Below are 45,488 nucleotides of genomic sequence, written 5' to 3' on the forward strand. Positions count from 1 at the left end.
CGAGCGCTTCAACGTGTTCGCCAGCGATAAAGCCAATGCCGCCGTGCGCCAGCTCGACGGCAGGCCCGGCGAGCTCTGGGGCTGCGAGTCCGGTAACGACCGGATCGTCATGATCCAGACCATCGCCGCCGGTTGACGACAGCGGCATTTGCGTCCATCCCGGCATTGAAACAGGATGTGACGACGATGCCGAAAAAATCCCTCCAGCTCGGCCGTGCGGTCGAGTGGCCGCATACACCGGAAGACGCTCAGCTCGACCGGGTGCCCAATCCGCAAAAGGGCACCGACTATCTGGTGCGCTTTACCGTGCCGGAATTCACCTCGCTCTGCCCGGTCACAGGCCAGCCGGATTTCGCGCATCTGATGATCGACTATGCTCCGGGGGCGTGGCTGCTGGAGTCGAAATCGCTCAAGCTCTACATCGCGAGCTTCCGCAATCACGGCGCCTTCCACGAGGACTGCACCGTGATGATTGGCAAGCGCATCGCCAGCGAGATCAAGCCGAAATGGCTGCGCATCGGCGGCTATTGGTATCCGCGCGGCGGCATTCCGATCGACGTGTTCTGGCAGACCGGCCGCGTGCCGAAGGGCCTATGGGTGCCCGAGCAAGGCGTCGCGTCCTATCGCGGGCGCGGCTGAGTCGCGCATCCTGCGTCTCACCACGCGTACCGCACCACACCCTTGCCGGCATAGGAGCGTGTGACGTTCGAGAATTCGCCCTCGAACGTGCCGGCGGCGGACCAGCCGTTCAGCCACTTCTTTTCAACCGATCCCGTCACCAGCGCGGAATCGGCGGCCATGGCCGCGCCGTTTACGACGAAGCTGGCGCCGGGCAGCGTCTGGAACGTCGCCCCGATGGCGCGATCTGGATTGAAGTCGTGGGCCCAGGCCACCCGGCCGCGCAGCGTGACGATGCCGTCGGCCTGGGCGAAGGCCTTGTCGGTGCGCAGGCCGAGCTCGGTGCGGGTGTCGGTGACGCTCTTGGCGCCGTAGGCCAGCGCGAACTGGTTGCTACCGACGATGGCCTGCTCGGCATAGGCCGGCATATCGAAGGTCGTGAACTGAGCCGCAGCGTAAGGCGTGAGACCGACGCCTTGCGTGACGAAGCGGTAGCCGCCTTCGAGCCGGCCGGAATAGGTGTTGGCATTGAACTCGGCGCGCAGACGGTCGACGCCGGCAACGGTCACGGTGCGATCTGTGGTGATGTCCTGCCAGCCATAGGCCAGCGCGCCGGTGATGTAGGCAGGGCCGACGATGTGCCGGAAGAAAGCGCCGGCCTGGAACAGGTCGGACCGGCCGCCGCCAAGCGCGTTCGCCACGGTGAAGTTGGTGCCGCCGCCGGCAAGCGCAAAGCCGACCAGCGTATCGCGGGAGATGCGATAATCCGCACCGACGGCGGTGCCATAGAGATTGCTCGTGGTGGTGTTGGACCCGACGGCCGTGCTGCCGTCAGTCTGTTGCGCACCGCCGAAGCCGGCTGCCCAGACGCTCCAGCGCTGCTCGAACGACGGTGCGATCGGTGCCTTGGTGTAGATCGCAGCATATGCATCACGCTCGCTCTTGTTGCGACCGGCGTTCTTTGCCGCATAAGCCAAGCTCTCGTCGGCATAAGCGTTCGGCGTGCCGCCCGCACTGGCGGGATCGCCGCGGCCCGCGATGAACGGATCGGTCATCACGCCCATGAACTGGTTCATGGCGTTGAAGGTCGCCTGCTGCGGCGCGCTGCCGACCTCGCCGGAGAGCTGGGTCAGGCCGGCGGGCGCAAGACCGCCGAACGCGATCGGGATGGTGCCGTTGGTGTTGAAATAGTTGATGATCGCGTTGCCGACGTTCTGTTGATTGGCGTTGAGATTGCCGGAGGGAGGCACGAAGTTCAGCGCGAGGTCCAGGTAAGCATGGGTGGCGTCGTAGCTCAGCGACGTATGGAAGCCCGACGGCAGGCCAAGATTGGTGACCGTAGGACTGAACGCGCCGGTGATGCTGGCCGCATTCAGGATCGTGTACTGCTTGGCGACGTAAGAGCCGGCCGCAAAATTTGCACTAACGGTGGCGCCGCCAAGCGATGCATTGCCGGCAACATTGGCAAAGGTAGAGGTTGTGGGATTGACGAAGACATTGAAGTACGCCCCGGGTTGCATCACGAGGCTTGCCAGCGCCATGGAGGTTCCCGGCCCACCTGGCGCACCCGGCGAGAAATAGCCTCCCGCGATCAGGGCGGCTCCGACTGCACCGTCTCCGGTCAGGTATCCATTGGTATTCACGGTGGTGAGGGCCGACGACGCCATCGACCCCGACACAACGAGCGTGCCCCCGTCAACCGTGGTGGTGCCGGTGTAACCGCTGCTATCGCCGGACAGGATCAGGGCGCCGGAACCGGTCTTCACGAAGCTACCGGTGCCAACGATGGATCCGGCGAACAGAGACGTCGAATTGTCGCCCCCGACGGTGAAGACAAACGCGCCCGTATTCAGCTGGGTGCCCGCCACGCCGGCGAGCGAGCCGTAGGTCGCGCCGCCGGAGGTCGAGTAGACATTCGCGCCGGCAGCCGTCATGTCCACCCGCCCCGTGACGCTGCCACCATAGGTGTTCATCGAAGCGAGACTGCCGGACAGTGTCACGTTGCCGTTGATCGTCCCATATAGCTGCGTGTATCCGCCGGCGGCGTTGATCGATCCATTGATCGTCCCGGTGGGGTCGACGACGATATTGGCGCCGATAGCATTGCTGATGGTGTTTGTCGCATTCAGCGTTCCCGTGACTCCAAGATTGCCGTCGTTGGTCACCGTCGTCGCATTGACCGTCCGGCCAGCGTCGATCCAGGTGGCGTGAATCATCGCATTGGACTGGTTGATCAGCGTCGTGACGGTGAGATCGCCACCTGAGACAAAAAGGTCGGATGTTGCACCGGTGGTCAGGGTCCCGTTGACGGTGAGCGCACCGGTCACCGTGAAGGTACCGTTTTGATGATCGACGTTGCCGTTGATCGTGCCGGCTGCGTTCGCCGTGCCGGAATTCGTCAGTCCGCCATTGACCGTTCCGGTCGTCGTGAAGGTACCGCCGGCGGCGTTCGTCGTCCCGGCAGCCGTCGTCACCGTACCGCCGTTGGTGAAGGTGCCGGCGTTGTTGATGATGCTGACCGCGCTCAACGTCCGGCCCGCCGAGACCCGGACCGCGGTGGCGGACGTCGAATTGTTCGTCAGCGTCGTGATGCCGGTGAAGCTGCCGAACTGCACGGCCAGGCTCGAGGTCGCGTTGTTGGTGACCGCACCGTTGGTGGTGAGATCGTCGATCAGCGCGAAGGAGCCGCCGCCCTGGTTGGTGATGCCGTCATTGAGCACGCCCCTCGCGTTGGCCGTGCCCGAATTCGTCAGCCCGCCGTTGACCGTGCCCGTCGTGTTGAAGGCGCCGGAATTGGTCGTGCCGCCGGTCGTCGTGATCGAGCCGTTGTTGAAGATCGTGCCACCGTTGTTGGCAATCGTGGTCACGGAGATGGCGCCGGCGGGAATGTTGGAGAAATTGCCGGTGTTGGTGATATCGCCGGTCAGGGTACCTTGATTGCTCGTGATCGCACTGTTGGTCAACGACGTGTTCAGAGTGCCGCTGTTGACGAAGGTTCCGGCGGTAACACTGGTGGTGGTGAACGAGTTGGTGCCGGACAGCGTCAACCGGCTCGACCCCGCCTGCGAGATCGTAGCGCCCGTCATGTTGTTGCTGATCGAGATGAAAGTGCCGACGCCGACGGCATTGTTGGTGATGCCGGCGACAAAATTCACCGCCTGACCGCTTATCGCGTAGCCCTGGGACGTAGCGTCGAAAATCCAGGACTGGGGTGAGATGGGGCCAAGGGTAATTGTGACGGACGTCGTGCCCGTGGCGGAAAAGGTCGCTGTTTCGCCAGCGGTGTCGGGGACGGTGTTTGTCGTCCAATTGGTCGACTCGTTGTAATTGCCGTTGGCGACGCCGCCATCCTGCCAGACCTGCGCTCGCGCCAGGGACGGCAACAACGCGACCGTCGCAAGAGCTGTGCCGGCCAACAGAGACCTGATTAAGAGTGCCCTACGCGTGGGCCCTACCCCGCCTGCCCCGATCATGGAAAATTCCGCTGGGCCCTACGCTGCCCTCGATTCCCAGGTACTTCAAACGGGAAATATCTAGCTGCTTCGCCACCTGCGAACCATCGACGATCGATTGCGTAGCCGCGCCGATCGGCGATTCCACGGCGGTGTGGCTGGGCGGCAACAAAAGGTTGCACAATCCTCGGGCACCCTCCGAGCCGGGTCAACCATGCTGCCCTCAATGCGTCTAATACGCGCTCAGCAGATCCACCTTTGCATTCGCCAGCACCAGCCGCCGCGCCAGGATCGCGGCGAGATTGCGCATGATCTTCAACGCTGTTTCGGGGTGCAGGTGGCGGTAATCGGCAAAGCTGTCCAGCGGCAGTTCGAGGCAGGTGACGGGCGTGTCGGCAAAGACATCAGCGCTGCGGCTCCGCTCCAGGATCGCCATCTCGCCGAACGCCATGCCGGGACCGAGCGCAGCCAGCCGCACGCCACTCGGCAGCTTCACGCTGACCATGCCGCTCTGGAGGAAGAACAGCGAATTGGCGGGTTCGCCGGCGGCAACGATACGCTGGCCCGCCGCATAGTGCCGCGTGGTCGAGAGCTTGACGATCGCGGCGACCTCCTCCGCGTCGAGTTCGGCGAGCAGCGCCTGCTCGCCGAGATGCGTGCTCTCCTTGACGTCGGTGAAGCCGCCGAAGCGGTAGATCACCTGATCCTCGGCCCACTCGATGGCATCATCGAGCAGCGCGAAGCGCCGCAGCCGACGCGGCTCGGCCGTGCGCGCGGCGATCGCGTTCCACACCGCGGACGCCTCCTCCAAACCCGATAGAATGGCGGTGACGCCGGCATTGCCAAGAGCGGTCAGCGTTTCGCCCAGAAGCTCCGCGCCGGCCGCGGTGATGTCGGGAACGCGTCGGAAATCGATGATGAGCAACGGCGCGCTCGGCGGCTCGTCGCTGAGCTTTCGCGTGACGTAGTCGATGGTGCCGAAATTCATCGCGCCGACCAGCTCGAGCACGCGGATGTCGCTGTGACGCTCGTCGAGAATCTGCTGCTCCTGCGGCTGGCGGCTGCGGCGCGAGGAGATGCCGTAGACGTCGTAATCCGCGATGACGCTGGTGCGGACGTCGGCGTTGCGATTGAGCATGTGCAGGTCGAAGCGTGCCGACAGCGCCTCGCAGACCTTCAGGCCGCGCGCGCTGTTGAAATGATGGTCGAGCCGCGGCGAGAAGGTCCCGAGCCCCAGTTGCGAAGGCAACGCCGCGACGATGCCGCCGCCCACCCCGCTCTTGGCGGGAATGCCGACGCGGTAGGTCCACTCGCCGGCATAGTCGTACATGCCCGAGCTCGTCATCACCGACAGGGTGCGCGCGACGATGTGCGGCGTGATCACTTGCACGCCCGTCACCGGATTGATGCCCCGGTTGGCGAGCGTTGCCGCCATCACCGCGAGATCGCGTGCCGTCACCAAGATGGCGCATTGGCGGAAATAGACGTCGAGCACGGCGTCGACGTCATCCGGCAACACGGCGTAATTCCGCAGCAGCCAGGCAATGGCCCGGTTGCGATTGCCGGTCGCGGTCTCCGAGGCGTGCACGGCCTCGTCGACGCCGAGGTCGCGGCCGGCAAACTCGCTGAGCTTGGCGCGGACGCGTTCGAAGGCGCCCTTCCCGTCCACCTCGTAGATCAGGCCCGAGCAGGCAATCGCGCCGGCATTGACCATCGGGTTGAAGGGGCGGTTGTCGTTGGTGAGCCGGATCGAGTTGAAAGCCTCGCCGCTCGGTTCGACCCCGATGGTGGCCGCAACACGCGCCTCACCGACCATCTCGAGGGCCAACGCGAACACGAAGGCCTTCGAGACCGACTGGATCGTGAACGGCACCGCGCTGTCGCCGACCTCGTAGACATGGCCGTCGATGGTGACGAGGGCGATGCCGAAATGGTCAGGGTTGGCGCGCTTCAACTCAGGGATGTAGTCGGCGAGCTCTCCGGAATGATCCGCCCTGAACTTCTCATAGCAGTCGCTCAGGAAATGCCGGAGCGGTGGCCTGGTAGGATACCCGGTCGATCCAGGCGTGCCTGCCGGGCTGGGCAAACGGTTGAGCTGGGCGTCCACGGTCTCACACCTCGATTTGCCCAAATTCGAAGCAATCCCCATGCCATGTGTACGATTCCGATTGTGTGATGATGAGTGACCTCAGCGCGCGTCGGGCGGCGCGCGCGGCGTGAGCAAGTGGGCACAGACGAGGCCAAGCACGACCATGATCGCGGCGCGTGTGGTCGGAGTCGAAGCGAACGCAGCGACGCGCTATTTGGGGACGGATGATCTTTCCCAGGGACGTTTGCCGTTGGCATCTCTGTCCCATGGACGCGTGGTCGGCGCGTTCTTTTCCTCGGCAGCCGCTTTCGCGCGGTCGGCTTGCACCTGTTCGCGATCCGTCACCGGTGGCTTAGGCTGCGCAAGAGAGGTCTGCGCGGCGACTGGACCCATGGCGAGCAGCGCGGCGATCAGGAACTTTGTCATTCCCGGCTGTAACACGCCGAAGGCAGGGCGTCCGATTTAGTTGCAGGGTTCCTGCGCGACTTTCGTCAGACCCGCGCGTCAGCCGGCGCGCGCTGCTTGAGCAGCCGGGCGCAGACAACGCCCAGCACCACCATGATCACTGCGCTCGCGAACAGGGTCGGCATCTTGCCGGCATGCTGAAGGCCGAAGCCGTAGGCGAGCGGTCCCACGGTCTGCCCCATGAAGAAGAAGAACGAATGCAGCGACAGCGCGGTGGCGCGTGCCTCGACCGAGAGCTCGCTGGCGAAGACCTGCAGACAGCCATGGGCGATGTAGAAGCCCCATCCCATCACGATGAGATTCAGGGCCTGCACTTCCCAGCGCGGGCCGAAAGCCACGGCGACGAGCTGCGAGGCCACCAGCGTCATGCCGGAGATCATCATGCCTTTCACGCCCAGCCAGGGCAGCAGGCGCGACACCGTCAGCGTGTAGAACAGCCCGCCGACCGCAAAGCCCGCGATGACCATGCCGGCGATCGAGAGCGAGGTCTGCCCGAGGTCGAACAGGAACGAGGCGATGTAGGGAAACAAGCCGAGCACGCAGCAGCCCTCGATGAACACGGCGGAGTAGCAGACATAGGCGTTCGGATTGGTGAAGATGGTGCGATAGCCGGCCTTCAGCGCCGACAGGCTGGTCTTTGGCGGATGCTGCACCCTGGCGCCGTGAAAGCCGGCCGCAACCGCGATCGAGGCGACGATCACGAGCGCACCGAGCACCGCCAGCACGCCGCGCCAGCCAAGGAAGTCACCGATCAACCCGGAGGCGGATGCGCCGAGCAGATTGCCGGTCATGGCGCCGGCCAGCGTCCGGCTGATCGCGACCTGGCGCTTCTCCGGCCCGACGAGATCGCTGGTCAGGCTGAGCGCCACCGGAAACACGCCGCCGGAGCCGATGCCGGCGAGGATGCGGGTCGCAAACAGAACCGAGAACGAGGATGAGAGCGCGCCCAGGATATTGGCAAGGCCGAGCAGCGCGAGACAGAAGATCATCAGCCGCGTCTTGCCAAACAGATCGGCGGCAGCGCCGACGATGGGCTGGATGATCGAAAAGGTGAAGGCGAACACCGCGGCAAAGCCGGCGGCGGTCGCGATGCTGACGCCAAAATCCTCGGCGACGTGCGGCAGCACCGGATCCAGCGCGCGCGCCGACAATGCTGCGGCAAAGCTTGCGCCTGAGATGACGTAGAGCGCTGTCGGCAAGCCGTGGTCTTGCGGCCGCGCCTCGCTCTGCTGCATCAGCGCGGATTCTTTGCCAGCGCGTCGAACGCCATCAGCCTGGCGATCAGGCCCTCGAACTCGCGCAGCGGCACCATGTTGGGGCCATCCGAGGGCGCGCGATCAGGATCGGGATGGGTCTCGATGAAAACGCCGGCAACGCCCACGGCAACAGCCGCCCGTGCCAGCACCGGCACGAATTCACGCTCGCCGCCCGAGGAGGTCCCCTTCCCGCCCGGCTGCTGCACCGAATGGGTGGCATCGAAGATGACAGGCGCGCCGGTGGTGCGCGCCAGGATCGGCAGCGCGCGCATGTCGGAGACCAGCGTGTTGTAGCCGAAGGACGCGCCGCGCTCGGTGACGAGCACGTTGGGATTGTCAGCGCCGGTGATCTTCGTGACGACATTCGCCATGTCCCACGGCGCCAGGAATTGTCCCTTCTTGACGTTGACGACCTTACCGGTTGCGGCGGCAGCGAGCAGCAGATCAGTCTGCCGGCATAGAAACGCGGGTATCTGGAGGATGTCCACGGCCTGCGCCACCTCGGCGCACTGCGTGGCCTCGTGCACGTCGGTCAAAACAGGCAGGCCGAGCGAGGAGCGAATCTCCGCGAAGATCGGCAGCGACTGCGAAAGCCCAAGGCCGCGCGCTGCCGACGCGCTGGTGCGATTCGCCTTGTCGAAGGAGGTCTTGTAGACGAGGCCGATGTTCAGCCGCGCAGCGATCTCCTTCAGCGCAGAAGCGACCTCCAGCGCATGCTGGCGGCTTTCGAGCTGGCAGGGTCCTGCAATGATAGCGATCGGCAGATCATTGCCGAATCTGACCTTGCCGATGCTGACGACCGGCGCCGCTGAATGCGAAGAGCTCAAGGCAAATCCCTCGTTTCGGCGCGACCATAGCCGCCATGGGGGTCGGATCAACCCCATTCGGCCCGGGCCGTTCGAATATCAGGGTTGCGCCAGAGTTCCCCGCTGCGGCAAGGATTGCTACTTCACCGCCGAGAAGGCGGTCGGCGTCAGGATCTGACTGACGATGTTGCCAACGATCTGGCCGTCGGCCTCGCTCTCGGCGCGGGCTTTCATCCAGTCCGGATCGGTCATGAACGCGCCCCACTTCTTCTCGCGCTCGGCGAGCGAGTCCCACGCCAGGAAATAGGTCAGCTCCTGGTTGGATTCACCGATCAGCGTCGTGAAGAACCCGGCCTGCTTGATGCCGTGCTTCTCCCAGATCTTCAGCGTGGCGGTCTCGAACCGCTTCAGGAGCGCCGGCAGCCGGCCGGGCACGCAGCGATAGATGCGCATCTCGTAGATCATTGGAGCTCACTTCCTGCATTGTTGTTCTTGCGGCAGCGAGTTGTCGCAACAAATTGCGTGTGCGTCAAAGGCAGAGAAAGCGCTACACCAGCCGCGACTGCACCATCGCCGCCTGAATGAACGAGGCGAACAGCGGGTGCGGCTCGAACGGCCGCGACTTCAGCTCGGGGTGGAACTGGACGCCGATGAACCAGGGGTGATCCTCGTACTCGACGATCTCAGGCAGCACGCCGTCGGGCGACAGGCCTGAGAATTTCAGACCATGCTGCTCGAGGCGGTCCTTGTAGGCGGTGTTGACCTCGTAGCGATGGCGATGGCGCTCGGAGATTTCGGTGGCGCCGCCATAGACCTGCGAGACGCGGCTGCCGCGATTGAGCGCGGCGGGATAGGCGCCTAGCCGCATCGTGCCGCCGAGGTCGCCGGCCTGCGAGCGCTTCTCGAGCTCGTTGCCGCGCAGCCATTCCGTCATCAGGCCGACCAGCGGCTCCTTGGTCGGGCCGAACTCGGTGGAGTTGGCGTCCTCGATGCCGACGAGGTTTCGCGCGGCCTCGATCACCGCCATCTGCATGCCGAAGCAGATGCCGAAATACGGCACGTCGCGCTCGCGTGCGAACTGCGCAGCACGGATCTTGCCCTCCGCGCCGCGCTGGCCGAATCCGCCAGGCACCAGGATGCCGTTGACGTGCTCGAGGAACGGCGCCGGATCTTCCTTCTCGAAGATCTCGCTCTCGATCCAGTCGAGGTTGACCTTCACCTTGTTGGCGATGCCGCCATGCGAGAGCGCCTCGATCAGCGACTTATACGCATCCTTCATGCCGGTATATTTGCCGACGATGGCAATGGTGACATTGCCTTCGGGATTGCGCACGCGCTCGTTGATCTGCTGCCAGCTTCGCAGCTCCGGCGGAATCCGCGAACCGATGCCGAAAGCGGCCAGCACTTCGTCGTCGAGGCCGGCATTGTGATAGGCCTCCGGCACCGCGTAGATATTGTCGACGTCGCGTGCCTCGATCACGGCGCTTTCGCGCACGTTGCAGAACAGGCCGAGCTTGCGCCGTTCCTCCTTCGGGATCTCGCGGTCGGTGCGGCAGAGCAGGATGTCCGGCTGGATGCCGATCGAGCGCAGCTCCTTCACCGAGTGCTGCGTCGGCTTGGTCTTCAGCTCGCCGGCGCTCGGAATGTAGGGCAGCAGCGTCAGATGGATGTAGACGGCGTGATCGCGCGGCAGCTCGTTCTTGAGCTGGCGGATCGCCTCGAAGAACGGCAGGCCCTCGATGTCGCCGACGGTGCCGCCGATCTCGACCAGCACGAAATCGTAGTCGTCATTGCCGTCGAGGACGAATTCCTTGATGGCGTTGGTGACGTGTGGAACCACCTGGATGGTCGCGCCGAGATAATCGCCGCGACGCTCCTTGGAGATGATGTCCTGGTAGATGCGCCCGGTCGTGATGTTGTCGGCCTTGGTCGCAGGCCGGCCGGTGAAGCGCTCGTAGTGACCGAGATCGAGATCGGTCTCCGCGCCGTCATCGGTCACGAACACCTCGCCGTGCTGATACGGCGACATCGTTCCGGGATCGAGGTTGAGATAGGGATCGAGCTTGCGGAGGCGGACCTTGTAGCCCCGGGCTTGCAACAGCGCACCGAGTGCCGCTGAGGCCAGACCCTTGCCGAGCGAAGAAACCACGCCGCCGGTGATGAATATGTACCGCGCCATGGGACTTAACCTCTAATCCCTCGAATTCGATTCGCCAAAGCGATTCGTATTCCGCCCCAAAGATTTTGCGGGCCTGTGGGTGATCCAGAACTAAGAGTGGTGACAGTGCCTTGATGGGGATTTTTGATGCAGGACGGTAGAAGCCGCCCTGCATGGCCCCCCTGCTTTATTGCGAGCGCGGCACCTGCGGGCCGCTTGGGGCCGGGGCCTGCTGCTGCTCGTCGGCCTTTTTCAGCGAATCCAGGATGCCGCCCGAGGTCGGCGGCGCGATCGGGGATCCGCCGGCCGGCTGGGTCTGCGACGCCGGCGTGCCAATGATCGACGACGGCGCACGGCTGTAGCCTGCGTGCCAGGACAGGAACATGCTGGTGAGGAAGAAGCCCGCAGCCAAGATCGCGGTGGTCCGCGTCAAAAGATTGGCGGTGCCGCGGCTCGACATGAAGCCCGCGCCGCCGCCCATGCCGAGGCCGCCGCCTTCCGACTTCTGGAGCAGGACGGCGCCGATCATGACGGCGACGATCATGAGGTGGATGACGATGACAACGGTCTGCATAATGCCCTTCCGTCACAAGCGGGCGGCGCCTGACGGCGGCCGATCGCGCTTCGCGGGTTTCCTGAAGTTGCGCGGTGTTACACGATCGGAGGGGTTATTGCCACCCCCGATCGGGTCCGGACCAACGGTTTGAATGAGTTAGGGGCAGCCTTTCGCGATCGCAAGGAAATCGGCCGCCTTCAGGCTGGCACCACCGACCAGCGCGCCATTGACGTTCTTGACCGCCATCAGCTCAGCGGCGTTCGAGGGCTTGACCGAGCCGCCGTAGAGGATGCGCATTTTGGCCCCGTCAGCCTTGAACCTGGAGGTCAGGAGCTCCCGGATAAACCCATGAATTTGCTCGACATCCTGCGCTGTGGGGGTCAGGCCGGTGCCGATTGCCCAGACCGGCTCATAGGCTACGATGAGATTCGCGGCGGTCGAGCTTTCCGGCAGGGAGCCGGCGAGCTGCCCGCGCAGAATGTCCAAGGTCTGACCGGCGTCGCGCTGGGCTTGCGTCTCGCCGACGCAGACGATCGCGGTGGCCCCGGCGCGCCAGGCAGCTTCAGCCTTCTGGCGGATCAGGGCATCATCCTCGCCGTGATCGGCCCTACGCTCGGAATGGCCGACGATGATCGCGCTCGCCCCCGCGTCCACCAGCATTTCGGCGGCAATATCGCCGGTATGGGCGCCGGAGGCCTTGGGATGGCAGTCCTGGGCCCCCACCGCGACCTTCTTGCCGCGCGCCTTCTCAGCGAAGGCGGCGATCAGGGTCGCGGGCGGGCAGACCAGCAGATCGGCCTTGCCGGCGACGTCTGCCGCACCGTTGAGCATGGCGTCGAACTCGGCAGCCTGGGCCTTCAGGCCGTTCATTTTCCAATTGCCGGCGATCAGGGGGCGGATGGCGTCGGTCATGTCGATTTCCAGCAAAATGAGAGTTGTGCATGCGCTAGCAGAGCTTCCGCGGCAGTTCCAGAGACCAGAGGCCTTCAACCGCACCCTCAAGCGGTCGATTGACGTGAGGTTGCGGGGGGAAAGCCACCACTTTATGATGATTGATCAATTTGGTGAGGCGCTTTTGCTGAATCTGCATTAAGACGCGCTCCCGTTCCCCTCCTGCTCAAACAAGTTGGACCAAATGCTTCGAGGAATGCGCAAGGCCTCATCAAACTGGCTCGGCAAGACCATTATGGCCGTGGTGATGGGCGTGTTGATCGTCAGTTTCGGCATTTGGGGCATCGCCGACATCTTCAAAGGATTCGGGCAGTCCACGGTGGCCAAGGTCGGCAGCACCGAGATATCGCTGAACGAGTTCCGCCAGATCTATACGGATCGGCTGCAACAGATCAGCCGCCAGTTCGGCCGTCCGCTGACGCCCGACCAGGCACGTGCCTTCGGCCTCGACCGCCAGGTGCTGCAGCAGACCATCGCGGAAGCCGCCCTCGACGAGGAGGCGCGGCGGCTCGGGCTCGGCCAGTCCGACGAGCAGATCCGCCAGCTCATCATGAACGACCCCAATTTCAAGGGCGTCGGCGGCAATTTCGATGCGAACCGGTTCCAGGCCGTGATCCGCAATTTCGGCTATACCGAGCAGCGCTACGTCGCCGAGCAACGCAAGGTGTCGCTGCGCCGGCAGATCACCGGCACGATCGGCGCCGGCCTCGAACCGCCGAAGACCATGCTCGACGCGCTGGCGCGCTTCCAGAACGAGCAGCGCGCCCTCGAGTTCGTCAAGCTCGACGCCGCCCAGGCAGGCCAGATCGACGCGCCCTCGCCCGAGACGCTCGCCACTTATTTCGAGGATCACAAGGTCCAGTTCCGCGCGCCCGAATATCGCAAGATCGCCTTCCTCGTGGTCTCGCCGGAGGAGATCGGCAAATGGAGCGAGGTCTCGGACGAGGACGCCAAGAAAATGTTCGAACAGCGCAAGGACCGGCTCGGCACGCCGGAGAAGCGCCAGATCCAGCAGATCGTGTTTCCGAACGTCGCCGACGCGCAGGCCGCACGCGAGCGCCTCGTCGGCGGACTATCGTTCGAGGACCTCGGCAAGGAGCGCGGGCTGAGCGCCTCCGACGTCGATCTCGGGCTCGTGACCAAGTCTTCGCTCGCTGCCGCAGTCGGCGATGCCGCCTTCTCGCTTCCGGCCGGCGAGATCAGCCAGCCGATCCAGGGCGGGCTTGGCGTCGCGATCGTCAAGGTCGACAAGATCGAGCCGGGCAAGGAGGCGGACTACGCCAGCCTTGCTGGTGACATCAAGCGCGAGATCGCCACCGAGCGCGCGCGCGTCAAGGTCGCCGATCTCCGCGACAAGATGGAAGACGAGCGTGGCGGCGGCGCCAGCGTGATCGACGCGGCGCAGAAGCTCGGCCTCACCGCCGTGACCATCGACGCCGTCGACCGCTCCGGCCGCGCTCCGAACGGCCAGCCGGTCGCCAACGTCCCGCAAGGCCTCGACGTGGTGTCGCAGGCCTTCAACACCGATGTCGGCGTCGACAACGACTCGATCTCGTTCAAGGGCGGCTATGTCTGGTACGACGTGCTCGCCATCACGCCGTCGCGCGACCGCAATCTCGACGAGGTCCGTGACCAGGTCGAGGCGCGCTGGCGCCAGGACCAGATCGCGGCCAAGCTGAAGGCCAAGGCGACCGAGATGGTGCAGAAGCTCGAAGCGGGCGGCAAGCTCGCCGATGAAGCTTCCGCGATCGGCGCCAGGGTCGAGACCGCGACCGGCTTCAAGCGCGACGATACGCCGGCCGGCGTGCCGGCAGCCGTGGTGTCGGCCGCCTTCCGCACCGCCAAGGACGGCGTCGGACAGACGGCTGTCAGCGGCGGCAGCGAAGTGGTCGTCTTCCGCGTCACCGACATCGTCGAACCCGCGGTCGACGCCGCCTCCGACGCGGTCAAGAAGCTGAAGGAGAACCTCGACCGCGCCCAGACCGAGGAGCAGGTCGCGTCCTACGTCAACAAGCTTGAAACCGACATCGGGACCACCATTAATCAGGCCGCCTTCGCGCAGGTGACCGGCGCGAACCAGTGAGTTGAAAGCACGCGATGGACGACCTGAAATCGATCATTGGAAAAGTGGCGACCGGCGCCAGCCTGTCGCGTGACGAAGCCGCTTCCGCCTTCGACGCCATGATGAGTGGCGAGGCCACGCCCTCGCAAATGGGTGGCCTGTTGATGGCGCTGCGGGTGCGCGGCGAGACCGTGGACGAGATCACCGGCGCGGTTGCGGCGATGCGCTCGAAGATGCTGACCGTGACGGCGCCGCCTGACGCCGTCGACATCGTCGGCACCGGTGGCGACGGCTCCGGATCGGTCAATGTCTCGACCTGCGCCTCCTTCATCGTCTCCGGCGCCGGCGTGCCGGTGGCCAAGCATGGCAACCGCGCGCTGTCGTCGCGCTCGGGCGCCGCCGACGTGCTGGCCTCGCTCGGCGTCAGGATCGACCTCAGGCCGGAGCAGGTCGGAGACTGCGTGCGCGAATGCGGCATCGGCTTCATGTTCGCCCCCGCCCACCATCCGGCCATGAAGAACGTCGGCCCGACCCGGGTCGAGCTTGCGACGCGCACGATCTTCAATCTGCTCGGCCCCCTGTCGAACCCTGCCGGCGTCAAGCGGCAGATGGTTGGCGTCTTCTCCCGGCAATGGGTGCAGCCGTTGGCACAGGTGCTCAAGAACCTCGGCTCCGAATCCGCCTGGGTGGTGCACGGCTCCGACGGCCTCGACGAGATCACCCTCACCGGCCCGACCTTCGTCTCCGCGCTCCACAACGGCGAGATTCGCAATTTCGAGGTGACGCCTGAGGACGCCGGCCTGCCGCGCTGCGAGGCCGGCGCATTCAAGGGGGGTGATGCCGACGCCAATGCGGTCGCACTGCAAAGTGTGCTCGACGGCAAGCCGAGCCCCTATCGCGACGTCGCCCTGATGAACGCAGCAGCCGCGCTGGTCGTGGCCGGACGTGCCAAGGACCTCAAGGAGGGCGTCGCAATCGGAACGAAGTCGATCGACAGCGGCGCGGCAAACGCACGGCTGAAGCACCTGATCGCGGTCTCGAACGGCTGAGCGCCCCATGTCGGATATCCTGACCAAGATCGAAACCTACAAGCGTGAGGAGATCGCCGCGGCCAAGCGCGCGCAGCCACTGTCTTTCATCGAGGCAAAGGCCAAAGCGCAAGCCGCGCCGCGCGGCTTCGTGGACGCGATCAAGGCCAAGCACGTCAACGGCGATTACGCACTGATCGCGGAGGTGAAGAAAGCCTCGCCGTCGAAGGGGCTGATCCGCGCCGATTTCGATCCGCCGTTGCTGGCCAAGGCCTATGAAGCCGGCGGCGCGGCCTGTCTGTCGGTGCTGACCGACACGCCCTCGTTCCAGGGCCATCTCGACTTCATGGTGGCGGCGCGTGCGGCGACGTCGTTGCCGGTGCTGCGCAAGGATTTCATGTTCGACACCTATCAGGTGGCCGAGGCCCGCGCGCATGGCGCCGATTGCATCCTGATCATCATGGCCGCGCTCGACGATGCCGCCGCCGAGGACCTCGAGAACGCCGCCATCGCCCATGGGATGGATGTGCTGATCGAGATCCACGACCACGCCGAGCTCGACCGGGCGCTCAAGCTCCGTTCGCCGATGATCGGGGTCAACAACCGCAATCTTCGCACCTTCGAGACTACGCTCGCGACCAGCGAAACACTGGCGCCGTTGATCCCGCGGGACCGGCTGATGGTCGGCGAGAGCGGCATCTTCATGCCCGCCGATCTCGCCCGGCTCGAGCGCGTCGGCATGTCGACCTTCCTGGTCGGTGAAAGCCTGATGCGGCAGGCCGACGTCACCGCGGCGACGCGTACGCTGCTCGCGCGCGAGACCACGGCGCGCGCGACGGGCACGCGCTGACATGGCGCGCAGGCCCCCGAAGACGACCAAATCCAAGGCCGGCCCCGCCCTCACCCATATCGGCGCCTCCGGCGAGGCGCGGATGGTCGACGTGTCCGACAAGCCGGCGACCGAGCGGCTTGCGGTCGCGGAAGGCCGCGTCATCATGACCAAGACGACGCTCGACCTGATCGTGTCAGGCAATGCCAAGAAGGGCGACGTGCTCGGCACAGCCCGCATCGCCGGCATCATGGCCGCCAAGCGCACCTCCGAGCTGATCCCGCTTTGCCATCCGCTCGCGCTGTCGAAGGTGACGCTCGACATCGAGCCCGACGTGAAATTGCCGGGCTGCCTCGTTCGCGCCAGCGTGAAGGTGACGGGCCCGACCGGCGTCGAGATGGAGGCCCTCACGGCCGTATCGGTCGCCTGCCTCACCATCTACGACATGATCAAGGCGGTCGAGCGCGGCGTGCGCATCGAAGGCATCCATCTGGTCGAGAAGCTCGGCGGCAAGTCCGGCCACTATCGCGCCTGAGGGCGCTCATTTCGGCTCCTGCGTCGCGCGCATCGATTGCATTTGCGCGCGGCCGTTCACATCGCGTTAACCGCGCTTCCTAACTTCGCCTCCACATCGTTCCCGTAAACCAACGGATGTTTAAGGGGCCAAGAATTGATCCTGACGTGTGCACGGCAATGATCCAGCATGATGACGAGATTCGGCAATCGCCTCTTTGACCAGGCCTTCGTGCGCGGCGGACCGATCCGCTGGCTGGTGGTGGGCGGCACGCTGCTGATCGCAGCGATTGCCATAGGCTCGGTGCTGATGGCGCAGAATTTCCGCGAGCGGGCGCTGCGCAACTCCAGCCGCGAGCTGAACAACACGGTGCTGCTGCTCGCCCATCATTTCGATCAGCAATTGCAGGATTTCGCGGTCATCCAGAAGGATTTCGTCGACCACGTCCGCACCACCGGAATCAACAATGCGCAGACTATCGCAAGCGCCTCTCGGGCCAGGACGTCCACCGGATGTTGCGCTCGAAGATCGAGGCGCTGCCCTATATCGGCGGCGTCAACATCATCGATGCCGACGGTGATCTGATCAATTCCTCGACGGCCTGGCCGGCTCCGAAAGTGAACGTCGCCGATCGCGGTTATTTTCGCACCTTCAAATACGATCCCTATTCTCCCGATGTCCTGATCGAGCCCCTGCACAGTCGGATCTCCGGCGCCTGGACCATTCTGATCGTGCGCAAGATCGTCGGGCCAAACGGCGAGTTCCTGGGTGTCGTCGGACGCGGCATCGAGCCCGCCAAGTTCGAGAAGTTCTTCGCCTCCGTCGCGCTCGGCGAAGACGCGACGATCTCGATGCTGCATCGCGACGGCACGCTGCTCGCCCGGTATCCGCATTCCAGCGAATTGATGGGGCGGAATTTCAAAAATGGTTCGTTTGCGCACCAGAGGGTTTTGGGCCTCGATCACTTCACCGGCCGTTTTGTAAGCCCGGTCGACGGCGACGACCGGCTGATCTCCTCGCGCGCCCTACCCCATTTCCCGATCCTGATGATGGCCACCACGACGCGCGCGGCTGCACTGACGGACTGGCGCGAGCAGATCGGCATCCTGATCTCGGTCGCTGCCTCCTCTGCGCTCGCGATCGCAGGCGTGCTGATCGCGGTCGTACGCAAGCTGCTGGAGCAGCACCGCCTCTCGCGGGGACGCTTGACGCTGGAAAAGCAGCGGCTCGACCGCGCCGTCAACAACATGACGCAGGGCCTTTTGCTGTTCGACGCGGAGCGGCGGATGGTGGTCTGCAACCAGCGCTACATCGACATGTACGGATTGTCGGCCGAGATCGTGAAGCCCGGCTGCAGCTTCCACGACATCATCGCCCACCGCAAGGTGACCGGCTCGTTCACAGGCGACGTCGACGATTATGTCGCGCGCGTGCTGAAGGACATCCATGAGCGCAACTCGATGGTGGTCGATACCTCCGATGGCCGCTCGATCCACGTCCTCAACGAGCCGCTCGCGGACGGCGGCTGGGTGGCGACCCATGAGGACATCACCGAGCGCCGCCGCATCGAGGAGCGCATCACCCACCTCGCCCATTACGACGCGCTGACCGATCTGCCCAATCGCACCATGTTCCACGATCATCTGCGCAAAGAGCTGGCCGCCGTCGGCAACGGCGAAGAGATCGCGGTGCATTACATCGACATCGATGAGTTCAAGGGCGTCAACGACGCGCTCGGCCACCTGGTCGGAGATGAGCTGTTGAAATCGGTTGCCGCAAGCCTGCGCCGCTGTGCGGGCCCGGCGGATTTCGTGGCGCGGCTCGGCGGCGACGAATTCGCCATCGTACAGAGCGCGGTGACGTCGCTGGATCAGGTCAACGAGCTCGTCGCGCGGGTCTTCGAGGCCATCCGCGCGCCGTTCGACTGCCTGGGCCATCATCTCAACACCGATGCCAGCATCGGCATTGCGCTCGCACCTGAACACGGCACTGCGCTCGACCAGATCCTCAAGAACGCGGACATGGCGATGTACGCCGCCAAGTCCGCCGGGCGCCGTACCTATCGCTTCTTCGAACCGGAGATGGACGCCAAGGCCCGCGAACGCCGGCAGCTCGAGATCGATCTGCGCCACGCTATCGCCCAAGGGGGTCTCGAAGGCGGTCTCGAGGTCTATTACCAGCCCTGCCTCGGCCTGAAGGATGATCGCATCACCGGCTGCGAGGCGCTGGTGCGCTGGCGCCATCCCGAGCGCGGCATGGTCTCACCGGCGGAGTTCATCCCGATCGCCGAAGACACCGGCCTGATCAACGAGATCGGCGAATGGGTGCTGGCGACCGCCTGCCGGGACGCGGCAAGCTGGCCCGACGACATCCGCCTCGCCGTCAACGTCTCGCCGGTGCAATTCAAGAGCGGCACGCTGGCGCTGAAGATCATGGCGGCGCTCGCCGCTTCGAACCTGCCGGCGAGCCGGCTGGAGCTCGAGATCACCGAGGCCGTGCTGATCCGCGACGACGATGCTGCGCTGACGATCCTGCACCAACTCCGGGCCATCGGCGTCCGCATCGCGCTCGACGATTTCGGCACCGGCTACTCCTCGCTGAGCTATCTGCACCGCTTCCCGTTCGACAAGATCAAGATCGACCGCTGCTTCGTCGACGACATCGCCGGTCCCGACGGCTCCGCCAGCATCGTCCAGGCCGTCGTCAATCTCGCGGCCGCGCGCCGCATGACCACCACGGCCGAGGGCGTCGAGACCGAGGAGCAGCAGCGCCTGCTGCGCGCGCTCGGCTGTTCCGAGATGCAGGGTTATCTGTTCAGTGCCGCAAAACCGGCCGACAAGGTGCTGGAGCTGTTCGCGCTGCATCGCAGCCGGCTGGCCCAGCGCGAAGGCAGCGAGAGCCGAAGGCGCGAGGCCGGTTAGGCACCAACGCAGCCATGTCGCCCGGATTGGGCGTCGCATCGTCCGGGATACGGATCAGCGAGACCCCCCAAGCGAAATCGCCCGGGAGCGGCCATCCACTCCCGGGCGATTCGTCGATGGAGAGTCGTAAGGTCTAGTTCGGCACCGAAGTCTTCGGTGCCGGCTTTGCCGCTGCGTTCACGGTGACGCCGTGCAGGAAGTCGAAAGCCGCATGCAGGGCCTTGTCGTCCTCCGCCTTGGGCGGAACGTAGGATTGCGACCCGGTCTGCTCGCCGCCCTCGCCGGCCGACAGATGCCCGCGCATCTGCGACTCCGCCATGGTGTCCATCCGGCCCTTCAGCTCGGGCGGCACGTCCTGCAGGATCTCGACGTCGGGGGCGATGCCCTGAGCCTGGATCGAGCGGCCCGACGGCGTGTAATAGCGCGCCGTGGTCAGCGCCAGCGCGCCGTTGCCGGCGCCGAGCGGAATGATGGTCTGCACCGATCCCTTGCCGAACGAGCGAGTGCCGATAATGGTGGCACGCTTGTGGTCATGCAGCGCGCCGGCCACGATCTCGGAGGCCGAGGCCGAGCCGCCATTGACCAGGACCACCAGCGGCTTGCCCTTTGTGAGGTCGCCGCCATGCGCAGTGAAGCGCTGGGTCTCTTCGGGAGAGCGGCCACGGGTCGAAACGACCTCGCCGCGTTGCAGGAACGCGCTCGACACCGACACCGCCTGATCGAGCAGTCCGCCCGGATTGTTGCGCAGGTCCACCACGTAGCCGACGAGCTTGTCCTGCGAGACGTCCTTGGTGATCGAGGCGATCGCCTTCTTCAGGCCGTCGGTGGTCTGCTCGTTGAACGAGGTGATGCGGATATAGCCGATGTCGCCGTTCTCGACGTGGAAGCGCACCGGGCGCACATGAATGATCTCGCGCTTGATCGCGACATCGAGCGGGGCATCGGCGCCCTTGCGCACGATGGTGAGCTTGGTCTGGGTGTCGACCGGCCCCTTCATCTTGTTGACGGCCTGCTCGAGCGTCATGCCCTGCACGGCCTCGCCGTCGATCTTGCTGATGAGATCGCCGGACATCAGGCCGGCCTTCGAGGCGGGCGTATCGTCGATCGGCGAGACGACCTTGACGAGGCCGTCTTCCATCGTGACCTCGATGCCGAGGCCGCCGAACTCGCCAGAGGTGGTCTCCTGCATCTCGGTCCAGGCCTTCGCATTCATGTAGCGCGAATGCGGATCGAGCGAGGTCACCATGCCCGTGATCGCGCCCTCGACCAGCTTGGCATTGTCGGGCTTCTCGACATAGCTCGCTTTCACGCGCTCGAACACTTCGCCGAACAGGTTGAGCTGGGAATAGGCATCATTCGCGCTCACTGCCGCCCGCGCCGCCCAAACGCCGCCGTGCGGGCTGGCTACCAGAAGGGTCAGACACGCTCCGGTGAGCGCGCCCAGAGGGAACAGCAGGGATTTCCGCATGTAGTCTGACCTTTTCGCTTGGGGCTTTGGGGCGCCATGCAATTGGCGATCCAGTCCGCTTCTCACAATACCATTCTGGTTTCTTCAAGGCCGGGATGCCATGCCGACGGGTCCTCGGCGGAATTCACTTCGTTCGGACCTAAACTTTTGGCAACGTTGCAGGACTGGTGCGCCCGCAAGGGCAATCGTGGGCCGGTCACGCCTCGCAGCTATGCGATTTTAGGATAGTTTTGGAGGGCGGAACGGGTTAGGCGATGACATAAGGCTTCAAATTCTCGGGAGGATAACAATGAACGAAGCGCCCCGCATCCGGCCGGAACGGAATGTCGAGCTCGGTGCCAGCAACGAGCCGTTCCAGAACCTGCACGAATTCATCCGGAAAGCGCGGGCCAACCTCAACCAGAACGCCTGGGACTACATCGTCGGCGCCGCCGAGACCGAAACCACGATGCGCCGCAACCGCATGGCGCTGGACGAGATCGCCTTTCGCCCGCGCGTGCTGCGCGATGTCCGCAAGGTGGACGGTGCGGTTCAGCAGTTCGGCCGCAAGATGCGCCTGCCGGTGGTGCTCGCACCCGTCGGCGCGCTCGAGATCTTCGATCCGGGTGGCGCGGCGAGCGTCGCGCGCGGTGCCGGCACCTTCGGCGCGGCGCACATGCTGAGCTCGGTGTCCGAGCCCGGCCTGGAGAAGACCGCCGAGGCGGCCCCCGATGCGCTCCGGCTCTATCAGCTCTATGTCCGCGGCGACGATGCCTTCGTTGCCGATGTCGTCAGCCGTGCCGAGAAGAACGCCTATGCCGCCTTCTGCCTGACCGTCGACACCGCCCATTACAGCCGTCGCGAACGTGACATCGCCAAGCGCTACGTTCGCGAGAGCCGCCTGCGCGCCACAGGCGGCGATTTCCAGAAGGGCCTGGAGTGGCGAACCGTGAAGATGGTCAAGGACAAGTTCAAGATCCCGCTGATCCTGAAGGGCATCGCCACCGCCGAGGACGCCCTGATCGCGGTCGATCACGGCGTCGAATGGATCTACGTCTCCAATCATGGCGGACGCCAGCTCGACCATGGCCGCGGGGCCATGCATGTGCTGCCCGAGATCGTCGAGGCCGTGAAGGGTCGCGCCAAGATCATGGTCGACGGCGGCGTCTGTCGCGGCACCGACATCGTCAAGGCGATCGCGGCGGGCGCAGACCTCGTCGGCATCGGCCGGCTGCAATGCTGGGCACTGGCGGCGGCCGGCGAAGCCGGCATCACGCGGATGCTGGAGCTCCTGGAGGACGAGGTGCTGCGCTGCCTTGGCCTCTTGGGCGCCACCTCGTTTGCCGAGGTCGACAAATCCTGCCTGCATCCGGCGACCGCCACCAACGCGCCGGGCGTGTTCAGCGCGTTCCCCCTGTTCGACCACGAGCCTTATCGATACTGATTGGCAGATCTGAGTGAAAAGGACGCAATGACATCGCTCTCTCCCGGCAGCACAGATGCGCTTCTGTTCGATCTCGGGCGCGTGGTGCTCGACATCGACTTCTCCAAGGCGATCGCCTGCTGGGCGGGGCATGCCGGCTGCCAGCCCGAAACCATCGTCGGGCGCTATGTGCGTGACGAGGCCTACCGGCTGCACGAGGTCGGCCGGATCAGCGACGAGGATTATTTCGCCTCGCTACGGGCTTCGCTCGGAATCGGCATCTCGGACGCGCAATTCCTGGAGGGCTGGAACGCGATCTTCGCCGGCGAAATGCCTGACATCGCCGAACTGTTGCCGCGCGCGGCGAAGCAGATGCCGCTCTACGCCTTCTCCAACACCAACCGGCCGCATGTCGACTATTTCTCTAGGGAATATGCCGATCTGCTCGGCCATTTCCGCGAGCTGTATTTGTCGTCCAGCATCGGCCTGCGCAAACCGGATGCGGAGGCTTTCGACCATGTCGTCGCGGCGATCGGCGTGCCTGCGGAGCGCATCGTGTTCTTCGACGACCTCGAAGAGAACATCGAGGGGGCACGGGCGCGAGGATTGACCGCCGTGCATGTCACCTCGCCGCGCGATGTCGGGAACGCATTGAAGGCCTTGGGCATCTGAGGTCCCCGGCCGCGAGGGCGCGTCAGGGGCCCGGTTCCCGGCTAAATTTGCCGAAGATGAGGAACCCAATCACTTTGTGTATTTTTGTACAGAGTTCCGGGAACGGAAGACCGCCCTTCGGACTCTTGAGTCCGTTGGGACTTCTACATCGGACTGATCGACGTGCTGGGCAAAACCTACCTCACCAAGCAAGCCTCTCTCCTGCTTGAATTCGCAAGAACCACCTCGGATTCTGACCTTTCCGCCAAGCTGATCAGCAAGGCCGCCGACCTGAAGTCCTTGGCTGACCCGCTGCCCGACAAGGATCAAGGCCCCAAACCTCCCGACGTCGCACTGGACGGCGGCTCGGACCGACCGAGCGGGAGTTGACCGATGCTGGCCGTGGTGCTCGTCCTTCTCGTGCTCGCCATGGCCATCCTCGTCCCGGTCTGTCTCGCCTTCCGGATCATGCCGCGACGGACCTGAGTCGCCTCCTCCGCCGCTGAGGCCACGCAGGATAAATCACCCTGCGTGCTGCTTTGCCTCGCGCCCGCACTCGGATAGAACTCTCGCCGGCCATTTACCGATGTGCTCAGCAGGAGTTAGCCCGTGGCCCTGATGCCGGTTTCCGACGCTCTTACTGCGGTGCTGGCAGGTGCAGAGCCGCTACCTGAACAGATCGTTTCGCTCGACGCAGCCTATCATCGCGTGCTCGCGCATGACGTCGCGGCGCGGCGCACGCAGCCGCCGGAAGCGATGTCGGCGATGGACGGCTATGCCGTACGCGCGGCCGATGCGGCGACGATCGATTCGAAACTGACGGTGATCGGCGAGGTCGCAGCGGGCCGTCCTTTCGCGAGAACGGTCGGCGCCGGCGAGGCTGTACGAATCTTCACTGGCGGCGTCATTCCCGACGGTGCGGACGCGGTCGTGATCCAGGAGGATACTGTCGCGGACGGCAAGTGCGTCACGATCAAGGAAGCCGCGATTGTGGGTCGGCACATCCGCCCGCCGGGCGTCGACTTCCGCGAGGGCGACGTCCTCTTGCGCAAGGGCACCCGTCTCACCGAGCGAGATCTCGCGCTCGCGGCCGCAATGAATCATCCGCATCTCGCCGTCTGCCGTCGTCCGAAGGTCGCGATCCTCGCCACCGGCGACGAACTGGTGATGCCGGGCACCGCGCCCGGGCACGGCCAGATCGTCTATTCCAACGGCTACGCCCTGCATGCGCTCGCCCGCAGCGAGGGCGCCGAGACCATCGACCTCGGTGTAGCCGCCGACACGCTTGCAGCCACCTCCGCCGGCATCCGCCGCGCCCGCGAGAGCGGTGCCGACATCCTGATCACGACCGGCGGCGCGTCGGTCGGCGACCACGATCTGGTCCAGCAGGCGCTCAGGGACGAAGGCATCGCGATGGCGTTCTGGAAGATCGCGATTCGGCCCGGCAAGCCGATGATGCACGGACGGCTCGGCGCAATGCGCGTGATCGGCCTGCCCGGCAATCCGGTGTCCTCCTACGTGTGCGCCTTCCTGTTCATGGTGCCGCTGATTCGCGCGCTGTCGGGCCGCTCCGTGATTCATCATCGCCGCGAGCGCGCCGTGCTGGGCCGCGATCTCGGCGCCAACGACCAGCGCGAGGATTATCTGCGCGCGCGCCTGGAACCGCGCCACGACGGCACGCTCGTCGCCGTTCCCGTCAGCCATCAGGACTCCTCTCTGCTTGCGAATCTTGCTGCAGCACAGGTACTTCTCGTGCGCGCACCGTTCGCGCCGAAGGCCGAGGCCGGCAGCCCTTGCGAGGTGCTGCGGCTCCCCGTCTGAACGGCGCGGCCACACGCATTCCGCGAGCTTGGCTCTGTTCACGGTAAATTAAGCAGTTGCGGAACACATATCGAACATATAGTGTCCGTTCATGATTTGTTTCGAGGATGTAGCGGCTTATCGCTGAACTCATCGTCTCGGAATCGAACGACATCAACCGGGGGACTTTGGTCGAGATGTTAACGCGCAAACAATACGAGCTTCTGCGGTTCATCAGTGAACGTTTGAAGGAAAGCGGCGTGCCGCCATCCTTCGACGAGATGAAGGATGCGCTCGACCTGCGCTCGAAGTCAGGCATCCACCGCCTGATCACTGCGCTCGAGGAGCGCGGCTTCATCCGCCGCCTGCCCAACCGCGCCCGCGCCATCGAAGTGATCAAGCTGCCGGAGCTTCAGGCTGCCGCCGGCAACCGGCGCGGCTTCACGCCGAGCGTCATCGAAGGCAATCTCGGCAAGGTCCGCGCGAGCTCCACCCCGCCCGTGGACGAGGGTGAGCGGCCCGTTGCGGTGCCCGTGATGGGCCGCATCGCGGCCGGCACGCCGATCGAGGCGTTGCAGACCCGCAGCCACACCATCAGTGTACCTCCCGACATGCTGGGCTCGGGTGAGCACTACGCGCTCGAAGTGCGCGGCGATTCCATGGTCGAGGCCGGTATCCTCGACGGCGACATGGCGCTGATCCAGCGCAACGAGAGCGCCGATACCGGTGACATCGTGGTGGCGCTGATCGACGACGAGGAGGCCACGCTCAAGCGCTTCCGCCGCCGCGGCGCCTCGATCGCACTCGAGCCGGCCAATGCCGCTTATGAGGTGCGTATCCTGCCGCCGAACCGCGTGAAGATTCAAGGCAAGCTGATCGGGCTTTACCGGAAGTATTGAGACCCCTCGGCGGTCATTCGATACCAATGATTCCGATTGGAGCGGATCTGATCCGCTCCCGCTGGGCGGTCTTCTGGTCTTGCGCAGATTGTCCGGCCCCTTTCCTGCGCGACAACTCGGCGTGTCGCCGCCAGCACTGATCACTTCGTGCCTCGAGCAGACAACAATGCATCGGCGCCCGCGGGCCGCTGACCCTCGTGTTCGCCGAATGCATTGAAGTGAGCTTTGTTCCTAGTGGATTTGAAAAAGATAATGTGATCGCAGCTTGCGGACCCCAGCCGCAGATTCGCCTACAACCAAGCACAGCGTTGCGCTTACACTCTGACAGAGGCCTGTGCCTCCAAGAGAGGTGCGGGTCGCCATCTTCGCAAGAGGAGCACCCGATGTGTGACTACAGCCTCCATGCCGTCGCGACACGCCCCGCTGAAGTCGGCGAGACGATCGTTACGACAACGTTCCGCGGCACCTCGACGCGCGGCTTCGCCTCGGAAGCCGATCTCTCCGTTGCGGTCTGCCTGCTGCCGGGAACGGAGCTCGCTTTCGCCGACAACGTCCGTTACGACAATCGCTGGATCTGGACGCGCACCGTCAATTCGCGCGTCGGCAAGTTCGGCAAGATCGATCCGCACATTCCCGATCGCCATCACGATGCGATCGAATTCCCTGACGGCAAATACGTGCTGGTGACGCAGCTCGTCGAAGGCCAGCGCGCGACTGTGCTGCAACTGCCGGTGACCCAGCCCATCAGCGAGCGCGAGCACAAGCCGCAGATCATCGCCGACAGCGGGCCGACGGTCACGCGTCTGCCGATCGGCTGACGGAGGCTCAGTCCTCCGCCTGAAGATCGGCTTCCGACGGGGTCGCATCCTTGCTGCGCGGAGCCGCCGCCCTCGGCATGAGGGCCCCTTCGAAATCTCCCTCGCCGGCGGCCGCCGGCGACCAGGGACGATTCGTGCCTCTCGCCCTCACCGCCTGAACCGAAAAACCGTCGCCGCGCCGCGTCAGGGCCAGCGCACCCTGGCGAACGAGCCGCTGCCGGCCCACCACCATCGCCGCGCAATCGGGCGGCGCCGGCCGTGACGTCACCACCAGTGCGGCGCGGCTGCAATCGTCCGCCAACGCGTCGATGCGCGAGGCCAGCGCGACCAGCCGCCCGTCGGCGAGCGGCGTCACGCAGCCGGATTCGTCGCACGACACGCCCTCTGCCAGCGCGTTACTGCCGGCATCGCGCGGATCGGCATCGGCCGCCAGCCACTCCTTCAGCAGGAAATTATCCTTGCCCGCCCGGATCAGGTGCAAACGTCCGTCCCCGCCACGCACCGCAACGCTCGCGCCGTCCCCGGCAATCAGGATATCGGGCTGCCGCACCGACAGGCCCCAGAGGATGGAGGCCAGCAGCACCACGGCGCCGCACCAGCGCAGGGGCGTGCGCAACAGGCCCATCACGATGATCCCGAGGCTCGCGGCGATCAGCGGCGCGATACCGAACGCCGGGATGCGGCCGACCGCCCCCGGCAATGCCGCCACCCAGCGCGAGACCGCAACCATCCAGTCGATGCCGATCCCCATCAGCCACCAGAACACGCCGTCGAGCCCGAAGGGGGCCGCGAGCAGTCCCAGCAACCCCGCCGGCATCACCAGCACTGAAACCACCGGCATCGCACCGAGGTTTGCGAGCACGCCATAAGGCGTGACCCGGTGGAAATGGAAGGCGGCATAGGGCGTGGTCGCAAGCCCCGCGATCAGCGAGGCCAGAAACAACATCGCGATCTCGCGGCCGCCCCACAGCGCGACGCGCGCCGTCGCCGAATGATCGGGTGAGGCAAACAGGTTCGGCATGCCGATCTGCACCAGCGCCACCAGCCCGAGCGTTGCCGCAAACGACATTTGAAAGCTCGGATGCACCAGCGCCTCCGGCGCAACCGCGAGCACGATCAGCGCCGCCACGGCCAGCGTGTGGAAGGTGATGGCGCGACGATCGACCATCACAGCGATCAGCACCACTGCGGTCATGAAGAACGAGCGTTGCGTTGCCACCTCCGCGCCTGACAGCAACAGGTAGAACGCGGCCGCCACCAGCGCAGCGGCCGCCGACCATTTCTTGATGGGGAAGCCGACCGCCAGGCCCGGGACCAAGGCCAGCAGCGCGCGCACAGCAAAGAAGACCACGCCCGCGACCACCGCCATGTGATAGCCGGAGATCGAGAGAACGTGTCCGAGCCCCGAGATGAACATCGCATCGTTGACGGGCGTGGAAATCGCATCGCGCCGCCCGGTGAGCAGCGCGGTCGCGATCGCACGGTTGTCGCCCTCGAGCGTCGCGCGGATGCGGGTGTCGATCGCATCGCGCAGGCCCTGCATGAAGGCGGCATAGCGCAGTCGCAGGCCGCCGGCATCGGGCGGAACTGAAGCCGTGATCGCGCCCATCACGAAGCCGGAGGCGCCGATGCCCTGAAAGAACATATCGCGCGAAAAATCGTAGCTGCCGGGACGTACCGGCGAGAGTGGCGGCATCAGCCGCGCCTTGAGCTGCACGAAGCTGCCGACTTCGGGCGCTGTGCCCTTGCGTACGGAGAGGCGGACGCGCTCCAGCATGACATCGCTGCGCTGCGCCTCCATCGCGGTGACGCGCAGCACAAAGCGATCGGTCCGCTCGCGGATGTCGCGCGTCTCGACGAAGCCCGACAGCGCCACCGAATAGAGCGGCTTTGCCAAAACGGTGTGCGCGATGCGCGCGGTCTTCCAGGTCGCTACGGCAAAGCCCGCGGCGACCGCCGCGATCATGATCGCGGACGCGAACAGCCGGCTCCGCCGCAACAGGATCGCGCCGAGCAGGAGCGCGGCCGCCGTCGTCGCAACAACCCACAGCACCGGCTCATGATCTGCGGCGAAATAGAGCGCGATGCCGCCGCCGAAGGCGACCGGCACCCACGGCAACAGCCGCCCGGCGCCGGCCTCGGCGCGCACCCATTCGCGCAGCGTCTCGACCATCGCGGGCCAAGCGCCGAAGCCTGCAGGCACAAGGCCACCAGCCGGTGCGGCGCGGCCAATCGGCCACGTTCCGGCGACTCCTTGGGAGCGCACTGGCCGGCCCGGCTCCGCCATTCCCCTGCACCTTACAATACGCGACAGGTGCAGAGGCTACCGGAACGTGCAGGCGGCCGAATAGCGGCACAAATCAGGAACGAACGCCGCGAGACCCTACTTTTCCCCTACCATCACGGCGACCGCCGCCTTGGCATCTCTTCTTGATTCCTCGCTACGCCTAGACGTCCCTGACCAGAAGTCGCGAAGTATTCGAGCCCTCGCGATCTCTTTCGCAAATCGCCGCATGTCAGATCGATTGAGCCGAAAGTCTCATAAGTTGCCGGCCCGAGGTGGGATTACACTACGGTTCTCCGCCTCCCCGACAGACGGGCAAGGCAGTGGTGGCTCGCGGTTCTAAGGCCGCCGGAGCTCTTCTCAGGTGGCACAACGCGCCTGAGGTCAGACGTTGCCGACGCAACTCTTTGAATTGGCGCCTGCAACGCGGCCCATCACGCTCTCCGCGAGAAGATCGATCGCTGAAACAAGCGAGGAGACGTTTTGAAACCATAGGAGTCGCACATGCAGGTACCGAGCGATTTTCGCCGCGTGATCATCGCTGCGTCGGTGGGAAACATCATCGAATGGTATGATTTCTATATCTTTGGCAGCCTGGCCGCAGTTCTATCTGTCAAGTTCTTTGAGCAGTCCCACCCCGTCGCCGCCCTGCTCAGCACGATCGCGCTGTTCACGGCAGGATTTCTGATCCGTCCGCTGGGGGCATTCCTGTTCGGATGGATGGGTGACCGGGTCGGCCGCAAATATACGTTTCTCATCACGCTCAGCGGAATGGGACTGGGCACGGGAGCGATCGGATTGATCCCAACCTACCAGTCGATCGGGCTGGCGGCTGCATTCCTTCTCTTCGGCTTGCGCATGATCCAGGGGCTGTGCCTCGGCGGCGAATATGGTGGCGCCATCACCTATGTTGCCGAGCATGTGCCGGACGACAAGCGCGGCTACTACACCGGCTGGCTACAGACCTCTCCGACTCTCGGGATCGTGGTGTCGCTGGCCGTGATCGTCCTGACCCGAACCTATGTCGGCAATCAGGCCTTCGACGAATGGGCGTGGCGCGTTCCGTTCCTGCTGTCCTTCCTGCTGGTGGCCATCGCGATCTATATCCGCCTCCAGCTCCAGGAGACGCCGATCTTCCAGGAGATCAAAGCCCGCGGACAGATGACGAGAAATCCGTGGAAGGAGGCCTTCCTCAGTTCGAACATCAAATACATCGGGATCGCCATCGTGGTCCTGATCGGGCAGGGCGTGGTCTGGTACAGCGGTCAGTTCTGGGCGCTGTACTTTCTGCAGCAGGTCTCCAAGGTGGACCCGCTGACCTCGGCCTACATCGTGGGAGCCGCGCTGCTCATTGCAACGCCGAGCCTGATCTTCTTTGGCTGGCTGTCGGATCATATCGGCCGCAAGCCGGTGATCCTCGGAGGCATGCTGCTCGCCGCGATCACTTACTATCCGCTGTATCTGTGGCTGGGATCGGTCACGCAGCCCGGAAACATCAACTATCCGATCGCGATTTTCATCATCTTCATCCTCGTTTGCTATGTCGGGATGGTGTACGGGCCGGTCGGCGCGTTTCTGGCGGAATTCTTCCCCGCCAGGATCAGGTACACGTCAGTCTCCGTGCCCTACCACATCGGCAATGGCTGGGGCGGCGGCTTGGTCCCGTTCATCACGTCCGCGGCATTCGCCGCGACCGGCAGCGTCGGCTACGCGCTGATTTACCCGATCGCGGTCCCCGCGGTGTGCTTCGTGCTTGCCGTCTTCCTGATGCCCGAGACCCGCAAGATCAGCATCTGGCAACCGATCGAGCCCAGAGCCGCACTGTGATGGGTTGACCCCGGTGCAGGACCGCAAGGCCCTGCACCGGAGTTCGTATCGAGGCGCAGTGACGATCGCTCCTATCGGCACCGCGCCCGAGCGAACCGACCTCGAACTCTCGACCGCCAGCAGATGGCGGTCGGCAAAGCCCCCGGCTAACATCTTTTCTCAGCCGGCCAGGCGATGCCAACGATCGTGCCACCAGGTGCTGAAGTCGCGATCGGTCATCAATTCCCAGACAGCGAGCAGGATCACCACTATGCCGGACAGTACGCTGCTCACCGTGGCCGATACCGATTCATAACCAATGCTCCAAGGTGCCAGCAGCAGAGCCAGGCCCAGCAGTATTTCTCCCCATTCTTCCAGATAGGACGGGATGAAAAATGCCTCGATGGCAAACAGCACGACGCCGAGCCCGAGCGCGATGGAGACCCAGACAGCCGCCCCGGACAAGCCCAGGATAAAGGACGAAAGGACCAGCCACAGGCCCACCAGGAGACTGGCAGCGTCTTGCCAATGTTGGATGCGCATGATGCTCACCTCCTCTCTCCTGCTTAGATGGGGGCGCCGCCGAGAAAATGCATCCCTCCGATCTACGCTGTATTGCCGCGACCGAAGCCGCAGCCCGTGCCCCGGAAAGAGCCCTTGCGAGTGCGCTGCACCAGGATGCAGACTAGCTGCGCTTGACAGGTGTCGACGTCTATCGTTCCCGGGCCTGCCTAGTTGGCGTGGCGCCCGGGGCAAGAGGGAGGTGACGCCATGCGAGAAATCGAAATCCACGACTATGCGCGACAGTTGCTGGAAGCACATGGCCCCAAGGCCATTGCGGAAGCAGCCCAGAACGCCATCGATCTCGAGTCAAAGGGCGAGCTCGAACTCGCCAAGACCTGGCGGCATATCGAAGGCGCCATGAAGCTGATGCGCGGGCCTCACCAAAGCTGAAGAAGCCGGCCTAGAGTATGGACCACAATCCGTCGCAAGCCGTTCGGCTGCGGCCGAACGGCAACGCGACCCGCAAGACGCGCATCTCAATGATGCTGGGAGCGAGCCATGTTTCCAAAATGTGCGACGGCCGAAGATCTCGTGAAGGCGATCGAGGACGAGAAGGTCCAGATGATCGATCTGCGGTTCACTGACCTGCCGGGGGTATGGCAACATTTTTCCGTCCCGCCGAGCGCGGTGAGCGTCGATGCGCTCGAGGAGGGCATCGGGTTCGACGGCTCATCGATCCGCGGCTTCCAGGAGATTCAGGAGAGCGACATGCTGGTCGTCGCCGATCCGGCGACGGCCTTCGTCGACCCCTATAGCCCGGCAAAGACGCTAGTCCTCTTCTGCAACATCCGCGACCCCGTGACCGGCCAATCCTATAGCCGCGATCCACGCTACGTCGCCCAGAAGGCTGAAACTTATCTCAAGAACACTGGTCGCGCCGATACGAGTTACTTCGGCCCGGAAGCGGAGTTCTTCGTCTTCGACGAGGTGCGCTACGGTCAGGGCATCAACTACGCCATGCACGAGATCGATTCCAGCGAAGGCAGCTGGAACACCGGCGCGGAGGAAGCGCCGAATCTGGGACACAAGCCGCGCTCTAAGGAGGGATATTTTCCCGTACCTCCGACCGACAGCATGCAGGCGCTACGCACCGAAATGGTGCTGACCATGGAACAGCTGGGAATCCAGATCGAAGCTCATCACCACGAGGTCGCAACCGGCGGCCAAAACGAAATCGACATGCGCTTCACAACCCTCACCCGCATGGCCGACAATTTGATGATCTACAAATACGTGGTGAAGAATACCGCGCATGAGCACGGCAAGACTGCGACCTTCATGCCGAAACCGCTGTTCGAGGACAACGCTTCGGGCATGCATGTGCACCAGTCGCTATGGAAGGGCGAGACCAACCTGTTCTACGATCAGGGCGACTATGCCGAATTGAGCCAGCTCGGCCGCTTCTACATCGGCGGCCTCCTGACCCACGCCTGGGCGTTGTGCGGGCTTTGCGCCCCGACGACGAACTCCTATCGGCGCCTGGTGCCGGGCTATGAGGCTCCCATCAACCTGGTCTACTCCCAACGCAATCGCTCGGCCTGCTGCCGAATTCCAATGTACTCGCCGAATCCACGCGCAAAGCGCGTCGAGTTTCGTTCGCCCGACCCCTCCTGCAATCCGTACCTGGCTTTTGCCGCAATGCTGATGGCGGGCCTCGACGGGATCGACAACCGGATCGACCCCGGCAGCCCCATCGACAAGAACCTTTACGATCTGCCACCGGCCGAAGCCAAGAAAGTGAAGTCGACACCGGGATCGCTAGATCAGGCGCTCGACGCACTCCAGCGCGACCACGCATTCCTGCTGCGCGGCAACGTCTTCACGGCCGACCTGATCGAGACCTGGCTCGACTACAAGCGAAAAAAGGAGGTCGATGCGATCCGGCTGCGGCCGCATCCCTATGAGTTCCACCTCTACTACGACATCTGACCGACCGTCGAAGGCGACGGCCCTCGGGCGTGAGACGTCGGCCCTCATGGTGAGGGGACGCGCCAAAGCCTGTCAAATCAGCGGCGCCTGCGACGAGGCGTGGTGATTGACGATCTTCCAGTCGCCGTCCTCGCGGATGATGACCCAGCTCATCTTGACAATGAGATCGGGGCGCTCGCCGGCGAGGTCGAACGAGATGGTCGCGGCCATGTTGATCAGATCAGAGCCGGCGTGCGCTGCGTTGACGTCGGAGAACACAGCGCTCGGCTTGCGCCAGCGCGGCAGGCCGTCGAAATAATCGGCGACGCCGTCCCTGCCGCGATAGAGCTTCGGGTTGGAGCCGAAGAAGAACGCGTTCTTCGAATACAGCGACGAGAGCGCGGCGGCATCGAGGGTCGCGAAACCGGCGCACCATTTCGCGATGATGGCAGAAACGATGGCGTCGGCTTCCTTGCTCATGTGTGCATCACCCCTTTTGCGACTTCCTTCGCGAAGGTGTCGCGCAGGCCGATGGTGCGCGAAAACACCGGCTTGCCGGGTATCGAGTCCTTGTCGCGCACGAAATAGCCCTGGCGCTCGAACTGCATCGGCTCTGTCGAATTGCTCTCCGCAACCGATGCCTCGATCCGCGCATCGGAGAGGATCTCCAGCGAATTCGGATTGAGATCGGCGGCGAAATTCGAGGCATCCGGGCTCGGATTAGAGAACAGCTGGTTGTAGATGCGGATTTCCGCAGGCACTGATGCCGCCGCCGGCAGCCAGTGCATGGTCGCCTTGACCTTGCGGCCGTCGGGCGCGTTGCCGCCCTTGGTCGCGGGATCATAGGTGCAGCGCAGCTCCACCACCTCGCCCTTGTCGTTCTTGATCACGCCGGTGCACTTGACGAAATAGGCGTAGCGCAGCCGCACCTCGTTGCCCGGCGACAGGCGGAAGAACTTCTTCGGCGGGTTCTCCATGAAGTCGTCCTGCTCGATATAGAGCTCGCGGCCGAACGTAATTTTCCGCGTGCCCGCGTTGGGATCATCCGGGTGATTGATCGCCTCGAGCTCCTCGGTCTGACCTTCCGGATAGTTCTCGATCACGACCTTGAGCGGCCGCAACACGCCCATGCGGCGCTGCGACGTGCGATTCAGCTCCTCGCGGATGCAGAATTCGAGCATGCCGACATCGACCACGCTGTTGGCCTTTGCAACGCCGATGCGCTTGACGAATTCGCGCAAGGCCGCCGGTGGCACGCCGCGGCGGCGCATCCCGGCCATAGTCGGCATCCGCGGATCATCCCAGCCTGCGACATGGCCGTCGCGGACGAGCTGGGTCAGCACGCGCTTGGACAGCAGCGTGTAGGTCAGGTTCAGCCGTGCGAACTCATACTGATGCGGCTGTGACGGCACCGGCAGCTTCTCGATGAACCAGTCGTAGAGCGGCCGATGGTCCTCGAATTCCAGCGTGCAGATCGAATGCGTGATGCCTTCGATCGCGTCCGACTGGCCGTGGGCATAATCGTAGCTCGGATAGATGTGCCACTTCGTGCCGGTGCGCGGATGGTGCGCGTGCAGGATGCGATACAGCACGGGGTCGCGCAGATTGATGTTGCCCGCGGCCATGTCGATCTTGGCCCGCAGCACGCGCGCGCCGTTGGGGAATTCGCCGGCCTTCATGCGGCGAAACAGGTCGAGGTTCTCCTCCACGCTGCGGTCGCGGAATGGCGAGTTCTTGCCGGGCTCGGTCAGCGTGCCGCGGGAGGTGCGGATTTCCTCCTGGGTCTGGTCGTCGACATAAGCGAGCCCGTCGCGGATCAGCTGCTCGGCCCATTCGTACAGGCGGTCGAAATAGTCGGACGCGAAGAACAGATTCTTGCCCCAATCGAAACCGAGCCAGCGCACGTCGGCCTGGATGGAATCGATATATTCCTGCTCTTCCTTGACCGGATTGGTGTCGTCGAAGCGTAAGTGGCAGCGGCCCGGAAACTCCTGGGCAATGCCGAAATTGAGTGCGATCGCCTTGGCGTGGCCGATATGCAAATAGCCGTTCGGCTCCGGCGGGAACCGGGTCACGATCTCCCTGTATTTGCCCTGATCGAGGTCGGCCTGGATGATGTCACGAATGAAATCGCGCCCAACCTCAGCTGCCACCGGTTCTGTCATTACGAAAATCCTATCGGGAAATCAGCGGTCCTTCTGCCAAATTCGCGTGGCCGCGCCAAGGCCTACAAGGTCCGCCGACGGGCTTTAGTTATGCTCCGGTCCTGCTATACACCACCGCTTCCCATGCATAGGCCCTGCCAAGAATGACCGATTCCGTCGTCACCCGCTTCGCCCCCTCGCCGACCGGCTTCCTCCATATCGGGGGCGCGCGCACGGCGCTGTTCAACTGGCTCTATGCGAAGAAGCATGGCGGCAAGATGCTGCTGCGGATCGAGGACACCGACCGGGAGCGCTCCACCGAGGCGGCGATCGGCGCCATTCTCGACGGGTTGAAATGGCTCGAGCTCGGCTGGGACGGCGAGGTCATCTACCAGTTCAGCCGCGCCGCGCGCCACCGCGAGGTCGCCGAGCAGCTGCTCGCCGACGGCAAGGCCTATCGCTGCTACGCCACGGCCGAGGAGCTCGCCGCGATGCGCGAGAAGGCGCGCAGCGAGGGCCGCACCCGCCTCTATGACGGCATGTGGCGCGACCGCGATCCCGCGACGGCCCCCTCCGACATCAAGCCCACCATCCGCCTGCGCGCGCCGCAGACCGGCGAGACCGTGATCGAGGATCAGGTCCAGGGCCGCGTGGTCTGGCAGAACGAGAACCTTGACGACCTCGTCCTGCTGCGCGGCGATGGCAACCCCACCTATATGCTCGCCGTGGTGGTGGATGACCACGACATGGGCGTCACCCATGTGATCCGCGGCGACGACCATCTGATCAACGCGGCCCGCCAGAAGCAGATCTACGATGCAATGGGCTGGGCGTTGCCGAACATGTCCCACATCCCGCTGATCCATGGTCCGGACGGCTCAAAACTGTCCAAGCGCCACGGCGCGCTCGGCGTCGATGCCTACCGCGCCATGGGATATTTGCCGGCGGCGCTGCGCAATTACCTGGTCCGGCTCGGCTGGAGCCATGGCGACCAGGAGATCTTCTCGACCGAGGAGATGATCGCAGCGTTCGACCTCGCCAGCGTCGGCCGCGCCGCTGCCCGCTTCGATTTTGCCAAGCTGGAAAATCTCAACGGCCACTACATCCGCCACGCCGACGATCAATCACTCGTGAAGATGTTCGAGGACGTGCTCGACCATCTCGTGCCCAGCCGCGACGAGCTTAAGGCCAAGTTAAACGACACCACACGTGCGCAGCTCGTGAAAGCCATGCCGGCCCTGAAGGAGCGCGCCAAGACGCTGATCGAGCTGATCGACAGCGCCTATTTCATCTTCGCCGACCGGCCGCTGGAGCTCGATCCCAAGGCGCAGGCGCTGCTGACACAAGAGAACCGCAAGCTGATCGGCCAGCTTCATTCCGCGCTGGAGAAAGTCGAGACCTGGAGCGGCGCCGCCACTGAAGCTGCGTTGCGCGCTTTTGCCGAGGAAAATAGTCTCAAGCTCGGCGCGGTCGCTCAGCCCTTGCGGGCGGCCCTGACCGGACGAACGACGTCGCCTGGTATATTTGAGGTTTTGGACGTTCTGGGGCGCCAGGAAAGCCTTGCCCGGCTCAGGGATCAGTCTACGACGTAAGTCGACCATGCGTGCGGCGATCTTGCAGCGCACACAGCAATAATATACCCATCTCCCCCGTACCTTCTGGAACTTCCGGCCTGCCCCATCATCTCGCGATAGGGGCCTCCGGCTCCGGCCCGTTTCACCACACATCGGGGACCTACGATGGACGCAAAACCGAGCAATAAGACCGCTACGCTGACGGTCGGAAACAAGAACTACGATCTCCCGATCCACAGCGGTAGCGTCGGGCCTGATGTCATCGATATCGGCAAGCTCTACGGCCAGTCCGGCCTGTTCACCTATGATCCCGGCTTCACCTCCACCGCGAGCTGCCAGTCCAAGATCACCTATATCGACGGCGATGCGGGCGTGCTGGAATACCGCGGCTATCCGATCGAGCAGCTCGCCGAGAACGGTGACTTCCTCGAGACTTGCTATCTCCTGCTCTACGGGAACCTGCCGACCGCCACGCAGAAAAAGGATTTCGATTACCGCGTGACCCATCACACGATGGTGCACGAGCAGATGGCGCGCTTCTTCCAGGGCTTCCGCCGCGACGCCCATCCGATGGCGATCATGGTGGCGGCCGTTGGCGCCCTCGCCGCGTTCTATCACGATAGCACCGACATCAACGATCCGAAGCAGCGCATGATCGCTTCCATGCGCATGATCGCGAAGATCCCGACGCTGGCGGCGATGGCCTACAAATACACGGTCGGCCAGCCGTTCGTGTATCCGAAGAACTCGCTCTCGTTCACCGAGAACTTCCTCAACATGTGCTTCGCCGTGCCGTGCGAGGACTACAAGATCAACCCGGTGCTGGCCGACGCGCTGGACAAGATCTTCATCCTGCACGCCGACCACGAGCAGAACGCCTCCACCTCGACGGTGCGCATCGCCGGCTCTTCCGGTGCCAATCCGTTCGCCTGCATCGCCGCAGGCATCGCCTGCCTGTGGGGCCCGGCGCATGGCGGCGCCAACGAAGCCGCGCTCGCGATGCTCGCCGAGATCGGCTCGGTGGACAAGATCCCCGAGTTCATCGCCAAGGTGAAGGACAAGAATTCTGAAGTCCGCCTGATGGGCTTCGGTCACCGCGTCTACAAGAACTACGATCCGCGCGCCAAGATCATGCAGAAGATGTGTCACGCCGTGCTCAAGGAGACCGGCCATGGCGACGATCCGATGCTGAAGGTGGCGATGGAGCTGGAGAAGATCGCGCTCAGCGACCAGTACTTCATCGACCGCAAGCTCTACCCGAACGTCGACTTCTATTCGGGCATCACGCTGAAGGCGATGGGCTTCCCGGTCTCGATGTTCACCGTGCTGTTCGCGGTTGCCCGCACCGTCGGCTGGATCAGCCAGTGGAGCGAGATGATCGAGGACCCGCAGCAGAAGATCGGCCGTCCGCGCCAGCTCTACACCGGCGTCACCCGCCGCGACTACGTCGCGATCAAGGACCGCAAGTAAGATCGGCCTCCTCGAAACGGCGCCATCGCAAGATGGCGCCGTTTTCGTTCGTGCAGGCGCTTGGAGGGTGGGTCAGCCCCGCGGCTGCGCGAAGCGCGGTCCGCGCGGCGTAACCCACCAACTTCGTCGGCAAATGCGGAAGCATGGTGGGTTACGCCCTGCCGATGCGCTTTGCGCATCCGCAGCGCTAACCCACCCTACCAAGTCCGCGTGTTGCTGCCGCGCACAACAACAAGTCCAGGCCCCGCGCCGCCGAACGCTTGACAGCCGAAACGCTCCGCGCGCATTCTTACACTAAGTAAGAATGACGACAGGGATGGAAATGCCGGAGCAGCCGAGAAGTCGGCGGCAGACGCGCGCTGCCATTTTGACTCACCTGCTACAGTCGGGCGGCTCGTTCCGTCCGCCGCTGGCCAAAGCCGTGCGCCTGTCCGAGGCGAGCCTGTCGCGCATCCTGTTTGACCTGAAGGCCGAAGGCCTGATCGAGGAAGTGCGGCGCCCTGCCCCTTACGTCGGCGGTCCGACCGGCCTCGTGTCGCTCGATGGCTCGGTGGCGCTCGCAGCCTTCGAGCTGACCGCTCAGCATCTCAGCGTCGGCGTCGGCGGCCTGTCGGGCGAACTGCACTGCACCGAGCGTGTGAAGCTACCGAAGACGCTCACCGTCGAGACCGTCGGCCGGGTGTTTCGCGAAGCGATGACCTTGCTGCGCGACTGGACGCGCCGCCGCCGCATCACGCTCTCGCAGATCGGCGTCTCCATTCCCGGCCTCGGCCGTCTCAGCATATCGGCCAATCCGATCATTCCCTGCGACGTCGGGCGTATCAGTGACATGTTCGGCGAGATGTTCGCCGACGTGCCGCTCGAATTCACCAATTCGGTCGTCGCGCACGCCACCTTTCACCGCTGCCGCACGGAAAACTATCCGTTCAGCGGCACCCATCTCTTCGTCTTTGTCAGCCAGGGCGTTGCCGGCGCCTGGATGGACGATCCGACCGAGGCCGATGCCCTCCAGCCGGTCGAGCTCGGCCACATGGTGTTCGGTCCCGAGGGGCCAAATTGCCGCTGCGGCCACCACGGCTGCGTCGAGGCGTACACGTCGCTTCCTGCGCTGGCGGAGCTTCTCGGCATTGCCGAAACCGAGCTGCTCCAGCTCGGCAGCGAATGGGTGAACACGATCCCGCTCACCTCGCGCGTGCGCCAGGAGCTGCGCCGACGGCTGTTCCGGCTTGGCCTTGCGATCGGCAACACGCTGAACGTGAAGCCGTGCGGTGGAGTCGCGATCAGCGGCTGGCCGTCGCTTCTCGCTGAGGACGATCGCAACGCCGTGGTCGAAGGAATCGATGCCTGTCTGCTGGGCGGCCGCAAATTGGCGCAAGTGTCCCTCGCCTTCGTGCCGTCCTCGACCGGCAACGATCCGCAGGCCGCGCTCGCCTTTGCCGCCTTCTGTCTCGCCAGCCGCGGCGGCATGCCCGCGGCGTCGACGGAGGCGGCCTGACATGCGCTGGGACTGCGCTGCCCACACGCGCGAAAGATTTCACACCGGGAGGAACTGCCCATGCCGATCACAACAACAAGGCGTCGTCTGCTCGCTGGATCCGTTGCCACGCTCGCACTGCCGGCATTTGCCCGCGCGCAAGGCGCGGTCAAGCCGCGCCTGACCGCGATCTCGCAATGGTCCGCGGGCAGCGACGGGGCGGCCATCACCGCGCTCGGCAAGAAGTTCGAGGAGAAAGGCGGCGTCTGGCAGCACTCGCCCGTCCCCGGATTCACCACCGAGATGATGAACAAGTTGCGCGCGCAGATCATGGCCGGCGATCCCCCGGCCTGCTCGCAACTCAAGGGTCCCGAGATTGCGGCCTGGTCGAAGATTGCCCCGACCGTGGATCTCGACAGCATTGTCGCTGCCGCAGGCTATGAGAAGGTGGTCGCGCCGGACCTGGCAAAATTGCACAAGCCCGGGGGCAAATGGATCGCCCTGCCGCTCCAGATCTACAGCACCAACATGCTGTTCCTGTCCAAGCGCGGAATGGACAAAGCCAAGGCCGACAAAATCCCCGTCACCTGGGCTGACTTCAACGAACTTGCCGAGAAGATGAAGTCGGCTGGAATGAACTATCCCATCGCCAATGGCGGCACTCGTCCCGATGACGGACAAAAATTCGAGGCCTCCTTCGCCGGCATCAGCCCGACCGCATATCGCGCGGCGATCATGAATCTCGACAAGAAGGCGCTGGAGGGGCCCGAGATCAAGGCAGCCTTCGCACAAACGCGCAAGATCGCCGACTGGTGTGACCCCAATGTCGGCGCACAGCCTTATGCCACCAATCTGAAGCGCTTCATCGACGGCGACATGGGCATGATGATCCAGGGTGGATGGGCCCAGGGCGTGTTGCGCAACGCCGGGTTCAAGTTCGACGACTTCATCATCGCGCCCGGTCCCAGCGACAACGGCAAGCCGGTGTTCCTGTTGAATGCTGACGCATTTATCTTCTGGCAGCGCAAGGAGCCTGATCTGCAGGCCGGTCAGACGCTGATGGCCCAGCTCGTCATGGATCCGGCGATCCAGACGATGTATTCGCAGATCACCGGATCGATCCCGGTGCGCACCGACGTCAACCTCTCCGGCGAAGGCTGGTCGGACGGGCAACGGCGAACCGCCGCCGCGCTGAAGGACGCCGTCGCCAACAATCAGGCCGTTCTCAGCCTCGCCCACAACATGGCGCAGCAAAACGGCCTGACCGCTGCAATGATCGACGTGCTCACCGAGTACGTGAAGAACAAGACGATCAAGCCCGAGCAGGCTGTCACGCGCCTCGCCGACGCCGTCGAGGGCGCGCGTTGATCGACGTGGTCGCAACAGCAGCGCGGCCGGCGACGCCCGACTGGGTGCGCCGGCTGCCCGAATATCTGATGATCTGGGTGCCGCTGCTCCTGTCCGCGGCGCATCTCGTGACGTTTTCGCTCTGGACGATCTGGATCTCGTTCACCCCCTCCACCCTGGTCCCTGTTACGGGCTGGGTGGGACTGCGCAACTACACTTCGGTCCTGGCGAGTCGGAACTGGCAGATCGCCTTCGACAATCTGCTGCTGTTCGGCAGTGCTTTCGTGCTGCTGAGCTTGATTACCGGCCTCCTGCTCGCAATCCTGCTCGATCAGCGCATTCGCGGCGAGAACGTGCTGCGATCCATCTTCCTCTATCCTTTGGCGGTGTCGTTCGTCGTCACCGGCACGGTCTGGAGTTGGCTGCTCAATCCCGGCATCGGCATCCAGAAGCTCGTTCACGACCTCGGCTGGACGTCATTCAGGTTCGACTGGCTGGTCGACCGCGACATGGCGATCTGGACGATCGTCATCGCCGCGATCTGGCAATCCTCGGGCTTCGCCATGGCGCTCTTCCTTGCCGGTCTCAGATCCGTCGACGCCGACATCATCAAGGCGGCGCAGATCGACGGCGCCGGACCGATTCGAATCTACCGTCGCGTCGTCTTGCCCACCCTGTGGCCGATCACGATCACCGTGGTCGTGGTCCAGCTGCAATTTGCGATCTCGGCTTTCGATCTCGTCCGCGCGCTGACCAATGGCGGGCCGGGAATCGCGACCCAACTGCCGGCTCTCGTCGTCTACGATCTCATGTTCCAACGCAGCCAGCTCGGCCGCGGCGCGGCGGCGGCGGTGCTCATGCTGCTCATTCTGCTCGCGGTGCTGCTGCCCTATGCAGCTTGGCGATATCTCCGGCGACGGCGGGCCACCCATGCGTGAGCGAACCTTCGCACCGAGCCGACTTCTGATCTATCTCGTCGTGTCGCTGGTCGCGGCCGCCTATCTCGCACCGCTGGTTGTCGTCGTCCTGAACTCGCTCCGCAGCAACGAGGAGATCGCGCAGGCCTCGATGATCGGCTGGCCGCAACAATGGACCTGGAGCAACTACGCAAGGGCCTGGAGCGGTTTCTGCGTTGCCGAGACCTGCGCCGGCATCCGGCCTTACATGCTGAATTCCGCGCTGGTCACGATTCCGGCGACCATCATCTCGACCCTGCTCGGCGCAATCGCCGGCTACGCCGTGTCGCTTTGGCGTTTTCGCGGCGACAACTGGATCTACGGCATCGTGACGCTTGGCCTTTTCCTCCCCCAGCAGATGCGCCTGTTGCCCTGGACCATCGTGCTGCGGGACATCGGCCTGATCAACACGCTGACGGGCCTCGTGCTGATTCACACCATTCAGGGGCTCTCCTTCACCACGCTGTTCTGCCGTAACTATTATGTCGCCATTCCCCATGAATTGATCCGAGCCGCGCGGATCGACGGAGCAGGCTTCTTTCGCATTTTCTGGCGCATCATCCTGCCGCTCTCCGCGCCGATCCTGATCGTCACGGTGATCTGGCAGTTCACCCATATCTGGAACGAATTCCTCTATGGCGTGACGTTCACCACCGGCCAGCAGCAGCCCGTCACCGCAGCTCTCATCGCACTGTCCGCGGCGGTCGCCGATATCCCGCAGCATGGCGTGCAGAGTGCAGCGGTGATCATCGCCGCGCTGCCTACGCTGTTGATCTATCTTCTCGGCGGCAAGTACTTCGTCCGCGGCCTGACTGCCGGGGCCGTGAAATGATGGAGTTGTCATGGCAGCACTGAGCATTCGCGCCCTGTCCAAGCGTTACGCCAATCTGGAGGTGCTGAAGGACATCGCGCTCGACATCGAGAGCGGCGAGTTCACGGTGCTGGTCGGGCCATCCGGATGCGGCAAGTCCACGCTGCTCAACATCGTTGCCGGGCTCGATCATCCGAGCGCAGGGACGGTCGAAATCGGCGGACGCGTGGTCAATGACGTCCCGCCCAAGGATCGCGACATCGCCATGGTGTTCCAGTCCTACGCACTCTATCCGTCGATGACTGTACGCCAGAACATCACCTTCGGCATGGAATGCCGAGGTGTAGCCAAGGCCGAGCAGGAGAAGGCGGTTGCGAACGTGGCGAAGCTGCTCCAGATCGAGTCGCTGCTCGGCCGCAAACCCTCGCAATTGTCCGGTGGCCAGCGCCAGCGCGTCGCGATGGGGCGCGCGCTGGTGCGTGATCCCCTGCTCTTCCTGTTCGACGAGCCGCTCTCCAACCTCGACGCCAAGCTGCGCGTGGAGATGCGGATGGAGATCAAGCGCCTGCACCAGCGCATTGGCGCCACCATCGTCTACGTCACCCACGACCAGATCGAGGCGATGACGATGGCGACGCGGATCGCCGTGATGCATCAGGGCTGCGTGCAGCAATTCGCCGACCCCGACACCGTGTACCGCTACCCTGCCAATCTGTTCGTGGCGCGCTTCATGGGATCGCCGCCGATGAACACAATGCCGGCGCGGCTCGAGGCAGGTAGCGACGGGCCGATGGTCGTGATCGGCGCGGGACGGACGGACGAGGTTCGCCTTCGCCTGCAGGGATACGATGCGGCAATCCCCTATCTCGGCCGCGAGGTGGTGCTCGGGATCAGGCCGGAATGCATCGCCGAGGGGGACCGCGCGTTCTCTGGCGCCGTAAGCGCGCCGCTTGTCATCACCGCGCCGGTCGAGATGGTCGAGCCCACCGGTGCCGAGACCATCGTCCTGCTCCGGCTCGGCGGCGAACCGGCGCAGGCGCGCATCTCGCCGGACGTCCGCCCCACGCCCGGCACCTCTGCCCCCTTCGCGCTCGACACCCGCCGCATTTGCCTGTTCGACCCCGAGACGGAGCGACTGATTGCATGACACAGACGAGCTATGCCGGCCTCGCGGACCGCGTGGTGCTGGTCACCGGTGGCGCCAGCGGCATCGGCGCCGCCTTCGTGCGTGCTTTCGCTGCGCAAGGCGCCCGCGTCGCGTTCCTGGATGTCGACCGGGTGGCCGGCCGCGCGCTGGTCGATGAGGTGACTGCAGCATCCGGCACCGCACCGCTGTTCGTGCCCTGCGATCTCCTCGACATCGACGCCTTGCGCGCCGCCATGGCAGAGGTTCAGCGATCGCTCGGTGACGTCGCGGTGCTCGTCAATAACGCCGCCAACGACCAGCGCCAGGTATTGGCCGAGGTGACGCCCGCCGAGTTCGACTGGATGATCGGCGTCAATCTCAAGCACGTCTTCTTTGCCGCGCAAGCGGTGGTGCCGCAGATGCAAGCGCGCGGCGGCGGCTCGATCATCAACATGTCGTCGATCGCGTGGATGCGCGGCCCACCGGCGTTGCCGACCTATGCCGCGGCGAAAGCTGCGATCGTCGGCTTCACCAACTCACTGGCCCGGCTGGTCGGCCCCGACCGCATCCGCGTCAACGCCATTGCGCCCGGCATGGTGATCACCGAGCGCCAGCGCCGGCTGTGGTATCCAGACGAGCAGGTCATCGCCGAGATGCGCTCGCGTCAGGCCGTTCCGGATGCGGTAACGCCCGAGGACATCGCCAACATGGCGCTGTTCCTGGCCTCCGACGAAAGCCAGCGCATCACCGGCCAATGTTTTCGGGTCGATGCGGGCCTCGCCTAGGGGAGTGCACTCAAAATTTGTCTCGGGCCGCTTTGCTCTCCGAGGGAAACGTCAAGCTAACAATGATGCAAGTCGCCATCGGGCCAACAGGCGACACCAAGGATTTGCGACTCGACCCCGCGACCGCGGTCGGACCTCTGGAACTCCCTGGACCTGCGGCTGTTGTAGCGCACAGAGGGCCTCTTGCATGGACATGGTCACACGCGTTCGCGGTCCGGATGCCGTCCCATCGGGCCAAGTTTCTCCGGTGAGCTCACACGACGAATGGGGCATGCTGGAGGAAGTGATCGTCGGAAGGCTTGAGGGTGCGGTTATCCCGTCTGACCATCCGGTTGTCACCTGCAACATTCCGGGCATGGCGGCGCGTGCCCAGTCGCTGTTCGCAGGCTTCCGTTACCCAAAGATCATGATCGAACCGGCTCAGCGAGAGCTTGATGGCTTTGTGGCGCTGCTACAGTCGCTGGGTATCATCGTAAGGCGGCCGGACGCCGTCGAC

At 64.4% G+C, this 45,488-nt stretch carries 37 protein-coding genes and 2 pseudogenes (1 of these 39 cut by a window edge); 26 read left to right on the top strand and 13 right to left on the bottom strand.

Annotated elements, in window-relative coordinates; genetic code table 11:
- Window positions 1-136, top strand: the final stretch of a protein-coding gene (locus tag IVA79_RS25830) for a lyase (RefSeq protein ID WP_247558214.1). It extends 842 nt beyond the left edge of the window; only the last 136 of its 978 coding nucleotides appear in the window; the start codon falls outside the window, past its left edge; its stop codon occupies window positions 134-136.
- Between the two features lie 50 nt (window positions 137-186).
- Entirely contained in the window at window positions 187-639 is a 453-nt protein-coding gene (gene queF / locus IVA79_RS25835; protein ID WP_247558216.1) for a preQ(1) synthase, read from the top strand.
- A 17-nt stretch (window positions 640-656) separates the two neighbouring features.
- Here queF and IVA79_RS25840 read toward each other — a convergent pair whose 3' ends face one another.
- The 8 genes from IVA79_RS25840 to tpiA all read right to left on the bottom strand — a co-directional run bounded on the left by IVA79_RS25840 (window position 657) and on the right by tpiA (window position 12,312).
- On the bottom strand, window positions 657-4,034 hold the full coding sequence (locus IVA79_RS25840) for an autotransporter domain-containing protein (protein ID WP_247558218.1): 3,378 nt from the start codon (window positions 4,032-4,034) through the stop codon (window positions 657-659).
- Between the two features lie 268 nt (window positions 4,035-4,302).
- Window positions 4,303-6,177, bottom strand: a complete 1,875-nt coding sequence (gene glsA / locus IVA79_RS25845) for a glutaminase A (protein ID WP_247558220.1) — start codon at window positions 6,175-6,177, stop codon at window positions 4,303-4,305.
- A 473-nt stretch (window positions 6,178-6,650) separates the two neighbouring features.
- Window positions 6,651-7,859 (bottom strand): MFS transporter, encoded by a 1,209-nt coding sequence (locus IVA79_RS25850; protein WP_247558223.1) that lies wholly within the window; start codon window positions 7,857-7,859, stop codon window positions 6,651-6,653.
- Complete coding sequence (gene kdsA / locus IVA79_RS25855; protein WP_247558225.1) at window positions 7,859-8,707, bottom strand: 3-deoxy-8-phosphooctulonate synthase; 849 nt, start codon at window positions 8,705-8,707, stop codon at window positions 7,859-7,861. Before kdsA ends, IVA79_RS25850 begins: the two co-directional genes overlap by 1 nt.
- Window positions 8,708-8,824: 117 nt before the next feature.
- Window positions 8,825-9,151, bottom strand: coding sequence for an NIPSNAP family protein (locus IVA79_RS25860; RefSeq protein ID WP_247558227.1), 327 nt, complete (start codon window positions 9,149-9,151; stop codon window positions 8,825-8,827).
- Window positions 9,152-9,233: 82 nt separating this feature from the next.
- Window positions 9,234-10,865, bottom strand: coding sequence for a CTP synthase (locus IVA79_RS25865; protein ID WP_212289360.1), 1,632 nt, complete (start codon window positions 10,863-10,865; stop codon window positions 9,234-9,236).
- 166 nt (window positions 10,866-11,031) lie between these two features.
- Window positions 11,032-11,418, bottom strand: a complete 387-nt coding sequence (gene secG / locus IVA79_RS25870; protein WP_247558229.1) for a preprotein translocase subunit SecG — start codon at window positions 11,416-11,418, stop codon at window positions 11,032-11,034.
- Window positions 11,419-11,556: 138 nt separating this feature from the next.
- Window positions 11,557-12,312 carry a triose-phosphate isomerase gene (gene tpiA / locus IVA79_RS25875; RefSeq protein WP_247558231.1) on the bottom strand — a complete coding sequence of 252 codons (756 nt, stop codon included), beginning with the start codon at window positions 12,310-12,312 and terminating at the stop codon, window positions 11,557-11,559.
- Here tpiA and IVA79_RS25880 point away from each other — a divergent pair.
- The 6 genes and pseudogenes from IVA79_RS25880 to IVA79_RS25905 all read left to right on the top strand — a co-directional run bounded on the left by IVA79_RS25880 (window position 12,311) and on the right by IVA79_RS25905 (window position 19,705).
- Window positions 12,311-12,493 (top strand): hypothetical protein, encoded by a 183-nt coding sequence (locus IVA79_RS25880; RefSeq protein WP_247558233.1) that lies wholly within the window; start codon window positions 12,311-12,313, stop codon window positions 12,491-12,493. The two genes, tpiA and IVA79_RS25880, sit on opposite strands and share 2 nt — an antisense overlap.
- 42 nt (window positions 12,494-12,535) lie before the next feature.
- Window positions 12,536-14,434 (top strand): SurA N-terminal domain-containing protein, encoded by a 1,899-nt coding sequence (locus IVA79_RS25885; protein WP_247558236.1) that lies wholly within the window; start codon window positions 12,536-12,538, stop codon window positions 14,432-14,434.
- 14 nt (window positions 14,435-14,448) lie between these two features.
- Complete coding sequence (trpD, locus tag IVA79_RS25890; protein ID WP_247558238.1) at window positions 14,449-15,462, top strand: anthranilate phosphoribosyltransferase; 1,014 nt, start codon at window positions 14,449-14,451, stop codon at window positions 15,460-15,462.
- A gap of 7 nt (window positions 15,463-15,469) precedes the next feature.
- Window positions 15,470-16,291 (top strand): indole-3-glycerol phosphate synthase TrpC, encoded by an 822-nt coding sequence (gene trpC / locus IVA79_RS25895; protein ID WP_247558240.1) that lies wholly within the window; start codon window positions 15,470-15,472, stop codon window positions 16,289-16,291.
- Window position 16,292: 1 nt separating this feature from the next.
- Window positions 16,293-16,805: a cyclic pyranopterin monophosphate synthase MoaC gene (gene moaC, locus IVA79_RS25900; RefSeq protein WP_247558242.1), complete on the top strand. Its 513-nt coding sequence runs from the start codon at window positions 16,293-16,295 to the stop codon at window positions 16,803-16,805.
- A 168-nt stretch (window positions 16,806-16,973) separates the two neighbouring features.
- A pseudogene (locus tag IVA79_RS25905) lies at window positions 16,974-19,705 on the top strand (EAL domain-containing protein).
- Between the two features lie 133 nt (window positions 19,706-19,838).
- Here IVA79_RS25905 and IVA79_RS25910 read toward each other — a convergent pair.
- Window positions 19,839-21,173, bottom strand: a complete 1,335-nt coding sequence (locus tag IVA79_RS25910; protein WP_247558244.1) for a S41 family peptidase — start codon at window positions 21,171-21,173, stop codon at window positions 19,839-19,841.
- 289 nt (window positions 21,174-21,462) lie between these two features.
- Here IVA79_RS25910 and IVA79_RS25915 point away from each other — a divergent pair, with 289 nt between their 5' ends.
- From IVA79_RS25915 to IVA79_RS25940, 6 genes are all read left to right on the top strand, one after another.
- Window positions 21,463-22,596: an alpha-hydroxy acid oxidase gene (locus IVA79_RS25915; protein ID WP_247558246.1), complete on the top strand. Its 1,134-nt coding sequence runs from the start codon at window positions 21,463-21,465 to the stop codon at window positions 22,594-22,596.
- Between the two features lie 27 nt (window positions 22,597-22,623).
- On the top strand, window positions 22,624-23,247 hold the full coding sequence (locus tag IVA79_RS25920) for an HAD family phosphatase (protein ID WP_247558249.1): 624 nt from the start codon (window positions 22,624-22,626) through the stop codon (window positions 23,245-23,247).
- A gap of 162 nt (window positions 23,248-23,409) precedes the next feature.
- Complete coding sequence (locus IVA79_RS25925; RefSeq protein WP_247558251.1) at window positions 23,410-23,616, top strand: hypothetical protein; 207 nt, start codon at window positions 23,410-23,412, stop codon at window positions 23,614-23,616.
- Between the two features lie 219 nt (window positions 23,617-23,835).
- Window positions 23,836-25,047 carry a gephyrin-like molybdotransferase Glp gene (gene glp, locus IVA79_RS25930; protein WP_247558253.1) on the top strand — a complete coding sequence of 404 codons (1,212 nt, stop codon included), beginning with the start codon at window positions 23,836-23,838 and terminating at the stop codon, window positions 25,045-25,047.
- Window positions 25,048-25,223: 176 nt separating this feature from the next.
- On the top strand, window positions 25,224-25,925 hold the full coding sequence (gene lexA / locus IVA79_RS25935) for a transcriptional repressor LexA (RefSeq protein ID WP_247558255.1): 702 nt from the start codon (window positions 25,224-25,226) through the stop codon (window positions 25,923-25,925).
- Between the two features lie 383 nt (window positions 25,926-26,308).
- A complete protein-coding gene (locus IVA79_RS25940; protein ID WP_247558257.1) occupies window positions 26,309-26,743 on the top strand; it encodes a hypothetical protein in 435 nt (144 codons plus the stop codon).
- Between the two features lie 7 nt (window positions 26,744-26,750).
- Here IVA79_RS25940 and IVA79_RS25945 read toward each other — a convergent pair whose 3' ends face one another.
- Window positions 26,751-29,030, bottom strand: a complete 2,280-nt coding sequence (locus tag IVA79_RS25945) for a ComEC/Rec2 family competence protein (RefSeq protein WP_247558259.1) — start codon at window positions 29,028-29,030, stop codon at window positions 26,751-26,753.
- A gap of 501 nt (window positions 29,031-29,531) precedes the next feature.
- Here IVA79_RS25945 and IVA79_RS25950 point away from each other — a divergent pair.
- Window positions 29,532-30,854, top strand: a complete 1,323-nt coding sequence (locus IVA79_RS25950; RefSeq protein ID WP_247558261.1) for an MFS transporter — start codon at window positions 29,532-29,534, stop codon at window positions 30,852-30,854.
- Window positions 30,855-31,013: 159 nt separating this feature from the next.
- Here IVA79_RS25950 and IVA79_RS25955 read toward each other — a convergent pair whose 3' ends face one another.
- A complete protein-coding gene (locus IVA79_RS25955) occupies window positions 31,014-31,376 on the bottom strand; it encodes an SPW repeat protein (protein WP_247558305.1) in 363 nt (120 codons plus the stop codon).
- Window positions 31,377-31,604: 228 nt separating this feature from the next.
- Here IVA79_RS25955 and IVA79_RS25960 point away from each other — a divergent pair, with 228 nt between their 5' ends.
- Window positions 31,605-31,787 carry a hypothetical protein gene (locus tag IVA79_RS25960; protein ID WP_247558263.1) on the top strand — a complete coding sequence of 61 codons (183 nt, stop codon included), beginning with the start codon at window positions 31,605-31,607 and terminating at the stop codon, window positions 31,785-31,787.
- A gap of 108 nt (window positions 31,788-31,895) precedes the next feature.
- Window positions 31,896-33,326 (top strand): type I glutamate--ammonia ligase, encoded by a 1,431-nt coding sequence (gene glnA / locus IVA79_RS25965; RefSeq protein WP_247558265.1) that lies wholly within the window; start codon window positions 31,896-31,898, stop codon window positions 33,324-33,326.
- 72 nt (window positions 33,327-33,398) lie between these two features.
- Here glnA and IVA79_RS25970 read toward each other — a convergent pair whose 3' ends face one another.
- Both IVA79_RS25970 and IVA79_RS25975 read right to left on the bottom strand, forming a co-directional pair.
- Window positions 33,399-33,785 (bottom strand): nuclear transport factor 2 family protein, encoded by a 387-nt coding sequence (locus IVA79_RS25970; RefSeq protein WP_247558267.1) that lies wholly within the window; start codon window positions 33,783-33,785, stop codon window positions 33,399-33,401.
- Window positions 33,782-35,470, bottom strand: coding sequence for a glutamine--tRNA ligase/YqeY domain fusion protein (locus IVA79_RS25975; protein ID WP_247558268.1), 1,689 nt, complete (start codon window positions 35,468-35,470; stop codon window positions 33,782-33,784). Before IVA79_RS25975 ends, IVA79_RS25970 begins: the two co-directional genes overlap by 4 nt.
- 143 nt (window positions 35,471-35,613) lie before the next feature.
- Between IVA79_RS25975 and gltX the strand changes: the two genes are divergently transcribed.
- From gltX to IVA79_RS26020, 9 genes and pseudogenes are all read left to right on the top strand, one after another.
- Window positions 35,614-37,041, top strand: a complete 1,428-nt coding sequence (gene gltX / locus IVA79_RS25980; RefSeq protein WP_247558270.1) for a glutamate--tRNA ligase — start codon at window positions 35,614-35,616, stop codon at window positions 37,039-37,041.
- A 147-nt stretch (window positions 37,042-37,188) separates the two neighbouring features.
- On the top strand, window positions 37,189-38,493 hold the full coding sequence (gene gltA / locus IVA79_RS25985; protein WP_247558272.1) for a citrate synthase: 1,305 nt from the start codon (window positions 37,189-37,191) through the stop codon (window positions 38,491-38,493).
- A gap of 316 nt (window positions 38,494-38,809) precedes the next feature.
- Entirely contained in the window at window positions 38,810-39,988 is a 1,179-nt protein-coding gene (locus IVA79_RS25990) for an ROK family transcriptional regulator (protein ID WP_247558275.1), read from the top strand.
- 60 nt (window positions 39,989-40,048) lie between these two features.
- Window positions 40,049-41,335: an ABC transporter substrate-binding protein gene (locus IVA79_RS25995; protein WP_247558277.1), complete on the top strand. Its 1,287-nt coding sequence runs from the start codon at window positions 40,049-40,051 to the stop codon at window positions 41,333-41,335.
- A 68-nt stretch (window positions 41,336-41,403) separates the two neighbouring features.
- Complete coding sequence (locus tag IVA79_RS26000; protein WP_247558307.1) at window positions 41,404-42,252, top strand: sugar ABC transporter permease; 849 nt, start codon at window positions 41,404-41,406, stop codon at window positions 42,250-42,252.
- Window positions 42,245-43,102, top strand: a complete 858-nt coding sequence (locus tag IVA79_RS26005; RefSeq protein ID WP_247558279.1) for a carbohydrate ABC transporter permease — start codon at window positions 42,245-42,247, stop codon at window positions 43,100-43,102. The genes IVA79_RS26000 and IVA79_RS26005 overlap by 8 nt, the downstream gene beginning before the upstream one ends.
- Window positions 43,103-43,112: 10 nt before the next feature.
- Window positions 43,113-44,228 (top strand): ABC transporter ATP-binding protein, encoded by a 1,116-nt coding sequence (locus IVA79_RS26010; protein WP_247558281.1) that lies wholly within the window; start codon window positions 43,113-43,115, stop codon window positions 44,226-44,228.
- Window positions 44,225-44,992, top strand: a complete 768-nt coding sequence (locus IVA79_RS26015) for an SDR family oxidoreductase (RefSeq protein WP_247558283.1) — start codon at window positions 44,225-44,227, stop codon at window positions 44,990-44,992. Before IVA79_RS26010 ends, IVA79_RS26015 begins: the two co-directional genes overlap by 4 nt.
- Window positions 44,993-45,263: 271 nt before the next feature.
- Window positions 45,264-45,488: pseudogene (locus tag IVA79_RS26020) on the top strand (amidinotransferase); the annotation flags it as partial.

Origin of the sequence: Bradyrhizobium sp. 138, from assembly GCF_023074075.1 — a bacterium.
Taxonomy (GTDB): Bacteria; Pseudomonadota; Alphaproteobacteria; order Rhizobiales; family Xanthobacteraceae; genus Bradyrhizobium.

Excerpts from the sequence above, each read along its gene's own strand:
- queF (WP_247558216.1), top strand. The coding sequence starts at position 187 with ATGCCGAAAAAATCCCTCCAGCTCGGCCGTGCGGTCGAGTGGCCGCAT.
- IVA79_RS25850 (WP_247558223.1), bottom strand. The coding sequence starts at position 7,859 with ATGCAGCAGAGCGAGGCGCGGCCGCAAGACCACGGCTTGCCGACAGCG.
- IVA79_RS25860 (WP_247558227.1), bottom strand. The coding sequence starts at position 9,151 with ATGATCTACGAGATGCGCATCTATCGCTGCGTGCCCGGCCGGCTGCCG.
- IVA79_RS25865 (WP_212289360.1), bottom strand. The coding sequence starts at position 10,865 with ATGGCGCGGTACATATTCATCACCGGCGGCGTGGTTTCTTCGCTCGGC.
- secG (WP_247558229.1), bottom strand. The coding sequence starts at position 11,418 with ATGCAGACCGTTGTCATCGTCATCCACCTCATGATCGTCGCCGTCATG.
- IVA79_RS25880 (WP_247558233.1), top strand. The coding sequence starts at position 12,311 with ATGTCGATTTCCAGCAAAATGAGAGTTGTGCATGCGCTAGCAGAGCTT.
- tpiA (WP_247558231.1), bottom strand. The coding sequence starts at position 12,312 with ATGACCGACGCCATCCGCCCCCTGATCGCCGGCAATTGGAAAATGAAC.
- IVA79_RS25885 (WP_247558236.1), top strand. The coding sequence starts at position 12,536 with ATGCTTCGAGGAATGCGCAAGGCCTCATCAAACTGGCTCGGCAAGACC.
- trpD (WP_247558238.1), top strand. The coding sequence starts at position 14,449 with ATGGACGACCTGAAATCGATCATTGGAAAAGTGGCGACCGGCGCCAGC.
- trpC (WP_247558240.1), top strand. The coding sequence starts at position 15,470 with ATGTCGGATATCCTGACCAAGATCGAAACCTACAAGCGTGAGGAGATC.
- moaC (WP_247558242.1), top strand. The coding sequence starts at position 16,293 with ATGGCGCGCAGGCCCCCGAAGACGACCAAATCCAAGGCCGGCCCCGCC.
- IVA79_RS25910 (WP_247558244.1), bottom strand. The coding sequence starts at position 21,173 with ATGCGGAAATCCCTGCTGTTCCCTCTGGGCGCGCTCACCGGAGCGTGT.
- IVA79_RS25915 (WP_247558246.1), top strand. The coding sequence starts at position 21,463 with ATGAACGAAGCGCCCCGCATCCGGCCGGAACGGAATGTCGAGCTCGGT.
- IVA79_RS25920 (WP_247558249.1), top strand. The coding sequence starts at position 22,624 with ATGACATCGCTCTCTCCCGGCAGCACAGATGCGCTTCTGTTCGATCTC.
- lexA (WP_247558255.1), top strand. The coding sequence starts at position 25,224 with ATGTTAACGCGCAAACAATACGAGCTTCTGCGGTTCATCAGTGAACGT.
- IVA79_RS25940 (WP_247558257.1), top strand. The coding sequence starts at position 26,309 with ATGTGTGACTACAGCCTCCATGCCGTCGCGACACGCCCCGCTGAAGTC.
- IVA79_RS25945 (WP_247558259.1), bottom strand. The coding sequence starts at position 29,030 with ATGGCGGAGCCGGGCCGGCCAGTGCGCTCCCAAGGAGTCGCCGGAACG.
- IVA79_RS25950 (WP_247558261.1), top strand. The coding sequence starts at position 29,532 with ATGCAGGTACCGAGCGATTTTCGCCGCGTGATCATCGCTGCGTCGGTG.
- IVA79_RS25955 (WP_247558305.1), bottom strand. The coding sequence starts at position 31,376 with ATGCGCATCCAACATTGGCAAGACGCTGCCAGTCTCCTGGTGGGCCTG.
- IVA79_RS25960 (WP_247558263.1), top strand. The coding sequence starts at position 31,605 with ATGCGAGAAATCGAAATCCACGACTATGCGCGACAGTTGCTGGAAGCA.
- glnA (WP_247558265.1), top strand. The coding sequence starts at position 31,896 with ATGTTTCCAAAATGTGCGACGGCCGAAGATCTCGTGAAGGCGATCGAG.
- IVA79_RS25970 (WP_247558267.1), bottom strand. The coding sequence starts at position 33,785 with ATGAGCAAGGAAGCCGACGCCATCGTTTCTGCCATCATCGCGAAATGG.
- IVA79_RS25975 (WP_247558268.1), bottom strand. The coding sequence starts at position 35,470 with ATGACAGAACCGGTGGCAGCTGAGGTTGGGCGCGATTTCATTCGTGAC.
- gltX (WP_247558270.1), top strand. The coding sequence starts at position 35,614 with ATGACCGATTCCGTCGTCACCCGCTTCGCCCCCTCGCCGACCGGCTTC.
- gltA (WP_247558272.1), top strand. The coding sequence starts at position 37,189 with ATGGACGCAAAACCGAGCAATAAGACCGCTACGCTGACGGTCGGAAAC.
- IVA79_RS25990 (WP_247558275.1), top strand. The coding sequence starts at position 38,810 with ATGGAAATGCCGGAGCAGCCGAGAAGTCGGCGGCAGACGCGCGCTGCC.
- IVA79_RS25995 (WP_247558277.1), top strand. The coding sequence starts at position 40,049 with ATGCCGATCACAACAACAAGGCGTCGTCTGCTCGCTGGATCCGTTGCC.
- IVA79_RS26000 (WP_247558307.1), top strand. The coding sequence starts at position 41,404 with ATGATCTGGGTGCCGCTGCTCCTGTCCGCGGCGCATCTCGTGACGTTT.
- IVA79_RS26005 (WP_247558279.1), top strand. The coding sequence starts at position 42,245 with ATGCGTGAGCGAACCTTCGCACCGAGCCGACTTCTGATCTATCTCGTC.
- IVA79_RS26010 (WP_247558281.1), top strand. The coding sequence starts at position 43,113 with ATGGCAGCACTGAGCATTCGCGCCCTGTCCAAGCGTTACGCCAATCTG.
- IVA79_RS26015 (WP_247558283.1), top strand. The coding sequence starts at position 44,225 with ATGACACAGACGAGCTATGCCGGCCTCGCGGACCGCGTGGTGCTGGTC.